54 protein-coding genes and 1 pseudogene (2 of these 55 cut by a window edge) are annotated in these 57671 nt (G+C 44.5%); 9 read left to right on the forward strand and 46 right to left on the reverse strand.

All coding sequences use genetic code 11. From position 1 onward, the window contains the following. Window positions 1–1166, reverse strand: partial view of a two-component system sensor histidine kinase LytS gene (gene lytS / locus NSU16_RS14145; RefSeq protein ID WP_268445487.1) — the 5' portion only. 616 nt of this gene lie to the left of the window's left edge; 1166 of the gene's 1782 nt are visible here — the first part of the coding sequence; it begins with the start codon at window positions 1164–1166; the stop codon falls past the left edge of the window. A gap of 172 nt (window positions 1167–1338) precedes the next feature. On the opposite strand from lytS, the gene NSU16_RS14150 reads away from it, so the two are divergent. Then, window positions 1339–2124 carry an HAD family hydrolase gene (locus NSU16_RS14150; RefSeq protein WP_339177619.1) on the forward strand — a complete coding sequence of 262 codons (786 nt, stop codon included), beginning with the start codon at window positions 1339–1341 and terminating at the stop codon, window positions 2122–2124. 37 nt (window positions 2125–2161) lie between these two features. Here NSU16_RS14150 and thrS read toward each other — a convergent pair whose 3' ends face one another. From thrS to NSU16_RS14195, 9 genes are all read right to left on the reverse strand, one after another. Then, window positions 2162–4093, reverse strand: coding sequence for a threonine--tRNA ligase (gene thrS, locus NSU16_RS14155; RefSeq protein WP_010335257.1), 1932 nt, complete (start codon window positions 4091–4093; stop codon window positions 2162–2164). A gap of 395 nt (window positions 4094–4488) precedes the next feature. Further along, a complete protein-coding gene (gene ytxC, locus NSU16_RS14160) occupies window positions 4489–5334 on the reverse strand; it encodes a putative sporulation protein YtxC (protein WP_286058193.1) in 846 nt (281 codons plus the stop codon). Between the two features lie 78 nt (window positions 5335–5412). Continuing rightward, a complete protein-coding gene (locus tag NSU16_RS14165) occupies window positions 5413–6054 on the reverse strand; it encodes a TVP38/TMEM64 family protein (protein WP_010335259.1) in 642 nt (213 codons plus the stop codon). Between the two features lie 38 nt (window positions 6055–6092). Next, the gene (gene dnaI, locus NSU16_RS14170) at window positions 6093–7025 is read right to left on the reverse strand and encodes a primosomal protein DnaI (protein WP_339191262.1); all 933 of its coding nucleotides are present in this window, start codon (window positions 7023–7025) and stop codon (window positions 6093–6095) included. Between the two features lie 27 nt (window positions 7026–7052). Continuing rightward, entirely contained in the window at window positions 7053–8474 is a 1422-nt protein-coding gene (gene dnaB, locus NSU16_RS14175) for a replication initiation membrane attachment protein DnaB (RefSeq protein WP_339191264.1), read from the reverse strand. A 112-nt stretch (window positions 8475–8586) separates the two neighbouring features. Further along, complete coding sequence (gene nrdR, locus NSU16_RS14180; RefSeq protein ID WP_010335260.1) at window positions 8587–9045, reverse strand: transcriptional regulator NrdR; 459 nt, start codon at window positions 9043–9045, stop codon at window positions 8587–8589. A 274-nt stretch (window positions 9046–9319) separates the two neighbouring features. Beyond that, on the reverse strand, window positions 9320–9700 hold the full coding sequence (gene speD, locus NSU16_RS14185; protein WP_003223584.1) for an adenosylmethionine decarboxylase: 381 nt from the start codon (window positions 9698–9700) through the stop codon (window positions 9320–9322). 237 nt (window positions 9701–9937) lie between these two features. Then, window positions 9938–10960, reverse strand: a complete 1023-nt coding sequence (locus NSU16_RS14190) for a glyceraldehyde-3-phosphate dehydrogenase (RefSeq protein ID WP_010335261.1) — start codon at window positions 10958–10960, stop codon at window positions 9938–9940. A gap of 206 nt (window positions 10961–11166) precedes the next feature. Next, the gene (locus tag NSU16_RS14195) at window positions 11167–11547 is read right to left on the reverse strand and encodes a winged helix-turn-helix transcriptional regulator (RefSeq protein WP_268448310.1); all 381 of its coding nucleotides are present in this window, start codon (window positions 11545–11547) and stop codon (window positions 11167–11169) included. A gap of 184 nt (window positions 11548–11731) precedes the next feature. Here NSU16_RS14195 and NSU16_RS14200 point away from each other — a divergent pair, with 184 nt between their 5' ends. Both NSU16_RS14200 and NSU16_RS14205 read left to right on the forward strand, forming a co-directional pair. Next, the gene (locus NSU16_RS14200; RefSeq protein ID WP_339191267.1) at window positions 11732–12922 is read left to right on the forward strand and encodes an MFS transporter; all 1191 of its coding nucleotides are present in this window, start codon (window positions 11732–11734) and stop codon (window positions 12920–12922) included. Between the two features lie 24 nt (window positions 12923–12946). After that, window positions 12947–13789, forward strand: a complete 843-nt coding sequence (locus NSU16_RS14205; RefSeq protein ID WP_339191269.1) for an aldo/keto reductase — start codon at window positions 12947–12949, stop codon at window positions 13787–13789. A 36-nt stretch (window positions 13790–13825) separates the two neighbouring features. On the opposite strand, the gene coaE is transcribed toward NSU16_RS14205, so the two are convergent. The 10 genes and pseudogenes from coaE to NSU16_RS14255 form a co-directional block, all read right to left on the reverse strand. Then, window positions 13826–14419: a dephospho-CoA kinase gene (coaE, locus tag NSU16_RS14210; protein WP_339191272.1), complete on the reverse strand. Its 594-nt coding sequence runs from the start codon at window positions 14417–14419 to the stop codon at window positions 13826–13828. Window positions 14420–14434: 15 nt separating this feature from the next. Continuing rightward, a pseudogene (gene ytaF / locus NSU16_RS14215) lies at window positions 14435–15085 on the reverse strand (sporulation membrane protein YtaF); the annotation flags it as partial. Between the two features lie 153 nt (window positions 15086–15238). After that, a complete protein-coding gene (gene mutM, locus NSU16_RS14220) occupies window positions 15239–16066 on the reverse strand; it encodes a DNA-formamidopyrimidine glycosylase (protein WP_010335266.1) in 828 nt (275 codons plus the stop codon). 24 nt (window positions 16067–16090) lie between these two features. After that, window positions 16091–18733, reverse strand: coding sequence for a DNA polymerase I (polA, locus tag NSU16_RS14225; RefSeq protein WP_339191277.1), 2643 nt, complete (start codon window positions 18731–18733; stop codon window positions 16091–16093). A gap of 249 nt (window positions 18734–18982) precedes the next feature. Continuing rightward, a complete protein-coding gene (locus tag NSU16_RS14230) occupies window positions 18983–20722 on the reverse strand; it encodes an ATP-binding protein (RefSeq protein ID WP_229146509.1) in 1740 nt (579 codons plus the stop codon). After that, window positions 20715–21437, reverse strand: a complete 723-nt coding sequence (phoP, locus tag NSU16_RS14235) for a two-component system response regulator PhoP (RefSeq protein WP_010335269.1) — start codon at window positions 21435–21437, stop codon at window positions 20715–20717. Before phoP ends, NSU16_RS14230 begins: the two co-directional genes overlap by 8 nt. 226 nt (window positions 21438–21663) lie before the next feature. Beyond that, window positions 21664–22602 carry a malate dehydrogenase gene (gene mdh, locus NSU16_RS14240; RefSeq protein ID WP_010335270.1) on the reverse strand — a complete coding sequence of 313 codons (939 nt, stop codon included), beginning with the start codon at window positions 22600–22602 and terminating at the stop codon, window positions 21664–21666. A gap of 43 nt (window positions 22603–22645) precedes the next feature. Then, window positions 22646–23917, reverse strand: coding sequence for an NADP-dependent isocitrate dehydrogenase (icd, locus tag NSU16_RS14245; protein ID WP_010335271.1), 1272 nt, complete (start codon window positions 23915–23917; stop codon window positions 22646–22648). A gap of 169 nt (window positions 23918–24086) precedes the next feature. Further along, window positions 24087–25205: a citrate synthase gene (citZ, locus tag NSU16_RS14250; protein ID WP_010335272.1), complete on the reverse strand. Its 1119-nt coding sequence runs from the start codon at window positions 25203–25205 to the stop codon at window positions 24087–24089. Window positions 25206–25538: 333 nt separating this feature from the next. Further along, the gene (locus NSU16_RS14255; RefSeq protein WP_010335274.1) at window positions 25539–26003 is read right to left on the reverse strand and encodes a DUF441 domain-containing protein; all 465 of its coding nucleotides are present in this window, start codon (window positions 26001–26003) and stop codon (window positions 25539–25541) included. Window positions 26004–26098: 95 nt separating this feature from the next. Between NSU16_RS14255 and ytvI the strand changes: the two genes are divergently transcribed. Then, window positions 26099–27214: a sporulation integral membrane protein YtvI gene (gene ytvI / locus NSU16_RS14260; RefSeq protein ID WP_339191280.1), complete on the forward strand. Its 1116-nt coding sequence runs from the start codon at window positions 26099–26101 to the stop codon at window positions 27212–27214. A 31-nt stretch (window positions 27215–27245) separates the two neighbouring features. Here the strand turns inward: ytvI and NSU16_RS14265 are convergent, their stop codons facing one another. The 7 genes from NSU16_RS14265 to dnaE form a co-directional block, all read right to left on the reverse strand. Further along, window positions 27246–27629: an FxsA family protein gene (locus NSU16_RS14265; protein ID WP_024122457.1), complete on the reverse strand. Its 384-nt coding sequence runs from the start codon at window positions 27627–27629 to the stop codon at window positions 27246–27248. Between the two features lie 96 nt (window positions 27630–27725). After that, complete coding sequence (gene pyk / locus NSU16_RS14270) at window positions 27726–29483, reverse strand: pyruvate kinase (RefSeq protein WP_010335277.1); 1758 nt, start codon at window positions 29481–29483, stop codon at window positions 27726–27728. A gap of 43 nt (window positions 29484–29526) precedes the next feature. After that, window positions 29527–30486 (reverse strand): 6-phosphofructokinase, encoded by a 960-nt coding sequence (gene pfkA, locus NSU16_RS14275; protein ID WP_010335278.1) that lies wholly within the window; start codon window positions 30484–30486, stop codon window positions 29527–29529. Between the two features lie 185 nt (window positions 30487–30671). Beyond that, window positions 30672–31649, reverse strand: coding sequence for an acetyl-CoA carboxylase carboxyl transferase subunit alpha (accA, locus tag NSU16_RS14280; protein WP_229146507.1), 978 nt, complete (start codon window positions 31647–31649; stop codon window positions 30672–30674). Beyond that, the gene (gene accD, locus NSU16_RS14285; RefSeq protein ID WP_010335280.1) at window positions 31634–32506 is read right to left on the reverse strand and encodes an acetyl-CoA carboxylase, carboxyltransferase subunit beta; all 873 of its coding nucleotides are present in this window, start codon (window positions 32504–32506) and stop codon (window positions 31634–31636) included. The genes accA and accD overlap by 16 nt, the downstream gene beginning before the upstream one ends. Before the next feature lie 333 nt (window positions 32507–32839). After that, window positions 32840–34072 carry an NADP-dependent malic enzyme gene (gene maeB, locus NSU16_RS14290; RefSeq protein ID WP_168748510.1) on the reverse strand — a complete coding sequence of 411 codons (1233 nt, stop codon included), beginning with the start codon at window positions 34070–34072 and terminating at the stop codon, window positions 32840–32842. Window positions 34073–34208: 136 nt separating this feature from the next. Continuing rightward, complete coding sequence (gene dnaE / locus NSU16_RS14295) at window positions 34209–37556, reverse strand: DNA polymerase III subunit alpha (RefSeq protein WP_339191285.1); 3348 nt, start codon at window positions 37554–37556, stop codon at window positions 34209–34211. A gap of 140 nt (window positions 37557–37696) precedes the next feature. Between dnaE and ytrH the strand changes: the two genes are divergently transcribed. From ytrH to NSU16_RS14310, 3 genes are all read left to right on the forward strand, one after another. Then, the gene (gene ytrH, locus NSU16_RS14300; RefSeq protein ID WP_010335282.1) at window positions 37697–38038 is read left to right on the forward strand and encodes a sporulation membrane protein YtrH; all 342 of its coding nucleotides are present in this window, start codon (window positions 37697–37699) and stop codon (window positions 38036–38038) included. Next, complete coding sequence (ytrI, locus tag NSU16_RS14305) at window positions 38035–38538, forward strand: sporulation membrane protein YtrI (protein ID WP_010335283.1); 504 nt, start codon at window positions 38035–38037, stop codon at window positions 38536–38538. The genes ytrH and ytrI overlap by 4 nt, the downstream gene beginning before the upstream one ends. A 100-nt stretch (window positions 38539–38638) precedes the next feature. Continuing rightward, on the forward strand, window positions 38639–38830 hold the full coding sequence (locus tag NSU16_RS14310; protein ID WP_010335284.1) for a hypothetical protein: 192 nt from the start codon (window positions 38639–38641) through the stop codon (window positions 38828–38830). Window positions 38831–38847: 17 nt separating this feature from the next. On the opposite strand, the gene nrnA is transcribed toward NSU16_RS14310, so the two are convergent. After that, entirely contained in the window at window positions 38848–39789 is a 942-nt protein-coding gene (nrnA, locus tag NSU16_RS14315; protein ID WP_010335285.1) for a bifunctional oligoribonuclease/PAP phosphatase NrnA, read from the reverse strand. A gap of 130 nt (window positions 39790–39919) precedes the next feature. Between nrnA and NSU16_RS14320 the strand changes: the two genes are divergently transcribed. Continuing rightward, window positions 39920–40222, forward strand: coding sequence for a YtpI family protein (locus tag NSU16_RS14320; protein WP_010335286.1), 303 nt, complete (start codon window positions 39920–39922; stop codon window positions 40220–40222). 19 nt (window positions 40223–40241) lie between these two features. On the opposite strand, the gene NSU16_RS14325 is transcribed toward NSU16_RS14320, so the two are convergent. The 14 genes from NSU16_RS14325 to sppA all read right to left on the reverse strand — a co-directional run bounded on the left by NSU16_RS14325 (window position 40242) and on the right by sppA (window position 52805). Continuing rightward, window positions 40242–41561 carry a CBS domain-containing protein gene (locus tag NSU16_RS14325; RefSeq protein WP_010335287.1) on the reverse strand — a complete coding sequence of 440 codons (1320 nt, stop codon included), beginning with the start codon at window positions 41559–41561 and terminating at the stop codon, window positions 40242–40244. 117 nt (window positions 41562–41678) lie between these two features. Further along, the gene (locus NSU16_RS14330) at window positions 41679–42362 is read right to left on the reverse strand and encodes a metal-dependent hydrolase (protein WP_010335288.1); all 684 of its coding nucleotides are present in this window, start codon (window positions 42360–42362) and stop codon (window positions 41679–41681) included. Between the two features lie 62 nt (window positions 42363–42424). Continuing rightward, window positions 42425–43192, reverse strand: a complete 768-nt coding sequence (locus tag NSU16_RS14335; RefSeq protein WP_010335289.1) for an SDR family oxidoreductase — start codon at window positions 43190–43192, stop codon at window positions 42425–42427. 128 nt (window positions 43193–43320) lie between these two features. Then, window positions 43321–43452, reverse strand: a complete 132-nt coding sequence (locus NSU16_RS14340) for a hypothetical protein (protein WP_010335290.1) — start codon at window positions 43450–43452, stop codon at window positions 43321–43323. A gap of 64 nt (window positions 43453–43516) precedes the next feature. Next, window positions 43517–44902 (reverse strand): argininosuccinate lyase, encoded by a 1386-nt coding sequence (gene argH, locus NSU16_RS14345; RefSeq protein WP_339191287.1) that lies wholly within the window; start codon window positions 44900–44902, stop codon window positions 43517–43519. Beyond that, window positions 44899–46110, reverse strand: coding sequence for an argininosuccinate synthase (locus NSU16_RS14350; protein WP_010335293.1), 1212 nt, complete (start codon window positions 46108–46110; stop codon window positions 44899–44901). Before NSU16_RS14350 ends, argH begins: the two co-directional genes overlap by 4 nt. 167 nt (window positions 46111–46277) lie before the next feature. Continuing rightward, window positions 46278–46790, reverse strand: a complete 513-nt coding sequence (locus NSU16_RS14355; protein WP_268445454.1) for a molybdenum cofactor biosynthesis protein B — start codon at window positions 46788–46790, stop codon at window positions 46278–46280. 81 nt (window positions 46791–46871) lie between these two features. Continuing rightward, window positions 46872–48059, reverse strand: coding sequence for an acetate kinase (locus NSU16_RS14360; RefSeq protein WP_339191289.1), 1188 nt, complete (start codon window positions 48057–48059; stop codon window positions 46872–46874). Between the two features lie 345 nt (window positions 48060–48404). After that, entirely contained in the window at window positions 48405–49391 is a 987-nt protein-coding gene (locus NSU16_RS14365) for a class I SAM-dependent methyltransferase (RefSeq protein ID WP_339191291.1), read from the reverse strand. A gap of 61 nt (window positions 49392–49452) precedes the next feature. Continuing rightward, window positions 49453–49956 (reverse strand): thiol peroxidase, encoded by a 504-nt coding sequence (gene tpx, locus NSU16_RS14370; RefSeq protein WP_010335298.1) that lies wholly within the window; start codon window positions 49954–49956, stop codon window positions 49453–49455. Between the two features lie 109 nt (window positions 49957–50065). Beyond that, entirely contained in the window at window positions 50066–50521 is a 456-nt protein-coding gene (gene ytfJ / locus NSU16_RS14375; protein WP_168748516.1) for a GerW family sporulation protein, read from the reverse strand. A gap of 13 nt (window positions 50522–50534) precedes the next feature. Continuing rightward, window positions 50535–51215 (reverse strand): DUF2953 domain-containing protein, encoded by a 681-nt coding sequence (locus NSU16_RS14380; RefSeq protein WP_339191294.1) that lies wholly within the window; start codon window positions 51213–51215, stop codon window positions 50535–50537. A gap of 75 nt (window positions 51216–51290) precedes the next feature. Then, window positions 51291–51785 (reverse strand): RDD family protein, encoded by a 495-nt coding sequence (locus tag NSU16_RS14385; RefSeq protein ID WP_044153850.1) that lies wholly within the window; start codon window positions 51783–51785, stop codon window positions 51291–51293. A 12-nt stretch (window positions 51786–51797) separates the two neighbouring features. Beyond that, window positions 51798–52805, reverse strand: a complete 1008-nt coding sequence (gene sppA / locus NSU16_RS14390; protein ID WP_229146495.1) for a signal peptide peptidase SppA — start codon at window positions 52803–52805, stop codon at window positions 51798–51800. A gap of 184 nt (window positions 52806–52989) precedes the next feature. On the opposite strand from sppA, the gene NSU16_RS14395 reads away from it, so the two are divergent. Next, window positions 52990–53793 carry an NAD kinase gene (locus NSU16_RS14395; protein ID WP_010335303.1) on the forward strand — a complete coding sequence of 268 codons (804 nt, stop codon included), beginning with the start codon at window positions 52990–52992 and terminating at the stop codon, window positions 53791–53793. 35 nt (window positions 53794–53828) lie between these two features. On the opposite strand, the gene NSU16_RS14400 is transcribed toward NSU16_RS14395, so the two are convergent. From NSU16_RS14400 to thiI, 4 genes are all read right to left on the reverse strand, one after another. Next, entirely contained in the window at window positions 53829–55421 is a 1593-nt protein-coding gene (locus NSU16_RS14400; RefSeq protein ID WP_339191297.1) for an amidohydrolase, read from the reverse strand. Window positions 55422–55440: 19 nt separating this feature from the next. Further along, window positions 55441–57030: an acyl--CoA ligase gene (locus NSU16_RS14405; RefSeq protein WP_326227441.1), complete on the reverse strand. Its 1590-nt coding sequence runs from the start codon at window positions 57028–57030 to the stop codon at window positions 55441–55443. A 177-nt stretch (window positions 57031–57207) separates the two neighbouring features. Further along, a complete protein-coding gene (locus NSU16_RS14410) occupies window positions 57208–57423 on the reverse strand; it encodes an alpha/beta-type small acid-soluble spore protein (protein WP_010335306.1) in 216 nt (71 codons plus the stop codon). Between the two features lie 92 nt (window positions 57424–57515). Further along, on the reverse strand, window positions 57516–57671 hold the final stretch of the coding sequence (thiI, locus tag NSU16_RS14415; protein ID WP_010335307.1) for a tRNA uracil 4-sulfurtransferase ThiI. It continues 1050 nt past the right edge of the window; 156 of the gene's 1206 nt are visible here — the last part of the coding sequence; its start codon lies beyond the right edge, outside the window; it ends in the stop codon at window positions 57516–57518.

Raw genomic sequence — 57671 nt, forward strand, 5'->3', positions numbered from 1 at the left:
GGGTTAACCTGTGCTTGAAGCGCTTTGATTTCCGCATCCTTCAGAAGCTTGCTTTGCAGCTCAGCCTCACCGAGCTCAAGCTGTGTCGAAAACAGCATGGCAAGCCCCTCGGCAAGCTCCTCCTCTACCTGACTGAGACCGGCCGGGCTTTTAAAATACATTTTTAATGTTCCGATTGTGTTCCCGTTTGATGTCAAAGGCAGTACAATCGCCGCGTGCAAAGGGCATTCCGGATGGGTGCATTCAATCTCTTCCTGTGAAGTAGCCTTCATGATGCGCCCTGTTTTAATTACCTTTTTAGACAGACCTGTGATCAAGCTTTTAGATGGGATATGATGGTCCATTCCCGCTCCGACATGCGCAAGTATTTTCTCATTATCCGTCAGAGATACCGCATCTGTTCCAGTCATCTTATGAATGATGGACGCTACACTTTTACAAGAGCTTTCATTTAACCCTTGACGGAAAAAAGGAAGCGTCTGATCGGCAATGGTCAGCACCCTGTGCGTTTCAAGCGCTCTTGCCTGTTCTTCCTTGCGAATAATGGCTTGAATAATCGACAGGAAAATAAAGCTGCCTGTTCCGTTAATGAGGATCATCGGGATCCCGATCATGCTGACAAGCTCCCAAGCGTCAGTGAACGGCTTTGCCATCAGCAAAATAATGACCATTTGCAAGGACTCCATACCGATTCCGACGAGAGCTGCGATACGCGGTGTCGGCATTCGATAACGCTTCGTAAAATACCGGCCGATCCATCCCGCTAGAATTCCGGCTAAAACAGATGAGACCGCACAGCTTAAAGCCGTGCTGCCGCCGAGCGAAAACCGATGAAGGCCTGCTAATAACCCGATTCCCGCTCCAACAAACGGCCCGCCCAAAAGCCCTCCTATTTCAACGCCTAAAATACGGGTATTCGCAATAGAGCCAGACGGATCTATTGTAAACACCCAATCATTGTTCACAATCATATGTTTTTGAATTTCGATGCCGGTGTAATTGCTGATGATGCTGAAAAGAGAAAAAATAGAAATCAGTGCAGCCTTTCCTTTGTAGCCCTCCGGATTTTGAAGAGCCTGTCTGAAAAGTTTAGTGTGAGCCAGAATAAATCCCAATATAACAATAATTCCTACCCTTTCCAGCATCATAATCATTAATTGAATCATTTATGTCACCTGTTCTTTCCCATTTCATTTTATCATTTTTCGGCAAATCGTTTCATGGCTGACTGTTTTTTTAAAATCGTCTGAAAACATATTTCACAAGGCTTTTATCTATTGTAGAATAAACATGAGCATTTTGGCAGAAAGAATTGAATCTGAAGCAAAGGAGAAGATCATGAAAGCCGTATTTTTCGATTTAGATGATACACTACTTTGGGATGAGAAAAGCGTCAGAACAACATTTGCAGAAACATGTTTACAGGCCGAGAAAAAATATGGTCTTGACCCGCAGGAATTTGAAGAAGCAGTTCGGGAAGCGGCGAGAGAATTGTACATGTCTTACGAGACATATCCTTATACGGTGATGATCGGCATTAACCCATTTGAAGGGCTCTGGTCGAATTTCTCTGAGCCGATCAGTGAAGGGTTTCAGAAGCTGAATAAGATTGTGCCGGAGTACAGACGAAACGCATGGACAAACGGCCTGAAAGCGCTGGGTGTCGACGATCCGGCATATGGTGAATATTTGGGAGAGTTTTTTGCAGCGGAGCGCCGAAAACGCCCGTTTGTATACGATGAAACATTCGATGTACTTGATCAATTAAAAGGAAAATATGAGTTGCTGCTTTTGACGAACGGCGATCCGAGTCTGCAAAAAGAGAAGCTCGCCGGCGTGCCTGACCTCGCCCCTTATTTCAATGAAATTGTCATCTCAGGCGCTTTTGGCAAAGGGAAACCCGACGCTTCTATTTTCGAGCATTGCCTTCAGCTGATGAATATCCAAAAGGAGGATGCCGTCATGGTCGGCGATAACCTGAATACAGATATTTTAGGCGCTTCCAGAGCCGGTATCAAAACCGTATGGATCAATCGGACGGATAAGAAAAATGAAACAGAAGTGACGCCTGATTACATCATCAGCAGCCTTCATGATTTGTTTCCTATTTTAGAACATAAATAAAAAAGCATGATCTCTTTCATGAGATCATGCTTTTTTATCATTTCTTCGCTTCAGCTACAGCCTTTTTCACAAAATCATCAAGTGAAATGGTTTCAGACTTCTGCTCTCCGTATTTACGGACGTTTACCGCTCCGTTTTCTGCTTCTTGGTCACCGACCACAAGCATGTACGGAATTTTTTGCATTTGCGCTTCGCGGATTTTGTAGCCGATTTTTTCATCACGGCTGTCGACTTCTACACGCAGGCCTTCACGCTGCAGGCGCTCTTGTACTTGCTTCGCATAATCCAAATGCACAGCCGGAGAAACCGGGATGACCTGGAACTGAACCGGTGCAAGCCATGTTGGAAGTGCCCCTTTATGCTCTTCGATAAGGAATGCAACAAAGCGTTCCATTGTTGATACCACACCTCTGTGAATAACAACCGGTCGATGCTGCTTGCCGTCTTCTCCGATATATGTCAAATCGAAGCGTTCAGGCAGCAAGAAGTCCAACTGAACAGTAGACAATGTTTCTTCCTTGCCGATCGCTGTTTTCACCTGAACATCAAGTTTAGGGCCGTAGAATGCAGCTTCGCCTTCTGCTTCGTAATAGTCATGGCCAATTTCGTCCATTGCCGCTTTCAGCATAGATTGCGCTTTGTTCCACATTTCATCGTCATCAAAATATTTCTCTGTGTCTTCCGGATCACGATAAGACAGACGGAAAGTGTAATCGTGCAAGCCGAAATCTTCATATACGTCCTGAATCAAACGAACAGTTCGGATAAACTCATCCTTAATCTGATCCGGGCGGACAAAGATGTGAGCATCATTCAGTGTCATGCCGCGCACCCGCTGAAGACCTGACAGTGCCCCTGACATTTCGTAGCGGTGCATTGTGCCAAGTTCAGCGATACGAATCGGAAGCTCACGGTAGCTGTGAATATCGTTTTTATAAATCATCATATGGTGCGGGCAGTTCATCGGACGGAGCACAAGAGTTTCATTGTCCATTTCCATCGGAGGGAACATGCCTTCTTGATAATGATCCCAGTGTCCTGATGTTTCATACAGCTCTTTGCTTCCAAGCACTGGGGTATAAACGTGTTCATAGCCGAGGCTGATTTCTTTATCGACAATATAGCGCTCGATCGTGCGGCGGATTGTCGCGCCTTTTGGCAGCCAAAGCGGCAGGCCTTGTCCGACTTTTTGAGAATTCGCAAACAGCTTTAATTCTTTGCCAAGCTTTCTGTGGTCTCGCTCTTTTGCTTCTTCAAGCATGCGAAGATGCTCGTCAAGATCAGCTTTTTTGAAGAAAGCTGTTCCGTATACACGCTGAAGCATTTGATTATTGCTGTCACCGCGCCAATATGCACCTGCAAGGCTTAACAGCTTAAATTCTTTGATTTTTCCTGTTGACGGAACGTGTACGCCGCGGCACAGGTCAAAGAATTCGCCCTGCTCATAAATCGATACGGTTTCTCCCTCAGGAATCGCATCCAGCAGTTCAAGCTTCAGATCATCGCCGATTTCCGCAAAGCGGGCTTTCGCTTCTTCACGGCTGACTTCTTTTCGAACGATCGGAAGGTTCGCATTGACGATTTTTTTCATTTCTTTCTCGATTTTCGGCAGATCCTCCGGTGTAATCGCTTCTTCCATTTCTACATCATAGTAAAAACCGTTTTCGATAACAGGACCCACACCGAATTTCACATCTTTGTAAATGCGTTTAATCGCTTGCGCCAGTAAGTGAGCCGTACTGTGGCGCATAATCTCAAGACCCTCTTCTGATCCTTCAGTAATGATTTCCACAGTGCCGTCTTCGTTGATCGGCGTTTTCAAATCGATTTCTTTTCCGTTCAGTTTTCCGGCTAATGATTTCTTTTTTAATCCCGGACTGATGGATGCCGCGATATCTTCTGTTGTTGTTCCTTTCGCAAACTCCTTGACTGCTCCATCAGGAAATGTGATTTTTACCATATCTGACATCTTTGTCACTCCTTTTTTTGCATATAAAAACCCCGCCCCCTATGAAAGGGACGAGGTTGAATAAACGGAATCGTGGTTCCACCCTTTTTTCCGCAAGCCCATACACCGGCACCTGCGGCTCTAAACTCTGTAACGGGAGTTCCCGTCAGCCATTACTGTTCCTGCTAAAGGTGTTCACAGCTGAAGTTCAAAGGCGGTAAAGTGAATGGTCCTTAGCTGGGAAGCTTGCAGCCGTGACTTCCCTCTCTTCAAGCCGGTATCATTCCTTCATGTCCTTATCAGTACGTGTGTCAATCTTAATCTCCTATGTATTATAAATTGTTCGTTCTAAAAAATCAACACGATTGTATTTCCTTTTTTTAAGCGGCAGCCTTATGTTTACAGGCTGCCGGCACTTATCCCTCCGAGTGCTTGACCGGTGTTTCAGCGTTTGAAAACGCCTGAAGCGGGAGCATTTGCACACGTTCTTGAAATACGTTTTGAATCGTCCTTACCATCATATGCTCAGGCTGGTCTGTATAGAGAACCACCTCATCAGGTGCGATGGAGATCAGCGGCGCAAGCAAATGGGAGTCAATGTACATGGGGTGATCCCGGACAAATCGCCTGTCTATGTATTTCATTTTTTCCCGTTCCGGCACATAGCGCATCTCCCACAGTGTAAACGAACCGTCATGGACAATGTGCACCTTTTTGATTCGCGGAGGCTTAGCCATTACGTAGTCTCTGAGTGTCTGAATAAAGTTTTGGTACTCCTGCTCCATCTTATATTCGTCTATTGCCGCTTCCACAGTTTCTCTAAGCTGTTCGTAGTACTTTCCGAGGCGAAAGATTTGAAAGGAACGAATTGAAAATACTTCGTCCTCTAAACAAATCGTTCGGAGCTCATCTAAAATATACTGCTTGCGCGGCGGCTTCATCGGTTCAAATGGAAGAACATCAGCTTCCCCCTCTATAATACTGTGTGCGAGCTGAAGGATTTGCTGCTGCTCATCCTGGTCCGTGAAACAATACGTCTCTTCAATCAAAGACAGCATATGCTCGTCTTCTTTGCATTCTAAAAAAAACTTGACCAGAATCGGCTCCATATAACGCTGAATAGAGAAAGCCGGCTCAGCTTTTTCAATCTCGATTTTTCGTATACTTTCACGGACAATGATGTTTTCCCGATCGTCCGAATGCTGAATGAGATGTAAAAAAGCGGCTGTATCTTGGTCATCTTCAAAGATTATTTCAAGCATGTTTGTCCCCCCTTACGGCATCTGTTACAAGTATATGGGGGATGTTTTTAAAATAGACGTAAAGGTCACAGGCAAATCTTAATTTGATTCTTGAAACAAGTTTTGCATTTTCTTTCTGAAGATAAGTGGCAGCGCCATAAAAATGATATAAAATCCGAGGACGAGAAAGAAGGCGGGCAAATTGCCCGTGAAAAAGCTTGCTCCCAGCACGTTCAGCGCAACGGTCCCAGGGATGATCCCCGCAGCCGTCGCCGCAAAATAGGGCAGCGCCTTGACATTAGAAAGCCCTGCCGCATAGCTGACGAAGTCAAAATTAATCGGAAGGATCCGCAGAAGAAAGATATAGAAAAAACCGTTTTCCTCCATCTGTTTCTGGATGTTTTCCAGCCTTTCATGATGGCTGTTAGTTTTTGCAGCAAACAGGCCCGCTGCAAAAAATGAGACAGCCGAAGCGCACATCGACCCGAATAGTGTGTAAAGCGTGCCGAGAATCGGGCCAAAGGCGAGACCGCCCGCAATAGAAATAACTGATACCGGAAATAATACAAGCGGCCTGACGATCGATATCCCGATAAAGATAAGCGGCGCAAAGATGCCAAACGATAAAACCCATATTCGGATTTCCTTCGGAGATAGATTTAAATACCTTTTATTGGCCCAAAAAATCAAGCCTGCTCCCGCAAGCACTGCCAGCCATTTAACAGCCGTTTTAAGTTTCATACCCTCTCAGTTCCTTCCCCTTTGAACCGCAGCGGTTATTAATGGCGGCGGTTTTCTCCGTCAAGACGGATCGGAGCAGCCAGATATAAAATCCGCTCCATTAATCTAGCCGCTTTTACTTCTTCCTTTTCTCCCCTTTGCGAATACGTAAAATGATGTTTCAGCTCATCAGGCGAGAAATTAGAAGAGAAGAAAGTCGGCAGTTGCTGAGACATTCTGTGCTGAAGCACTGTCCCGATGACTTCATCCCTGACCCAGCTCGTCATCGATTCCGCTCCGATGTCGTCGAGCATCAGTACAGGCGTTGTTTTTACCATGTTCAGCTTTTCTTCCAATGAATGATCTTGAAGCGAGTTTTTCAGCTCTCTGACAAATTCGGGCACATAGACGATCATGGAGGAATACTCTTTTTCCGCCAGCTCATTGGCAATAGCGGCGAGCATAAAGGTTTTCCCTACGCCGAACTTGCCGTACAAATACAATCCTTTCCCTTTTCCCGTCTCATTATAGCTTTTCAGAAAATCCGTGACATGCTGGAACATTGCAAGTCTGCTCGGGTCATTAATATCGACCTGCTGGAACGTCGCTCCGAGAAGATCCTGCTGAATATACATGCTTTTCATGAGAGACTTCTGTTTTTTCTGCTGATCGAGCTTTCGTTTGACTGGACATTCGTAATACTCGATATCAATAGAGCGGCCGGTCATCACAAGCTTCGGATGGTAGCCCTCCAACAGATTATTGCTGTTTTCGTCTTCTGAACAATAAGAGCAGTGCTTGCTCTGTCCAATATATTCATAAAGCTTATTTAAGCTTCTTTCAATCATTTTTTGATCGATGACGTCTTCATTTTCCTTCAAAAATGCCTGAACGCCTTGATCCTTCATCACTTTTTCCTTCATTTGTTCAAGACGCTTTTGGAAATCCGGTCTGCCGGTTACGCCCTGCAGGGAACGGCTGATTGGTTCCATGTATTACTTCACCCCGCATCTCTGCTCTTAATAGGCAGAGTATTTTTTCAGTTTTTTCATTTCTTCCATCATCTTTTTCTTCTGTTCTTCCAAGTCCTGTTCATGTAGCATCTGCTGTCCGGTTTCAGAATCGGACGCCGATTTCTTTTCTTTCATCCAGTCAGGAAGTTTTTCTTCGCGAATCACTTTTTGATTTCGTTTAGAAGCTTGGCTCGTTTTACCTTCAGCCCATTCAAGATACTGGCGGTTTTCTTCTATGGCAAGCTTCATCGCTTCTCTGACCGTTTTGACTTTTTTGCGCGCCCAATGGGAGGCAATTTTTTGTATATAGTTTTTCGACAGCTTCATGTCGGTTTTCAGCATGACATAATAAATTAACACATTTGTGACGCCTGGCTCCAGCTTCTGTTCAAACATAATCTCTTCTATAATTTTCAAATCTGCTTTTGACGGTTCGGTTCCGTCCGCGATATCCTGAAGAAGCTTTTTCGGTGAGATGACCTCGAGCAATGAGATCAGCTCACTATCCAGCGAATCCTCTTCTGCAGGTTTTGCGCCTTCACGCAGATGTACCGGCTGTGTTTTCTCCACTAAGTCCGGCAGCTGTCCGTTCCTCTCGATTTGGTACCAGTCGCTTGCCGCTTTTCTTAAAGCTTCGGTGGTAATCACTTCATGCTCATCGATCGCGCTCATGACGACGTTTTGCATCTGCAAAGGATCAATGCCGTACAAATAAGAAAGCTTTTTAATCGTTTCCCGCACCTGCTGTGTCATTGCTTTTCTCGGAATCATCGTCTCCGAAAGCCCCGCTAAAAACAAATCAAAATCGAACACATCCTCTGTAACGGTATAGGACGGAGCCTGTCCGACAGTTGTATACTCTCTTCCCGTCGCCAGTCTCACCGTTTCCTCCATGTCGGATGTAAGCTTCCATTCACTCGGCTGCAGCGATTCAAACGCATGGTTAAACGGCCTTGTAATTTCTTTGGCATCTTCTGAAATCGCCGGATGCGTAAAAAATTGTTTTAACTGCTGATATTTTGTTTTTCCGACTCTGTTATATAAAAAAACGTTCAGCATGCCGTCTTCGAAAAATTCATTCGGCCGCAGCGGCGGCAGCAGTTCATATATAAAGAGGCGCTCCTGCCGCTCGGATTCTTTCATATATACTTTCAGCAATCCGATGCCCTCTAGCTTTCCCTGTTCCTGATGGATCGTTTTCAAATTGGACTGAGTCATTCCCATCAGCTGTCTATGTGTGGATTCTCCGCCCCACAGTCGGTTTTGTTCAAGTTCTCCCCACAATGTCATATAAAGAGAGAATGCAACAGGGCCGATTAAGGGCTGGTACAGTTGTGTAATAATTTGTCTGTCAATATCCTGCAGCATTGATTTGCTTTTTACCACATAAGGGTCTACAGGCAGTACATCTTTCCAATAGTCAGCCATACATTCTCAAACCTTCCGATTATGTTTCTACCCTCATTTTACACCGTTTCGAATATCTATCAAATGCCAATTTTGCACATGAGAAAAGAGCTAGAAGAATCCTTTTAGCTCTTTAACGCTCTTTCTTTATTAAATCTTTTAATTCATCGATAAAGACATTAATATCTTTAAACTGCCGATAGACGGACGCGAACCGCACGTATGCGACTTCATCAACCTTAGCCAGGCGGTCCATGACCATCTCTCCGACGAACTCGCTTTTCACTTCGGAACAGCCTTGGTTGCGCAGTTCTTTTTCAATGTCAAAACACATATCTTCCAGCGTCTTGAGTGAAACAGGCCTTTTTTCACATGCTTTAATAAGGCCGCGCAGCATTTTTTCCCTGCTGAATTCCTCTCGCACACCTTCTTTTTTTACAACGATGAGCGGGGTTTCCTCCACTTTTTCAAAGGTAGTAAAGCGGTAATGGCAGGCTTCACATTCACGTCTTCTGCGAATGGATTTTCCGTCATCCACAGGCCGTGAATCGAGGACTCGTGTTCCGTTATGCTGGCATGAAGGACATTTCAATAAAATCAGCTCCCAACTATTTCGTTCCCTGCAATGTATATTCGGCAGCCTCCGGCTATAAAAGTGATGTGACAGGCATCTGTCGGGAGAGCCGTTGTTTAGGCTGTATCTAACAGCATCAGGCGGTTTATGACATATCTCTTTCTTATTTTACAAAAAAAACGGAAAAAGAAAAAGCTGGCCGCCCCTGTTTGTTCATAAAAATAAAAGGAGCATAAGCTAAAAAGCGCGTAACGGCTTTCTAGCTCCAGCTCCCTTTGTGTTCGTGTTTACTTTATAGTACTTTCGCTTGCGCCTGTTTAATCTGCACAGGCCCCATTCCTCTTGGTATTTCAATGTTTTCTCTTGTATCAGCATGTAATGCCTCTGCAATGTAGTCAGCAGCGACATTAGGATCTAAGTCTCCACAAGTATAAACATCAATGCTTGCATATCCGTGCTCAGGAAAACTGTGAATCGTTAAATGTGATTCAGAAATGATAACGACTCCGCTTACGCCTTGCGGTGCAAATTTGTGAAATGCAACCTCGCGCACCTCAGCTCCTGATTTTAAAGCAGCATTTACAAACGTTTTTTCAATAAAATCCATGTCATTCAGCTTATCAAAATCGCATCCCCATAGCTCGGAGATAACGTGACGCCCCATTGTTTCCATAGTCATGGACCCCCCTTAACAAGAATTAAAAAGTGAAGTTCCAACAACTGGGTCGGCTATTTACCACGGGGGAAAGTTAGTCCGGAGAGGTCCTAACCCTTTAAGTAATCCCGAAACAGTCTCAAGCAAGAAGTTCACGAAAAATAGTATACTGTGTTTAAGTCTAATTTGCAAGAAGCGTTTTTTCAGAAATTTGCTGTTAAGGGTTTTTTCTTAAATTGTGTCCATGACCTTATTCTATACAACAGATGGATGTTTCATTCGTGCCGCCACATGGCGGATGAGATCAACTACTCTGCATGAGTAGCCCCATTCATTGTCATACCATGCGAGAACCTTTACTTTCCTGTCTTCCATCACCATTGTCGTAAGCCCGTCAATAACCGCCGAATGCGGATTCGTATTATAATCTGTCGACACGAGCGGTTCATCCGAATAATCAAGCACTCCGTACATTGACGTTTTGGCAGCCTGCCTGAATGCTTCGTTTACCTTTTCTGCCGTTACATCCGTTTTCAAGTCGACAACAAGATCAACTAATGAGACGTTCGGAACAGGCACACGCAAAGCGAGACCGTGAAGCTTTCCTTTCAGGTGAGGCAGAACAAGCGAAAGCGCCTTTGCCGCGCCTGTTGTCGTCGGTATGATGGATTCACCGCATGCCCGGGCGCGGCGCAAATCTTTGTGCGGATTATCAATATTTTTTTGATCGTTCGTATAAGCGTGTACTGTCGTCATTAGACCGCTCTCAATGCCAAATTCATCATCAAGCACTTTCACAACCGGTGCAAGGCAATTTGTCGTGCATGACGCGTTTGAAATAATCACGTGGCGTTCAGCATCAAATTGGTCTTCATTAACACCCATCACAATGGTAACGTCTTCATTTTTCCCCGGAGCTGTCAGAATGACTTTTTTCGCGCCCGCGTCAATATGTCCCATGGCTTTTTCTTTTGAATTAAACTTCCCTGTTGCTTCAACGACAATGTCAATATCATATTCCCGCCAAGGCAGCTGTTTCGGATCACGGCTGTTTAACAAGAGTACTTTTTTTCCATTCACAATCAGACTGTCTTCTCCAGCCTCAACTTCTTTTTCGTACCGTCCGTGATTTGTGTCATACTTTATTAAATGAGCCAGCGTTTCAGCCGAATAGCTGGCGTTAATAGCCACTACTTGAATTTGATCGTCTAACATTGCTTTTCTAAAGACCATTCTTCCGATTCTTCCAAACCCGTTTATCGCTACTTTTACCTTCATGTTGGTCACCCCTCATCAATTATGTCACTCTAATTTGTTGTCATCTAAAATTAGTATAACACATTAAAAAGAATTCGCCAGTACATATTGATAAAAATCAACGATTATAACGCTAATTTATGATGTATCGTACGTTTTCTTGCACAAAATATGAGGATGAAGAATGAAAAAAGCAGCCAGCGCTGCGCACTGCCTGCTTTATTTTCTTATGATTCCTGTTTCAATTTATCATTGAGCACACTTTCTTCTAATACAGAGAAAGTATCGCCGTATACCTTGTTTATATGATTCGCTCCCCAAGCACAGAGCATATCTAATATGCCTTCTAAGCTGCGGCCATATTCGCTCAGTTCGTATTCCACTTTAGGAGGAACCTGATTGTACACGATCCGGTTAATGACACCGTCTGCTTCCAGCTCACGCAGCTGCTGGGTCAGCATTTTTTGAGTAATATTCGGCATTAAACGTTTTAACTCATTTGTTCGTTTTTTTCCGTGCGTCAGGTGGCATAAAATCACGCATTTCCATTTCCCGCCGATTACTTCAAGAGTCGCTTCAACTGAAATGTTATATTTTTTCCTCTCCATGCGGTTCACTCTCCTTACAGGCACCAAAAAGTGACTATAGCACTTAAAAGTACGTACTTTTCTTTTTTGATGATATCTTTCATACTCACATTTGCCGGCTGATTTGAATCTGCTCTTTATATTTATATAGCTTGCTCGGCAGAATTTCAATCATACAACACATAACAGCAAAGGAGGAACATGAATGACTTCAGCCAATAAAAGCAGCATTCCTGCACTTCTGGCTCTCGCCATTAGTGCATTCGCGATAGGGACAACCGAATTTATCAGCGTCGGCCTTTTGCCGTTAATTTCTGACGATTTACACATTCCTGTAACAACAGCAGGATTGACCGTCTCCCTATACGCACTTGGCGTTACGTTCGGCGCGCCTATTTTAACTTCATTGACCTCAAGCATGTCACGAAAGACGCTATTGCTGTGGATCATGATCATATTTATCGCCGGAAATACGATGGCCGCGTCAGCCTCCAGCATCGGAGTTCTATTAGCAGCACGTGTGATATCCGCTTTTTCACACGGTGTGTTTATGTCGATCGGCTCGACAATCGCAGCCGATCTTGTCCCTGAAAATAAAAGGGCGAGTGCGATTTCCATTATGTTTACAGGACTTACCGTCGCAACCGTTACCGGCGTTCCTTTCGGCACGTTTATCGGCCAGCAGCTCGGCTGGCGGTTCGCCTTTATGGTTATTATTGCCGTCGGCATTATCGCTGTCATTGCAAATGGCATTCTTGTCCCTTCCAATTTACGAAAAGGGACGAAAACAACGATGCGGGATCAATTCAAGCTTGTGATAAATGGCCGTTTACTGCTTTTATTTGTCATAACAGCATTAGGATACGGAGGGACATTTGTTGTGTTCACTTATCTGTCTCCCCTGCTTCAGGAAGTGACAGGCTTTAAGGCCGGCACGGTAGCCATTATCCTGCTCGTATACGGAATTGCCATTGCCATCGGCAATATGATTGGCGGAAAGCTGTCCAATCGAAATCCGATCGGCGCGCTGTTTTATATGTTTATTATTCAGGCGATCGTCCTGTTTACGTTAACATTTACGGCTCCTTATAAAATTGCTGGCCTCATTACGATTCTCTTTATGGGCTTATTGGCCTTTATGAATGTGCCCGGCCTTCAAGTATATGTCGTCATACTGGCTGAACGTTTTGTACCAAGCGCAGTAGACGTAGCATCCGCGATTAATATTGCAGCATTTAACGCAGGAATTGCCCTAGGATCATTTTTGGGAGGCGTGATTACCGATTCCATCGGACTGATTCATACCGCATGGATTGGAGCTTTAATGGTAGCAGGAGCCGTTATCTTAACAGGCTGGAGCCGCCTTCTGGAAAAACAGGATCGGCAGGCAGCCTAACATTTCAATAAGGAGGAAACAAACATGACAACACATTTACAAGCAACAGCAACACTTCATAACGGGGTGAAAATGCCGTGGCTCGGCCTCGGTGTATTCCAAGTGGAAGAAGGGTCAGAACTCGTCAATGCCGTGAAAACCGCCATTGTTCACGGTTACCGCAGTATTGATACTGCCGCTATCTATGGAAATGAAGCGGGAGTCGGGGAAGGTCTCCGTCAAGGAATTGAAGCAGCCGGCATCACCAGAGAGGATTTATTTGTCACATCAAAAGTGTGGAATGCAGATTTAGGGTATGAGGAAACATTGGCTGCATTTGAAACAAGCCTGTCCAAACTCGGTTTGGACTATTTAGATCTATACCTCATTCACTGGCCTGTGGAAGGCAAATACAAAGAAGCTTGGAGAGCGCTTGAAACCTTGTATAAAGAAGGCCGTGTCAAAGCGATCGGTGTGAGCAATTTCCAAATCCATCACCTGGAGGATCTGCTGAAGGATGCTGAAATGAAGCCTATGATCAACCAAGTGGAATTCCACCCGCGTCTCACGCAAAAAGAGCTGATGGCTTATTGCAAAAAGCAAGGCATACAAATGGAAGCATGGTCACCTTTAATGCAGGGGCAATTGCTTGATCATCCCGAACTGACAGACATCGCGCAAGCTTATAACAAATCCGTCGCGCAAATCATTTTACGCTGGGATTTACAGCACGGCATCATCACCATTCCTAAATCAACAAAGGAACATCGAATTAAAGCGAACGCGAACATATTTGATTTTGAATTATCACAGGAAGACATGAACCGAATTGATGCGTTGAATGAAAATCTGCGCGTCGGTCCTGATCCGGACAATTTCGATTTTTAATCACAAAAACACCGTTCATCAATGAACGGTGTTTTGTTATGCCCAGCAGCTGAGAATTTCCTCAAGCTGCTGTTTTGTCTCTTCGAGTGTGCCGCTGTTGTCTATTACGTTATCCGCTCTTGACACTTTTTCCTCTAATGGCATTTGGGAGCGGATCCGGCTAAGCGCTTCTTCTTCCGTCAATTGGTTGCGCTTGATCAGACGCTCAAGCTGAAGCTCTTTTGTCACACTGACCACAATAATTTTATCAACTAAAGACTCCAATTTGCTTTCGAACAATAGCGGGATATCTAATACCACAAATGTCTCCTGATTTGCGATGGACTCATCACGCCGCTTGAGCATTTCCTCTCTGACCGCAGGATGAACAATTGAATTCAAAGCAAGACGCTTCTGTTCATTTGTAAAGACCAGCGCTCCAAGCCTTCTTCTGTCTATATCACCATTTTCGAGCAGAATGTCTTCACCAAATTCGTCAATGATCTGCCGGTAGGCCGGCATCCCTCTTTCTACCGCTTGTTTTGCAATGATATCCGCATCTATGACAGTGATTCCTTTATCTATCAGCATATTGGCAACCGTACTTTTGCCGCTTGCTATTCCTCCCGTTAAACCAATGACTAAGGTCAAGAGATCCACTCCTTTTTACAATTTCCAGAGCCCGATCGTGATCAGCAAAAGGCCCGGCAAAAATGCCATTTTATCAATCCATCTCCATTTAGACAGAATATGTCCGGCATTAATGCCGACTGACACAAACAGCGAACTCATAATCGCGACGGTTATGCTCATCGCAATGGGAGAAAAACCGAGAATGGCCGCTCCCATTCCTGCTCCGAAGGCATCAATCGACAGGGCGAATCCCAATAACACCGCTTCAATTCCAGTAATCACACCAGATTTGTCGATATCCGCACTCATCGGTTTTCTCAAAATATGGATCACAATGCCCAATGACCGAACCTCTAAATTAAGCAGTGTTTTTTCATGCAATAGGTATTCTTTGTCTTTTGCCGGCCTGAAAAATTGGTATAAAACCCATACGCCGATTCCAACCAATATTAACCCGCCAAGCTTCTCAGTCACATATACGGGAAAAAACTTGGTGAGAAAGCTTCCGATCAGCATGGAAATAAACATAACAGTGCCGGAACAGAAGGCAATGACGATAATGGCCTTTAGCGGTATCTTCATTTTTCGCAATCCATACGTAAATCCGACTGAAAAACTGTCCAAGCTGACAGCTAACGCCAGCAGCAGTATAGAAACCATTTGCATATTCGTTTCTTCCTTTCTGTTGGTGCTCTTGTATCAGATGTTAAATGCCCGGAGATTCATCACAATCATGTATATGGAAAAGTGATAAATCCGTGTTTCCGAAAAACGGCACTTCCTCTATAACAGAGCTACTGATATATGCACCGACAGCTTGGACGATGAAGCATTATTCTATTTTTTCTGGCACTTGGCGCAAAAATGCGTGCCTCTGCCTCCGACGACAATTTTTGTAATCATTGTTCCGCAATTTTTGCAGGGCTCATCTTTTTTTCCGTACACAAAATGCTGCAGCTGAAACATTCCGATTTCTCCTTGGGAATTGATATACGACCGGACAGTGCTTCCGCCGGCATCAATCGCTTCCTGAAGGGTATTTTTAATTTCAGCATGAAGTTTTTTGATTTTTTGATCTGACAGCTGATTTGCTTTTGTCTCGGGATGAACGCCCGCTCTGAACAGAGCCTCGTCCACATAAATGTTTCCGAGTCCGACGACCGTTTTCTGATCCAGAAGAGCAGTTTTGACAGCTCGGTTTGTTTTCTCCAGCCGCGCTTTCAAATACGCACTCGTAAATTCTTCTGCATCCGGTTCGGGTCCGAGCTGAGAAAGCGGCAGCTCCCCTGCTTCCTCTCCCGGTTTAAATAAATGCATGGTTCCGAATTTCCGAACATCCCTGTAACGCAGCTGGGTTCCGTCCGTCATCGTAAAAATGACATGCACGTGTTTATCGTCCGGCTCCTCCTCTTGGTGAAGGCCGTACTTTCCTTCCATACGAAGGTGGGAGACCATGACATAATGATCCAAGTTAAACAGTAAAAACTTTCCCCGTCTTCCGATGGACTGGATGGTTTCTCCCGCTAAGTTTCGCGCAAATTCCTCCGGTTCGGCAGGCCGTTTGATGATATTCGGCCATCTGATCTCTACCGATTTGATTGTTTTTCCTCTTACAAGCCCGGTCAGAGTGCGCCGGACGGTTTCAACCTCTGGTAATTCCGGCACATCCATCACTTCCTTTATCTCTGTTTATTTCGCATCGTACCAGGATGGGCCTGAAGCAAAGTCCACCTTTAACGGCACATCTAATGCAAGCGCATGCTCCATCACTTCTGGAACAAGCTTTTCAAGTATTTCAATTTCTTCCTTCGGCGCTTCAAAAATCAGTTCATCGTGCACTTGAAGCAGCAATCTTGTCTTCAGCCGCTTTTCTTTCAGCTTGGCTGCCATATCAATCATGGCTTTTTTAATAATATCCGCGGCACTTCCTTGAATTGGTGTATTCATTGCCGTCCGCTCCGCAAAGCTGCGAATATTAAAGTTTCGGCTCGTCAGTTCAGGGATATAGCGGCGGCGATGCAGCAGCGTGGTTACGTAGCCTTTTTGCTTCGCGTCCTGCACCGAGTCCTCCATATACGCTTTGACACCCTTGAAGCTTTCCAAATATCGGTCGATGAATGCCCCGGCTTCTTTCCTCGTAATGCCGAGATTCTGTGAAAGCCCGTAATCACTGATGCCGTATACGATCCCGAAGTTGACCGCTTTCGCCTGGCGTCTCATCGCCGATGTCACTTCATCCTCAGCGACATGGAACACATCCATTGCTGTTTTTGTGTGAATATCCATATCGTTTGTAAAGGCTTCGATCAAATTTTCATCCTTTGAAATGTGGGCAAGCACCCGCAGCTCGATTTGCGAGTAATCAGCCGCAAAAATGAGCCAGTCTTTTTCAGACGGAACAAAGGCCTGGCGGATCTTGCGCCCTTCCTCAAGCCTGATCGGTATGTTTTGCAGGTTTGGATCAGTCGAGCTGAGGCGCCCTGTTTGCGTTAAGGCTTGGTTAAAGCGTGTATGCACCTTGTGTGTATCTTTTTTTGTCACCTTTAAAAGCCCTTCGATGTATGTCGATTGCAGCTTGCCTATTTGTCTGTACTGTAAAATATAGTCGACAATATCATGTTTGTCAGCCAGCTTTTCAAGCACATCAGCAGATGTTGAATAGCCTGTTTTCGTTTTCTTCACAACTGGCAGGCCGATCTTTTCAAACAATATGACACCGAGCTGTTTAGGAGAATTGATATTAAACGGTTCGCCCGCAATCTCATGAATTTTTTCTTCATATTCCTTCAGCTTGGCGCTCAGTTCTTCTCCCATTCGTTTTAAGCGGTCAACATCAACCTTAACGCCTGTTGATTCCATTTCTCCGAGAATAAGCGCCAGCGGCATTTCCAGCTCCTCAAACAGCTCAAGCTGATCGTTGTTCTCCAGCTCCTGAACGAGCTTTTCCCGGAGGCTTTGAATGGCTAAAGCCTTTCTGACGAGATGCTCAGACAGTTCGCCTTCTGCCGGCACGGCGCGTTTTGCTCCCTTGCCGTAAACTGATTCATCACTTGAAACGATATGCAAACCGTAATCCTTAGCCACACTGGCAACGTCGTCATACGAATTGCCCGGATTAATGATATAAGCGGCAAGAACCGTATCAAACTCCGCACCTTTCAGCTCAATGCCCTGCCAGCGCAAAGCCACGACAGCCCGCTTGCTGTCAAAGACCCATTTTTTCTGATCGTCATTTTCCACCCATTCTTTAAACACATCAGACTCGACAGCAACGTCTTTTGGAATAAAGTAGGCTCCCGTTTCGTTCACTATCGAAAATCCGAGAATTGGCACTTCATGATAATTATCGCCAATCTGTTCAACGACAAATGAAGATGGAGAAACCAATATATCGCTAGTCACGTCGGTGACTGTTTTAACATCAATTTCTTCTAAGGACTGATCCTGCTCCGCCTCTACACCGTCTTCCCCGAGCCGTTCAAGAAGCGTATTGAACCCAAGGTCCTTAAAGATGGCAATCACCTGTTCACGATTAAAGCCTTGATATTCCAGGCCCGAAACGGATACCTCAATCGGCGCATCGGTCATAATCGTCGCCAATTCCTTGCTCATCAAGGCCTGATCCTTAAATTCTTCAAGCTTTTCCTTGAGTTTTTTTCCGCTTACCTCATCAATTGATTCGAGCAGCTTTTCAACAGAATGGAATTGCTTTAACAGCTTAATCGCGGTTTTTTCCCCGACACCCGGCACACCCGGGATGTTGTCAGAGGAATCCCCCATTAAACCCTTCATATCAATAATTTGGTCAGGCGTGAGTCCGTATTTCTCCTGGACGTGCTCTGGTGTGTAAAACTCAACATCGGTAATTCCTTTTCTCGTAATAGCAACCGTCGTCTGATCTGTTGCCAGCTGGGTTAAATCCTTATCTCCCGAGAAAACCTTTACCTCAAAGCCTTCCTTTTCAGCCGATTTCGCGAGTGTGCCGATAATGTCGTCAGCTTCGTATTGTTCCAGTTCGTAGCGGCTGATTTGATAGGCATCAAGCAGCTCGCGGATAAACGGCATTTGTTCTGAAAGCTCAGGCGGGGTTTTCTGTCTTCCGCCTTTATACTCTTTAAATGTGCCGTGACGAAACGTCGTTTTCCCGGCATCAAACGCAACCAGCATATGCGTCGGCTTTTCATCCTCAAGCATTTTCATCAAAATCATCGCAAAACCGTAAACTGCATTTGTATGAATTCCTTTATCATTGCTTAACAGCGGCAATGCAAAAAACGCCCGGTAAGCCAGACTGTTTCCGTCTACAAGCACTAATTTTTTTCGTTCCGTCATTCAATATCCTCCTAAGAAGCAACAGCTCCTGCTTCCATTCATCTCATAATAATAGTCTATAGCTTCTCTTATTTTAACAAAGTTCAATTTGAAAGGAAAATACGCGAACCGATGAGAACACACAAAAAAGGACGGGAACACAAAAAGGTTCCCGCCGTCAAAATTGGCTCCTTGGATGAAGGGGTTCTACTACATCCTACCAGCATAGGTTTAACAGTGCATGAAGATATTGTTAAAGCTTTGTAAACATTAGACAGGCTTTTCAGCAGCCCGCTTCAGCGTCACAGTAAACACAGTACCGCGGCCCGGCTCGCTAGTCACATCGATTTTTCCTTCATGAGCTTCTATTAAATGCTTTACAATCGCAAGACCGAGACCGGTCCCTCCCGAGTTTCTGCTTCTGTCTTTATCAACGCGGTAAAAACGTTCAAAGATGCGGGGAATTTCTTCTTTCTGGATGCCGATCCCGGTATCGGAAACTTCAATCTGAATCTCTGTTTCACCCGGCTTGACATTGATAGCTACCGATCCCTTCTCCGGTGTATAGGTTAATGCATTGTTTACGAGATTCAAAAACACCTGTTTTAGCCGGTACGGGTCGCCCGCTACATAGAGAGGGTCTTTCGGAACGTTCAGCTGTAAAGAGATACCTTTCTCCGTCGCTTTATGCTTAAGCAGCGTCTCAATATCAGCCAGCATTTTCGCTGCATCGAACGTTTCGATGCTGAGCGTAAAGTTTTGCTGCTCAATCTTAGAAAGATCTAGCAAATCCTGCACCAATGATTGAAGCCTTTTGCTTTCCTTTAAAATAATCGAGAGAAATTCTGAAAGCGCCTCTTTATCCTCCATCGCCCCGTCTAATAGCGTTTCCGTAAATCCTTTGATCGATGTAATCGGTGTTTTCAGCTCATGAGAAACGTTGGCCACAAAATCTTTTCTCATCTGCTCTAATTTTTTCGTTTCCGTCATGTCATGAAAAACGAGCACGATCCCTTTCCATTCATCATCCGGCCCCATAATAGGAACGCCGTCCACTTCAAAATAACGCCTTTCAATTTTGATCGGAAGTCTTAATAGCTTGCATTTCTTCGTCTCAGTCATAAAAATGTCTTCGACAAGCTGGATCACTTCTTCATGTTCAAATGCATCATGATAAAGACGGCGCAGCATCTGATTCGGATTGACATGAAACTGCTTCGCGTAAGACCTGTTGACGAGATTGATAAAACCTCTTCCATCAATCATAATCAGCCCGGAGCCGATGTTTTCAATCACAGTCAACAGACGGTCGCGCTGCATTTCCTGCGTCCTCGTCATTTCCATCAGATCAACGGCAAGGCTGTTCATGGCACGGCCAAGCTTGTCGGAACGCCTGATATAACCGCCGTATGTACGGGCATCGTAATTCCCCTTGGACAGCTCTGTTGCCATGTTTGTGGCTGCTTCAATAGATCTTTTGTAGCGAGAGGTCATATTAGAATAAAAGAAAACAATAATTATAAAAGCGGTACAAAGACTGGCTGTCAGCATGCCCCACATCTCGCCATTCAGACCTGAGCTTTCTTCACGGGAAGTAAGCAGCACATACCCCGTTTTTTCGCCTTTGCTCCTAAGCGAAAGCCCATAATAAAGCATATTCTCCTCTTTCGCGAGAACTCCCTCATGACCGGAGACAAGCGCCTGCACCTGCGAAGAATCCGCCGCGCTGCCGTCAGACCCGTACAGCACCTTTCCTTCTGTATCGATTACGGAGGCTTCTACATCAAGCGCACTGCCTGCATCTTTAATGACTTTCTCATTTGCCTGGTCATTCAGATTGCCGGCATCAAGCAGCGAAGCCATGTATTTGGCTTCCTTTTCAATGTGTTCCTCCGATTTTTTTTGATCAGAAGATTCAAAGAGCTGCTGTAAAAACAGCCCGAGTACACTAAACACCACAATCATACAGACAACGAGCACAGAAAAAAGGCGCACACGATATTTAATCATTCATTTTTGGCTCCTCCAATTTATACCCCAATCCCCTAATGGTTTTAATATAGATCGGTTTTTTTGTATTCGTTTCAATTTTGTCTCGAAGATGGCTGATATGCACATCAACAATTCTTGTATCTCCAGCAAAATCGTAATTCCAGACAGCGCTCAAAAGCAGATCTCTCGTCAGCACTCTGCCTTTATGTCTGCCTAAATACAAAAGCAGCTCAAATTCTTTCGGTGTCAGCTCAAGCTGATTTTCTTTAAAATAAGCTTCATAATGATCAGGCAGGATCTTCAAATCGCCGATAACAATCTGCCCTTCGGTTTCCTCGTTTTTCATGTCATTAGAGGGTGCAGCCATTTCAGAACGCCTTAAAATAGCTTTTACTCTTGCATTGACTTCTCGAGGGCTGAAAGGCTTGGTCATATAATCATCAGCACCAAGCTCAAGCCCTAATACTTTGTCAAATTCTTCATCCTTCGCTGTCAGCATTAAAATAGGAAACATGAGTTTTTGCTGTCTCAGCTGCTTGCATACTTCAATTCCATCCAGCTTTGGAAGCATCACATCAAGCACAATCAAATCAGGATTTTCTGTTTCCGCTCTTTTGAGTGCTTCTTCTCCATCCGAAGCAGTAATAACCTCATAGCCTGACCGCTCCAAATTGTACTGCAAAAGTGTAACGATAGATTCTTCATCATCCACAACTAAAATTTTCTTGTTCATGCTGTGCCTCCAGTATCTTAATTCCCCGACATCCTATTTCTCTATTTTATGTCATCTTACCATGTTTCATGATTTTATTTTATCGAAAGCCGGACATTCCGACAATTCGCCTTTTACATCATTTTAAAAGAAAAATACAAGAGGCAGCTGAGGAATACAAGGAAGCGCTTTCATTTCTTAATAAAAAGAGAAAGGCTTCGATTAAACCAGCCTTTCTCTTTTTATTTTAGGATAATACTTTCATCACATTTTTGACAGATTCAACTGATTTATTCAGCTGTTCTTTTTCGTACTCTGTCAATTCAAGCTCAATGATTTGTTCAAGTCCGTTTCCGCCGACAATTGTCGGAACACCAAGGTAAATGCCTTCATAGCCGTATTCCCCTTCAAGATAAGCAATTGTCGGAAGGACGCGGCGCTGATCTTTTAAGATCGCTTCGATCATTTCTGTCAGAGAAGCCGCAGGCGCATAATACGCGCTTCCGTTTCCTAAAAGATTCACGATCTCGCCGCCGCCTTTTCTTGTGCGCTCCACAATGGCGTCAATCCGGTCTTTTGGAATGAGGGTTTCAAGCGGGATACCGCCAGCATAAGAATAACGTACAAGCGGCACCATATCGTCACCGTGTCCACCGAGAACAAAACCGGTCACATCTTTCACTGACAAGTTTAATTCCTCAGCCACAAACGTTCTGAATCTTGCCGTATCAAGCACACCAGATTGGCCGATCACGCGCTCTTTCGGGAAGCCAGACTCTTTATATACTGCGTATGTCATTGCATCAACAGGGTTTGTCAAAACCACAATGATAGAGTCAGGAGAATATTTCACGATTTCTCGTGTTACGCTTCTCATAATTTTTTCGTTTGTAGAGACTAAATCATCCCTGCTCATACCAGGTTTTCTTGCGATACCGGCTGTAATGACAACAATGTCAGAACCCGCAGTATCCTCATAATTAGATGTACCCGTAATTTTCGCGTCAAAGCCTTGAACCGGGCTGGCTTCCAGCATATCAAGGGCTTTTCCTTTCGTCGGGTTCTCCAATTGCGGGATATCAACGAGAACAACGTCCGCCAGCTCTTTTTGAGCGGTTAAGAAAGCTGTTGTCGCTCCGGTAAAACCTGCTCCGATAACAGAAACTTTTTTACGAGTATTTCCCATGTCTCTCTTCTCCTTTATGGCTAATTTTAGGCTTTTTCCTAGCTTAGTCCATGTTTTTAATTAATTCTTCTCCGAACTCTGAACATTTAACTTCAGTCGCGCCGTCCATTAATCTGGCAAAATCGTAAGTTACGACTTTAGAAGCGATTGTTTTTTCCATAGATGTAATGATTAAATCAGCCGCTTCATTCCATCCTAAATGCTCAAGAAGCAGCACACCTGAAAGAATAACTGAAGATGGGTTTACCTTATCAAGTCCGGCGTATTTAGGAGCCGTTCCATGTGTCGCCTCGAAAATCGCATGTCCTGTTTCGTAGTTGATGTTCGCACCAGGAGCAATACCGATTCCGCCTACTTGCGCCGCAAGAGCGTCAGAAATATAGTCTCCGTTAAGGTTCATTGTTGCAACAACATCAAATTCGCTTGGACGTGTCAGGATCTGCTGAAGGAAAATATCAGCAATGCTGTCTTTGATAATGATTTTGCCTGCTGCTTCTGCTTCGCTTTGCGCTTTATTAGCGGCGTCTTTTCCGTCTTTTTCAGCAATGCGGTCATATTCAGCCCATGTGAAGACTTTTTCGCCGTATTCTCTCTCTGCAAGCTCATAGCCCCAGTTTTTGAAGGCGCCTTCCGTGAACTTCATGATGTTTCCTTTGTGTACAAGCGTTACAGACTTGCGGCCGTGCTCAATCGCATAATCAATTGCCGCTCTGACCAGACGGCTTGTTCCTTCTTCAGAAACAGGCTTAATACCGATACCTGACGTTTCAGGGAAACGAATTTTGTTGACATTCAATTCATTTTGCAGGAAGCTGATGAGCTTTTGCACTTCTTCAGAGCCTTTTGCGTACTCGATGCCTGCGTAAATATCTTCTGTATTTTCACGGAAGATGACCATGTCAGTATCTTCAGGGCGTTTTACCGGAGACGGCACTCCAGTAAAATATCTTACCGGTCTCAGGCAAACGAATAGGTCAAGCTCTTGTCTTAGCGCTACGTTCAAAGAACGGATACCGCCGCCGACAGGTGTCGTTAACGGGCCTTTAATCGCGATGAAATATTCGCGGATGACATCTAATGTTTCAGCAGGAAGCCACTCTCCTGTTTTATTATAAGCCTTTTCTCCGGCATAAACTTCTTTCCACGTAATTTTCTTTTCACCTTTATATGCTTTTTCTACTGCAGCTTCCAAAACTTTTGAAGCCGCATTCCAAATATCAGGACCGGTTCCGTCTCCTTCAATAAACGGGATAATCGGGTTGTTTGGTACGTTTAATACTCCATTAGAGACTGTAATTTTTTCACCTTGTGCCACAATAAAAACCTCCCAGTATGTAATTCATATTTAGAAAACATTTTATTTTTCTTATATAGAAAACAAAATGATTTTTCTCAACATTCTAAAGTGTAAACTATCTTTGATGTTCTGAACAAGAGGCTAACTTCATTACCATAAGCCAGCCTCCCATGGTTCTTTAGGTTCTTTAGGCTCTTTCTTCAATCGGAACAAAAGTTTGTTTGTCAGGGCCTGTGTAATCTGCACGCGGGCGGATCAGGCGGTTATTGTCGTACTGCTCAAGGATATGAGCGAGCCAGCCGGACATTCTGCTCACAGCAAAAATCGGTGTAAACAGGTCATGGTCAATTCCGAGGCTGTGATAAACAGAAGCGGAATAAAAATCAACGTTAGGCGGAAGCTTTTTTTCTGATGTCACGATTTCTTCGATGCGAATCGACATGTCATACCATTTGCTTTCGCCAGTCAGGTTGGTCAGGCGTTTACTCATTTCTTTTAAATGTTTGGCGCGTGGATCGCCATGCTTATAAACGCGATGGCCGAAGCCCATTATTTTTTCTTTCTTTTCCATCTTGGCGCGAACGAAAGGCTCGACATTCTCCACTTCGCCAATCTCTGTCAGCATTTTCATGACGCCTTCGTTTGCTCCGCCGTGAAGCGGGCCCTTCAGTGCGCCGATTGCGGCAGTAATGCCTGAATAGATATCAGAAAGTGTTGCGACGCAGACCCTTGCTGTGAACGTTGACGCGTTCAGCTCGTGATCGGCATGTAAAATCAGCGCTTTGTTGAAAGCTTCAACCTCAATTGGCGAAGGCTCTTCACCGTTTAATGTGTAGAGAAAATTCTCGGCAATGCCGTAGTCTTCTCTTGGTTCAACAGGCTCAAGACCTTTGCGGATTCTGGAAAACGCTGCAACCAAACCAGGCACCTTTGCCTGAAGGCGGATCGCCTTTCTGTAGTTGGCTTCCGGGTTCATGGTATCAGCCTCGCTGTCAAGCAGGCCTAGTAAAGAAATCGCTGTCCGAAGAGCAGCCATGGGATGAACATTTTCGAGGGAATAAGATTTGAAGTGCTCAATAATTTCTTGCGGAACGGCAGCTTCTTTTGCTAACTGCTGTTTTAACTCATCAAGCTCTTTTTTGTTTGGCAGCCTTAAGTGCCAAAGTAAGTAAATGATTTCTTCAAAACTCGCATTCTCTGTCAAATCATCGATATCATACCCCACATATGTAAGGGTATCATCAATAATCGAACTAACAGATGATGTTGTTGCTACAACCCCTTCAAGACCGCGTGTCGCTGTCATATATAACATCTCCTTTTCAATAAATTTCCCCTTTAAGAGTGTTGTAAAAACATGAGGCTAACTTAAAAAGCATGTTGTAAGTATTTCTCCCCCCAAAAGAAAATGCTTACATTTTACAGCCTGCTGGTGCTGAAACCCTTTGCTTATGAAAGAACATAACAAATTCTTATAAGCTTTTTTAAGTTTGTGCCTATTCCTATTATAAACAATAATCAGACATTTGTTAAATGTTTACCTATAATTTTTTTTTTTCATTTTATGATTTTCCCGAAAAAACGCCTTTATTTGCGGGTTTTCGGCATAAAAAAAAAAGCGGCAGCAAGCCGCTTTTTTTCATGAAGTGAACAGTTTTACGAGCTGCATCGCAATATAAGCAATCCCCGCTCCGATCAGCGGACCCACTGCGACTCCGCCAAAAAGCGCGACTGCAAGTATGGTTCCGATGACAAGAGCAGTGGTGATGTGAGGGTCATTTTCCAGCAGGGTCAAGCCATTTTTGGCAATCAGCGCAACGGCAATTCCCGCCCCCAATGCAATCCATGCATAAGAAGAACGCATTGCCTCACCAAGCTGTTTAAATCCAATCTCTCCTGTGGCGATTGGTACAAGAACAGCTATTGTGATAACGGTCACGCCCCAGTTGATGCCTTTTGACTGGATAGTCGGAAAAAATTTTTGGTCAAGTCCCACGATTTTGATGATCAAAAGGACGGATACAGCAAAAAGCAGTGATTGATTTTTTGCGATAAGTGCAATAGCCAAGAGTAATATTAAAAATAAATTCGCTTGTGTAAACATGCGTCATCCCTCCTTTAAAATGAATGTATTCATATTCAGCCGGACCGTGAATAAACATAACAATAGGACATGCTGACGAGAGGAGGATCGTTTTTGTGAATCAATCCTATATCACTATTTTTTTCCGAACCCTCTTTGTCGTGTCGCTTACCGCAGGATCGGCAGCTGCTGTTTATTATTCATTTCCGTTAACATATCCGTTCCTCATTGCCCTTATTCTTTCAACAGCGATTCACCCTGTTGTAGACTACCTGGACAAGGTGACCGGATTTCCGCGAACTTTAAATGTCATCGGCGTGCTTACCTTTTTTCTGCTGGCAGCGTTCGGTGTGCTGACCATTGTGGTAGCAGAAATTGTAACAGGAACTGCGTATCTTGCAAAAACCCTTCCGCCTCATATCAGCACGTTTATCTCTTATTGTGAAAAGCTGTTTACCACTCATATCCAGCCGCTCTATCACGAACTGACAGTTTTATTTCATGAATTGGAGACCAACCAGCAGGCTTCCATCGTCACGCACATTCAGGCACTTGGAGACTCCGCTGCCAAAAATGCTGGACTGCTGCTGTCTCACATTCTGGAAATGATTCCGAAATTTTTCGCGCTGCTTCCGAATACCGCGGCTGTTTTGATATTTTCACTTCTTGCTACATTTTTTATGACAAAGGATTGGCACAAACTGAAAGCGATGCTCGTATCAGTGCTGCCCGATCGAATAACAGAAAACGGAAAGGCGATCAGCAGCGAGTTAAAAAAAGCAATGACCGGTTTTATTAAAGCGCAGGCTGTTCTTGTACTCCTTACAATGATTATTGTATTCTTTGGTCTTTCTCTCTTAAAGGTTGAACATGCAGCAACGATTGCTTTTTTAATCGGACTAGTGGATCTTCTCCCGTATTTAGGAGCAGGATCCGTTTTTGTGCCGTGGATTTTGTATTTATCAATTACAGGCCAGCTTCCCCAAGCAATTGGAATTGGTGTTCTGTACCTTGTTGTACTTGTTCAGCGTCAGCTGACAGAGCCGAAAATATTAAGCAAATCAATCGGAATAGACCCGTTGGCAACACTCATTGCCCTCTTCGCCGGATTTAAATTGTTCGGATTTTTAGGACTGATTGCCGGTCCTGCTGTTCTCGTTGTCATACAGGCTTTTATTACAACAGGTGCCTTAAAAGAAATATGGTCCTACATCACGATCCAGCAAAAATAAAACAGCAGCCCATGATGCAGGCTGCCGTTTTTCATTTTATAATGATCCGCTTATTCTTCGACATGCCTCTCAGCCATTTGAACAGGATCGGCTTACACCAGCTGCGGGTGAACGGGATAAGCAGGCATGCGCCGGCCAGGTCTGATAAAAAGCCTGGAAGCATCAGCAAAAGGCCGCCAATAAAGATGCACAGGCCGTCAGCAATCGCTTCACCAGGCATCTTGCCATATTGAAGGTCACGCTGAACCTTGAAGTAAACTTCAGTTCCTTGTTTTTTGGCAGCTGCTGCCCCAATGATCCCGGTCAGAATCATCAAAAGGACCGTCGGAAGAATGCCGATCAGCTTGCCCGAAAATAGAAATATGCCGATTTCAATTGCCGGAAACACAATAAAAAGCAAAAATAAAAACCTCATCTCCAGCCCCCCACATGTGTAAAACGCCTTCGTTCAAAAATAGTGCCAAATAGAGAAAAAGGAAGGGAATACGCCCCCTTCCCTTTTCAGATGTGATTAAAGTACACTCGCACGGCCTTGGTAGACTGCTCCTCTAGAAGCATCAACCGTAATATCCTGGCCTTCTGTCAAAATGGATGTCGCATTTTCCAAACCAACAATAACCGGAATGCCGAGGCTTAATCCGACTACTGCAGCATGGCTTGTCAAGCCGCCCTCTTCTGTAATTAGAGCAGACGCTTTTTCAAGAGACGCGATCATGTCACGGTCAGTGCTAGTTGTAACCAAAACCGCGCCGTCAGTCATTTTTTGTTCGGCTTCTTTCGCGTTTTGCGCAATGACAACCGGACCGTAAGCTGATTTGCGTCCGATACCTTGGCCTTTAGCGATGATATTGCCGACAGTATGAACTTTCATCAAATTCGTTGTTCCTGACTCACCGACAGTGCCTGCTGTAATGACGATCAGATCACCATTTTTCACAATTCCGCTGTGTAATGATTTTTGCACAGCATCTTCCAGCATCTCATCAGTTGAGCTTGCATTTTGACCGCTTTCTGCGAAAACGCCGGATACAAGAGCGAGCTTTCTGGAAACAGACTCATTTACAGTCACAGCGACAATCGGTGCCTGCGGGCGGTATTTAGCAATCATACGCGCTGTATGGCCGCTTTCAGTCGGAGTCACAATCGCAGTAGCATTCAAGTTAATGGCTGTATGTGCAACAGATTGGCCAATTGCATCAGTAATCGTCATGCCTACTTGGTCTCTGCGTTTTGAAAGAATCTCTTTGTAATTCAGCGCCTCTTCAGAACGTGATGCGATATTGTGCATCGTTTGAACCGCTTCAACCGGATAGTTTCCGGCAGCTGTTTCACCAGAAAGCATGATTGCATCTGTGCCGTCGAAAATTGCGTTTGCGACGTCACTCGCTTCCGCACGAGTCGGACGCGGGTTGCGCTGCATGCTATCAAGCATTTGTGTGGCTGTAATAACCGGTTTGCCCAGTGCGTTGCATTTTTTGATCAGTTCTTTTTGCACAAGCGGCACTTCTTCAGCTGGAATCTCCACACCTAAGTCTCCGCGCGCAACCATTAAGCCGTCAGACACTTCGAGAATAGAATCGATGTTGTCTACGCCCTCTTGGTTTTCAATTTTAGGGATAATTTGAATATCCTGAGCGTTATGCTCCTCAAGAAGTTCACGGATTTCAAGCACGTCAGTAGAACGGCGTACAAAAGACGCAGCGATGAAATCTACCCCTTGCTCAATACCGAAAACGATGTCTCTCGCGTCTTTCTCAGTAATACCAGGAAGATTGACGCTGACACCCGGTACGTTAACGCCTTTTTTGTTTTTCAGTGTTCCGTTGTTTAGTACTTTTGTTTTGATTTCGCGTTTAGCGGCATTCACTTCAAGTACCTCAAGACCGATAAGTCCGTCATCTAAAAGAATCGTTGAGCCTTTTTCAACGTCCTCTACTAAACCTTCATACGTCACTGAAATTTTATCAGTTGTTCCAATTACCTCGTCCATTGAAACGATAAGCTCTTTGCCTGTTTCAAGCTCAATAGCACCGTTTTCCATTGTATGTGTACGGATTTCAGGGCCTTTTGTATCAAGCAGGATTCCAACGTTTTTGCCAAGCTTTTTGCTCGCTTCGCGGATATTTTTAATACGTGCTCCGTGCTCCTCGAAATCTCCGTGAGAAAAATTCAAACGAGCCACATTCATTCCTGACTCCATTAATTTCGTAAGCATTTCAATACTTTCACTTGCCGGACCGATGGTACAAACAATTTTTGTTTTTCTCAATTCGTTCACTTCCTTCTAAAATCTTCAGCCTTCTGCTGCAGTCTTAAATAGACAGTTCTTTTGAAAGCTGATACATGTTTTGCTCAACTGTGTGTTTTTTATCCAGTATTTCTATAATATCATGGTCTACAAGCTTATTGTTTTGTATACCTACACAGCGTCCGCCTTTTCCTTCAAGCAGCAGTTCAACCGCATACGCGCCAAGTCGGCTTGCCAGCACACGGTCAGCAGCACTTGGAGAACCGCCGCGCTGGATATGGCCTAATACCGATACCCTAGTTTCAAGATTTGTTTCTTCTTCAATGCGTTTCCCGAATTCAACACCGCTGCCTACCCCTTCGGCAACGATAATAATACTGTGTTTCTTCCCGCGCTCATGACCGCGTTTTAGTCGGGCAATGATTTCGTGCATGTCGTAATCAGCCTCAGGAATCAAGATTGATTCCGCACCGCCTGCAAGTCCGGCCCATAATGCAATATCACCGGCGTGGCGGCCCATTACTTCGATCACATATGTACGTTCATGTGAAGTCGCTGTATCGCGAATCTTATCAATTGCGTCAATTACTGTATTTAAAGCTGTGTCGAAACCGATTGTAAAATCAGTACCCGGAATGTCATTATCAATTGTACCCGGTACACCTACACATGGAAACCCATGCTCCGTTAATTTTTTCGCACCCATGTATGAGCCGTCTCCGCCGATAACGACAAGCCCTTCGATACCAAGCTTCTTCAAGTTTTCTATCCCTTTTTCACGGCCTTCAACCGTTTTGAATTCAGGACATCTTGCTGTATAAAGCTTTGTTCCTCCGCGATGAATAATATCACCTACAGAACCGAGCTCTAGCTTTTCAATCTTTCCGTTGATCAATCCTGAGTATCCGTTATAAATGCCGTAAACTTCAACGTCATGATAAATCGCTTTTCTGACAACTGCGCGAACTGCTGCATTCATTCCCGGGGAATCCCCGCCGCTCGTTAATACCCCTATACGTTTCATTCTCCATTCACCTCAGCAAACATATATGATTAAAACATAACATGATCATTGCCCTAAAAACAATGATAAGGGATCTCCATCCTCCCTATGAAACCTTACCTATTATACAATTAAATAAATTGTTTTTAAATAAAATTTAAGGAATGTCACAAAAAATAAACGTGAGCCAAAGGCTTCACGTTTATTTAGTTTACCCCGATATATTGATCTTCAATCGATACTTTCCCAATTGCTTTGTATTTTTCATAGCGCTGCTGAATTAATTCTTCTTCATTCAGCTTCAGCAAAGTCTTTAACGATTGTTTAAGGGTTTCATCCATGTAGCTTGCCTGCAGCTTAATATCGTGGTGCGCTCCGCCTTTTACTTCTTTTATCATATGATCTATAATTCCTAATTCCTTTAAGTCTGGCGCAGTGATTTTCATGGTTTCCGCTGCTTTTTTGGCAAGACTGGAGTCCTTCCATAAGAGTGCCGCAGCACCTTCAGGAGAAATAACAGAATAAGTAGAGTTTTCTAGCATATGCAAGTGGTTGCCCACACCTAAACCCAGAGCTCCGCCGCTTCCGCCTTCACCGATGACGATACAAATAACAGGCACTCTAAGGCCGGCCATTTCAAAGAGGTTTTTGGCAATTGCTTCGCTTTGTCCTCTTTCTTCAGCTGCTCGTCCAGGGTATGCCCCTTTCGTGTCAATAAAACAGATAATCGGTCTGTTAAATTTATCAGCCTGTTTCATCAGACGAAGCGCTTTACGATAGCCCTCAGGATGAGGCATTCCAAAGTTGCGGACAAGGTTTTCCTTCGTGTCTTTCCCGCGCTGATGACCGATAACTGTCACAGGCAGGCCGTGAAACTTGGCAATACCGCCGACAATGGCTTCATCGTCTCCGTACGCTCTGTCTCCGTGACATTCAAAAAAGTCTGTAAACAGGTATTGAATATAATCAAGTGTTGTCGGACGGTCCGGCAGACGTGCGATTTGAACCCGGTCCCAAGGCTTCAGATTTTTATAAATATCATCCTGAAGCTTAGCTAGACGGTCTTCAAGCCGTTCGATTTCTGCACTCAGATCCATTTCCGAATCCTGGGTGAATTTCTTCAATTCGGCAATTTTGGTTTGCAACTCAATCACCGGTTTTTCAAATTCTAATCTTGCAGCCACTCAATGTCACCTCCTGTTTGATGCATATCCAGCAGATTTTCTAACGTTTTTTTCATGTCGTCGCGGTGAATAACCGCATCAAGCTGTCCATGTTTTAATAAGAATTCCGCTGTTTGGAAGTCCTCCGGCAGTTTTTCGCCTATTGTCTGTTCGATAATCCTTCTTCCGGCAAAACCGATCAGCGCGCCAGGCTCCGCGAAATTATAATCGCCAAGAGAAGCAAAGCTTGCAGATACCCCGCCGGTAGTCGGGTGCGTCATGACTGAGATAATGAGACCCTGTTCCTCACTGAATAATTTTAAGGCAGAGCTTGTCTTTGCCATTTGCATAAGGCTTAATATGCCTTCCTGCATCCTTGCACCGCCGGAAGCAGTAAAAATAATAAACGGAACTTTATCCGCTTTTGCTTTTTCAATCGCAAGCGTGATTTTTTCGCCGACGACAGAGCCCATGCTGCCCATTCGGAATGTAGAATCCATTACCGCGACAACAGCAGGAAATCCCCCGATCGTGCCCTTGCCTGTCACAACAGCCTCGTTTAAGGATGTTTTCTCGCGATCCTTTTCAAGCTTTTCCAGATATCCCGGGAAACCGAGCGGGTTTTCCGATAACATCCCCTGATTGAATTCTTCAAAGGACTTTTCATCCATCAAGCTTTCGATACGCTGTTTTGCGTTCATCGGGAAATGATAATCGCAGTTCATGCATACCCGCATATTTTTATCCAACTCTTTAGTGAGCATGATTTTTTTACACTTAGGACATTTTGTCATAATGCCTTCCGGAACATCGTGCTTCGCTTGTTCTGACGGTACGGAAGCATACTTTTTCTTTTTAGTGAATATATCCTTTAACAAATGATTACCTCCCTTTTGTGAAGGGTTCTCTTCACCGCATGCCATCCAGACAGATAGACTTGCTAATAACTTTACCGAAACTATTGTACTTTTTTTGTCAAACGCTGTCATCCTCAATTCGACAACTTTCTATCCGCAGAGGTGTGCGAACAGCTCATGGTAAACCTAAGAAGTCGTTGAAACAGCAAGGTTGGTAACGTATTCATAATTCATGTTAAACTCGGCTGAAATTTTTTTAAGACCTGACCCCCAAAAAATTTCAGCCGCAAGTTTAACTTGAGAACAGCGCGCCGGTCTCCGCCAACGCGCTGCCATTTTTGGAATGAATTAAAATTATTCGCCAATAATCGTAAGTTTCCTGGTTTTTTCTGCAACTTCTTCAGGATCTACAGTAATTCTTGCCACTCCTGTTTCCATCGCCGCTTTTGCCACAGCCTTAGCCACAGCAGGCGCAACACGTTTATCAAACGGTGCAGGGATGACGTACTCAGGGCTAAGCTCATCTTCTGATACGAGTGAAGCAATGGCTTCAACCGCTGCAATCTTCATTTCTTCGTTAATGTGAGTTGCGCGCACGTCAAGTGCTCCGCGGAAAATTCCCGGGAAGGCAAGCACATTGTTTACTTGGTTCGGGAAATCTGAACGGCCTGTTCCGATAACGCTCGCACCAGCTTCACGCGCATCTTCCGGCATAATTTCCGGATTCGGGTTTGCCATTGCGAAAATGATCGGATCTTTCGCCATGCTTTGTACCATTTCTTTTGTTAGCGCGCCTTCGACAGACACACCGATAAATACGTCAGCACCAGCGATCACATCTTTCAAAGAACCGTCTTTACGGTCTTGGTTTGTGAATTTCGCCACTTCGTTTTTAACATCGTTCATACCGTTTGGACGCCCTTCATAAATGGCTCCTTTTGAATCGCACATTACGATGTCGCGCACGCCGAAATGGTAAAGAAGTTTGATGATTGCAATACCTGCAGCACCGGCTCCGTTAGCCACAACTTTAATGGAAGACATGGATTTTCCAGACAATTTCAGCGCGTTTACAAGGCCCGCTACTGTTACAATCGCTGTGCCGTGCTGATCATCATGGAAAACCGGGATGTTCGTTTCTTTTTTCAAACGCTCTTCAATGATGAAGCAGTTTGGCGCCGCAATATCTTCAAGGTTGACACCGCCAAATGTCGGTTCTAGCAATTTAACGGTTTCAACGATTTTATCAACATCATTTGTGCCCAAAGCAATTGGGAACGCGTCTACGCCGGCAAAGCTTTTGAAAAGAACGGCTTTACCTTCCATTACAGGGAGTGCGGCTTCAGGGCCGATATTTCCAAGGCCGAGCACAGCTGTACCGTCTGTCACAACTGCTACCATGTTCCCCTTCATTGTATAATCATATACTTTGTTAATGTCTTCATGAATATCCTTACATGGTTCTGCTACACCCGGGGAATAAGCAAGGCTTAAATCTTTCGCATTTTTAACCTCTACTTTAGATTTGGATTCGAGTTTTCCCTGGTTCACTTTATGCAGATGTAATGCTTCTTCTCTTAATGACATTCTCCTAAACACTCCTTAATGAAATTTTTTGATTCGTATGCTGCTGCATTGATTGCTGCATTCTGCGGAGTTGATCTATCAGAATATTTAAACAGAGTAACATAATTGCTCCAATTGTATAACAAAAAGAGAATGGTTACCACTGTTTTAAAACGACGTTTTTTTGACCTAACAGCTCTTTTAAGCGGTATAACACCTGGTGATCCGCCTCGATATGGAACTCCTCAGGAAGCTTTATCGTCTGTTTTTGCCTTTCATAATAGAGATAAACGCCGGTTTCCCCCTTATGCTCCAGCAAAATGCGCTTTATCTTTGTCAGGATCTCCTGACTGTGCTGACTGCTTTCTATTTTAATATAAACCGATGGCGCTTTTTCAGCATTCATATTTTCCAGCAATTCCGCTCTGGACATAATAAACTGGGCTTTTTCCTGCCTGATTTCACATTTCCCTGCTGTGAACAATAGAGCGCCCTCTCTTAAAACGGGAGAAAGCTGTCTGAATTGTTCAGGGAACACAACGGCTTCCATCTCACCGGTCTCATCGCTTAACGTTAAAAACGCCATGTTTTGACCTGTTTTTGTCCGAATCGTTTTGATTTTCGTCAGCAGGACACCGAGTGAAACCTGCTTTTTAACAGTTTGCTGAGCCTGCTGAATGGATACCGCTCCGCGCGCTGTCAGCTGGTTTCGGAAGGCAGAGAGCGGATGATTTGAAAAATAAATACCGAGCGTTTCTTTTTCAAATGCAAGAATATCCACAAGCGGGAGCTCCTCGGTCTCCACATACTTCGGTTTAATGGAAAACGATTCATCTAAAAACAATCCCATTTGGTCATCGTCCGCGGCGAAAAGCTCGGCATGCTCTAACGCAACGTCAATCGATGCGAGCAGTGTGGCCCGGTTTTGAGCGAATTCATCCATTGCACCAGAAAATATGAGCGCTTCAAGCGTTTTGCGGTTTACGCTTTTTGACGGCACACGAAAGCAGAAGTCGAAAAGATCTTCGAATGGTTTCTCTTTTCTGGCTTTATATATATCTTTGACTGCTGAGACGCCTACACTTTTTATCGCACGGAGGCTGTACCTGACAGCTCCGTCTTCAACTGTAAACGGATAACTGCTTTTGTTCACTGACGGAGGAAGGATACGAATCCCGCTCCCCTTCGCTTCGTATAGATATTGAGCTATTTTATCCTCATTGCCAATGACGCTTGTAAGCAATCCGCACATAAAATATAAAGGATAATGAGCCTTCAAATAAGCAAGCTGGCAGCCGATCATGCTGTATGCCACCGCATGGCTTCTGTTGAAGCCATAGTTTGCGAATTTGACGATTAAATCGTAGACTTCATTTGCAGTGTCTACAGAATACTCCTTTTTTAAGCACCCTTCAACAAAATGGCTTCGCTCTCGGTCAAGAATGTCTTTCTTTTTTTTGCTGACTGCACGTCTGAGCAGGTCCGCCTCTCCTAAAGAAAATCCTGCCATACGTGACGCAATCACCATAATTTGCTCTTGATAAACGATGACGCCATACGTATCTTCCAATATCTCTCTTAAATCTTCATGGGGATAATGGACCGGCACCCGCCCATGCTTACGGTCGATAAATAACGGAATGTTTTCCATCGGACCGGGCCGGTACAGCGCGTTTACCGCGACAATATCTTCTAATCCTGAGGGCTTAAGCCTTTTCAGAACGCTTCTCATTCCTGAGGATTCAAGCTGAAAAATCCCTGTCGTATCCCCTTTTGACAGCAGAGAGAATGTTTTTTCGTCTTGATAAGAAATACTCGAAAGATCTATTTTCATATTTTTTTCTTTTTCAATCATTGAAGTGATGGACTCGATGAGTGTCAGGTTGCGCAAGCCTAAGAAATCCATTTTCAAAAGGCCCAGATCTTCGAGGTGATCCATCGCGTATTGCGTTAAATAGATCCCTTCATGTCCTTCCTGAAGCGGGACAACATCTGTTAACGGTTCCTCACTCAGGACAACGCCGGCCGCGTGGGTTGACGTATGCCTCGGAAGACCTTCTATTTTTCTGGCAATCGTAAAGACTTGCTGAAGCAGACTTGACTCACTGAGCCGCTTATTCAGCTCCGGCGATTGTTTTCTCGCATCATCCAAGGTCATGCCCGGCCTTGAAGGAATGAGCTTCGCAAGCTGATCCGCTTCCTTCGGGCTTACACCGTATACCCTTCCGACGTCCCGAAGCGCTGCTTTTGCCGCCAGCGTCCCGAAGGTAATAATCTGGGCGACGTGCATGGCGCCATATTTCTGCTGAACGTATTGAATGACCTCGTCCCTTCTCGTATCCGGAAAGTCGATATCAATATCCGGCATACTGATTCGCTCCGGGTTTAAAAACCTCTCAAATAACAGGTGATGCTTGATCGGGTCAACGTCCGTGATATAGAGAACATAAGCCACGAGCGATCCCGCCGCAGAACCCCTTCCCGGTCCTGTCACAATCCCTTTTTCGTGGGCGTGCTTCATAAAATCCCATACGATCAGAAAATAATCGCTGAACTTCATTCGCTTGATGACATCAAGCTCATATTGAAGACGTCGAATATACCGTTCATCAAGTGTATCAAAGCGGCTGCGGAGCCCTGTCATACAAACATCCGTCAAATAATCATCCGCGGATGTACCGTCTGGAGTCGGAAATGACGGCAGGCGGGTCTGTCCGAGGCTGACGTCAACCCGGCATTGTTCTGCAATCTCAACAGATGCTTGCAATGCCTCAGGATGCTCTTGATATAGAACACGCATTTCATCAATGGATTTCAAATCGAGATCCGGCATCTCTTCGTCTGATGCCTCAGTAAGCTTTTCACCTGACTTTATCGCTTTCAAACAGCGATAGGCAGCCTGATCTTCTTTCCTAATGTAATGAACATCGCCTGTCGCCGTGACCGGAATTCCCGTTTCTTCAGACAGCCGGAGGATTTGCTCAGATAAGAATTTATTTTCTTTAAACGGCTGAAAGGATAAATAAAAAGCGCCTTTTCCGAATATAGACTGAAAATGAAGTGCTGCTTGAGCGGCTTGGTCAAACAGACCTCCTTCAAGCAGCATTTCAATATAGCCCTTCTCGCCGGGGGTAATTGCGATAATACCTTCGCGATAGCTGTTAAGCCATTTTGGCTTCAGGCCGTTTTTTGATTTCGATTGCAGGACGCTGCTGATTTTCAGCAGGTTTTGATAGCCTGTATTTGATTTTGCCAGCAGGACGAGCGGGTAGGCTTCGAGCTCGTCATCATCTGTGAAAACAGAAGCCGTCAAGCCGATAATCGGGTTAATCCCCCTCGCCTTGCATGCTTTATAAAATTGAATAGCTCCGTACATGACATGATCATCTGTCAGCGCCAAAGACCCATATCCGAGCCTGTCAGCTTCACTGACGAGCTCTTCCACAGACGCGGCGCTGTTTAGCAGGCTGTACCCGCTATGCACTTGCAGGTGAACAAAAGACATGCTATCACCTCTTTCTCCATTACGATCCATTTCTTTCTTCATTATAAGTCGGGTTTTCAAAAGAAACAAATGTTCTTTTTCGAGTCCTCATCATACTTGTCCCGAAAGCTCAATATGATATAAAAGGTGAGGTGATTAAGATGGATCAGGAAGCTGGCTTTATGGTAAATTTTATCAACAGTTATTTTATTGCATTAGGGGTGCTGATCGGAGGCGCACTCATCGGAGGCCTTGGAGCATATTTGGCAGGCGAAGCCCCGCTTACGGTTATTTCAAAGCTTGCGAACAGATTAAAAATTTGGGCGCTGGTCGCCGCTATCGGAGGTACATTTGATGCGGTATACAGCTTTGAACGGGGTATTCTTGAAGGCAATACGAGAGATTTATTCAAGCAGATTCTTCTCATTATCTCGGCCATGGGCGGGGCGCAAAGCGGCTGGCTTATTATTTCATGGCTGACGCAGGAGCATATTTCTTCATGAGGGTGCCGCAGCATTACAAAAAACCGGGATGGCAGCGTTTTTTTGCTGGTATGATGTGCGGAGCCGTGATCAGCTGGTTTTTTTTCCTGTTTACATACGGAACATTCCAAGAGGAGCAGGTTTCCCTCATCGAAAAACAAAAAGAGCACGTCAAAGACTTGAACAACCAAATTTCCATCTATCAGGAAGACCTCCACAAACTAAATGAAGATAATAAAAGAAAACTGCTTATTCAAAGCGTCGATGTGAAATTACTAAATGGAGAAAAATACAAAATCTCGCAGCCGGATAAAACAAAGTTCGAGGAGCATGTGAAGGATGATATTTCAGAGGTCATTACAAAGGATATAGAAAGCGTCTATAAAACGAAGGAGCTTTTAAAACGGACAATTGAAAATAAAGTCTATACGATCAATGAAAAAAAATATGAGGCAGCTGTCAAGGAATTAATTATTTACACAAGGCTTTCTGTAGAAATTGAAATATCATTCGCGACGTAAATATGGAATTTTCTTAAATTTTTCAAACTCCTGTCGCTTTTTCCCATTCTTTTTTATAAACTATAAATGAGGCTTAATAGCGAAAGGAGGAGGAAGGGAAATGGAGGTTTACAGTGACCGTCAATTAGCAAAAGATCAAGCAGCCCGACTCAGACAAGGTTTTTCTGCATATGCCGAAACAAACTCACTCGCTTCCCTCATCAAAAAAGAACTTCAATCTCATAATCTCCAAGTCTACGAGGACCTTACTGAGTTCGGCTGCTGGTTCATCCCCGTCACAGATGAACACTAAGAGAGAGGGTCTCCCCTCTACTTGTGTTCTTTACATAACGTCTCCAGATCAGCTAAAATCTGTTCCGCTTCATCCCAGCTGTAAATGGAGGCGCCTGAAGCCAGAGGATGCCCTCCGCCGTTATATTTCCGGGCGAGTCCGTTAATAACAGGCCCCTTTGAACGGAATCTGACTCTGATTTGATCGTCTTCTTCTATGAAAAACACCCATGCGCGAATGCCTGAGATATTTCCAAGCGTCCCGACAAGCTGCGACGCTTCAGAAGCTGTTGTGTTGAACATTTCCAGAGTGTCCTTTTTGATGAAAACAGAAGCAGCGCCATTTTCAGACAAAGACACATTTTGAAAGATATAGCCGTTAAGCTTCACCACATTCAGTTTTGTTTCATACAATTGATTAAACAGCTCTGAAGAAGAGAACGGATACTTAATAAGTTCGCCTGCATATTGTAATGTTTTTTCCGTTGTATTGGGAAATAAGAAGCGTCCGGTATCACTGACAATGCCGGCATAGATCAGCTTTGCGGCTTTTGTATTCAGCTTCCAGCCGTGCTCTTTTCCTTCTAAATACAGCTCGTAAATCATTTCACTTACTGAGCTTGCATTCGTATCGACCCACAGAAGATCGCCGTAAGGATCTTCGTTCGGATGGTGGTCGATTTTCATTAGTTTGGCGCCTGATAAATAACGCTGATCGTCGACTCTTTCCTGATTTGCCGTATCGCAGACGATCACAAGGGCGCCTTTATATGTTTCATCGTCCACCTCATCGAGGGTATATAAGAAAGAGAGGGACGGTTCTGGCGTGCCGACCGCAAAAATATTTTTTTCAGGATACGTTTCACGCAGGATTTCCGTAAGTCCGCACTGAGATCCGTAGGCATCCGGGTCAGGGCGCACATGTCTATGTAAGATAATCGTGTCATATAATGATATGGTTCTGATCAATTCTGTTTTCATTTGATACTCCTTTATTGTTTTTTTTCATTAAATCACATTCTCTGCCGACGGAAAAGAAAAATAACATCAAAACCAAGCCCGTTTTTGTATAGAATGGGTTTGTAAACTTTTACGATGGAGGATTTCATTTATGCTGGTTCTTGTTTTTTTGATTGGGCTTTCAGCCTGCTTTTATGTGTACTATAAAGTAAAAGGCGTACGGACAAAGCAATCTTTGGAAAAAGAAATCTTTTCAGCAAAATCCAGCATGGCATTAGGATCGCTGGTGCTGTTTTACGGACTCAATCAAATGATATTATTCCATTCAGTTTTAACGTTAGTAATCGGCGGGATCTTTATCGTCATCGGAGCCGGAAGCGCATGGGCAGGTTATAAAGCCTACAGCCATTACAATCCCCTTCACGCCAAAGAAGCTGAAAGAGATCACGCGTAAGGGGCGCCTGAGACGTCCCTTAGCTTCTTTCCATCAGCTGAACCATCAGCATTGCTTTAGACACGATATGGCCTTGGCTGTGCACTTCAACTTCCATTTTTCCGAACTTTCTTCCAGCCTCTAAAATGCGTGGCTTGACTTCGATGACCGACTCCATCTGCACAGGCTTCAAAAAGAAAATGGTGATGCTTTCTATCACTAGTTCGCCGCGTTTTTTCGAGCGCAAAAACCGATTGGCCGCTTGCGTCAAAATGGTCGTAAACACGCCATAAGAAATTGTCCCCAGCTGATTTGTCATTTGCGGTGTTACTTCATACTGATAAACCGTCTGATCCTGTTTATCATCATCCTCATCTTTAAATCCTCTTGAGACGATATCATCAAGCTTTTCCCCGACTTGAGGCTGCTTTTGAATCATTTGAAGAGCTTTCAGCACGTCTTGGCGGCTGATCATGCCAATCAGCTTTTGGTGTCCGTCAGTGACGGGGAGCACTTCGATCCCTTCCCATACCATCATTTGCGCCGCTGAGGCGACAGACGTTTTTCCAATAACCGTAACCGGATTTTTTGTCATGACTTTTTCAATGGGTGCATTCCGGTCGTGACCTGCGATATCTTTCGAAGTCAAGATCCCGTGGATTTTCATTTGTTCGTCGACAACCGGGAACCGCCCATGGCCCGTTTCAAAATTTTTCTCGTACCATTTTTCAAGTTTATCCTTAGGTGAAAGATATATCGTACGGTCAGCGGGCGTTAAAATGTCCTCCACCAGAACGATTTCTTTTTTGATCAGCTGGTCATAAATCGCCCGGTTAATCATAGCGGCGACTGTAAAGGTGTCATAGCTCGTGGATAAAATCGGCAGCTCAAGCTCATCTGCCAGCTGCACGATGCTGTCATCTGTGTTAAATCCGCCCGTTACGAGTACAGCGGCGCCTGCCTCAAGTGCCTGTCTGTGTGCATTGATTCGATTTCCGACAATCAAAAGATTCCCGGCTGCCGTATACCGCATCATCGCGTCCAACTCCATTGCGCCTATGACAAATTTATTCAATGTCTTATGGAGCCCCGCCCGGCCTCCGAGCACTTGTCCGTCTATGACGTTTACAACCTCAGCATATGTAAGCTTTTCGATATTTTCTTTTTTCTTTTGTTCAATTCTGATTGTTCCGACACGTTCAATCGTACTGACAAAGCCTTTATTCTCTGCTTCCTTGATCGCTCTGTACGCCGTGCCTTCGCTTACTTTCATTTCCTTTGCGATTCTCCGCACAGAGATTTTTTCACCTACGGGCAGCGAATCAATATATGTTAAAATTTGTTCATGCTTAGTTGCCAAACCTTTCACCTCTAAGGGACAGTCTTCTGCTTTTATTATAAGGGCTCGGATGATTGATTCGCAATGAGGCAGGAAAATAAAAAGCATCTCCTGATTTTCAGGAGATGCTTGCAGCGTTTAAAGCTCAATCGTTTCACCGACGGCCATGACTTTTCCGACTCCGCCCGGCAGGCTGTCTGCAAATGCTTCCGGGTCTTGCTCGATGACCGGGAATGTATTGTAATGAACCGGTACAACTTGTTTTGCCCGCAGCCATTCTGCAGCTAGCTTGGCGTCTTCAGGCCCCATCGTAAAGTTGTCGCCAATCGGCAAGAAGGCAAGATCAATATGGTTCAGTTCCCCGATCAGCTTCATGTCAGAGAAAAGAGCCGTATCGCCGGCGTGGAAGATCGTTTTGCCCTCAACAGTCAGCAGAATGCCGGATGGCATGCCTGTGTAGGTGATCGTTTTATTTTCTTCGTCAGTGATGGCAGATCCATGAAAGGCCTGTGTAAGCTTCACTTTCCCAAAATCAAATTGATGGGAGCCGCCGATGTGCATGGGGTGAACATTTAACCCTTTCCATCCCAAATATACGGCCAGCTCATTCGGTGCCACAACCAGTGCGTTATTTTGCTTTGCGATTTGCTCAGTGTCGCCCACGTGGTCATTGTGGCCGTGAGTCAATAAGATAGCGTCCGCTTTTGCATCCTCAGGTTTTAAATCGGTTAACGAATTTCCTGTCAAAAACGGGTCAAATAAAATATGATGATTATTCGTTTCTACTGCAACTACAGAATGTCCGTGATACGTTACTTTCATTTCCTTCACCTCGTCACTTTGTATTTGGTGATTTCATTTTCCCTTTTTAAGATGTGAAAAACTTATGTGGATTGATTCTTGTTAATGACATTGAGGCCCCCGGTTGCTTCAATCACAGTTCCTGTCACAAGGTCTGAGTTCTCTTCGCACAAAAAGGCAATGATTCTTGCGATATCTTCACCGGTGCCTGATCTTCCTATCGGCGTTTTTTCTTTGCCGATACGCTGTCTGGCTTCCTCTATTGACGCTTCCTTCATGTCGCCGACAATGTCGCCCGGGCAAACCATATTAGCGGTTATTCCCGATTCAGCTTCTTCGATCGCAATTGTTTTTGTTAAAGAAGCCAACCCCACTTTTGCGGCGCCGAAAGCGGAGCGGTGAAGCCAGCCCGGTGCGTGTGCCGCGCCTTGAAATCCGTACGTGATGATACGCCCGAATTGCTGTTTTCTCATGACCGGAATAACTGCTTTGAATAAATGAAAGACAGCGCTTAAATTTCCTTCCAGCATACCGTACCATTCGTCATCGGTATAATCGGCTAACTTTTTTCGTTCAAATATGTATGGCCCCGCGTTGTTAATCAAAAAGTCGATTCTCCCGAAACGGTCCAAGGCAGCGTCTGCTATGCGCAGCAAATCCTCTTTTTTGGTGACATCACCTTTTACAAATTGCAGCCGGTCAAGATAGTCAGGACAGGCTTCCTTCAGGCGGCTGACAGCCTCTTCATCCTGCCTGTAATTCACTGTTACTGAATACCCCTTTGCAAGCAATGTTTCAGTCACTTTGCGGCCTAATCCCTTCGAACCGGCAGTAATTAAAGCATGTCGCACATCAATACCTCCCAAAGCAACGTCGCCGCTTTTCAATAAAGTGTTTCTTCTTCTACTTTACTATAAAAGGCCGTCAATATCACTTTTTACACTTTGCCATACAAAAAAAGCTGTCTTTAACAGACAGCTTATTCCGCAGAAGATGAAGGCTCTTGATCCGGGATATCCACATAACCGCTTTGATATGCTTCGGAAATGAGCCTTGTTGTCTCCTGGCTTTCTTGTTCATCATAAATATAGCGTTCCGGTTCTTTTTTCATCCTTCTGCCTCCCATCATTATAGAGGTAGGTTGGCTGTTATGACGGGATTTTATGAAGGAAATTTTAACAAACTCCGGCTGCCACGCAAGCTTTCGCTTTTACAAGTGCCTGCTCAACTTGTTTGAAGCCCGTGCCTCCTGCGCTCATTCTTTTTTCGACCGCATGATAAGGGTCCAAAACAGTATATATATCATCCTCGAAAAGATCGCTCGCCTTCTGAAAATCGTCAAACGGCATGTCACTTAAATAGATTCTTTTTTCGATGCATGTGTACACAAGCTTTCCGACCACTTCGTGCGCTTCTCTGAATGGCATTCCTTTCTTCGCTAAATAATCAGCCAGTTCGGTCGCATTTGAAAAGTCTTGTTTTGTCGCTTGCTTCATGACGTCTTTGTTAACAGTCATTGTTTGAATCATGCCTGTGAAGATTTGCAGGCTGCCTTCGACCGTTTTCACCGTGTCAAACATGCCTTCTTTATCTTCCTGCAGGTCTTTGTTATAAGCGAGCGGAAGGCCTTTCATGATCGTAAACAGCCCCATCATGTCACCGTATACGCGCCCCGTTTTGCCCCGAATCAGCTCAGCCATATCCGGGTTTTTCTTCTGCGGCATCATGCTGCTTCCTGTTGCATACGTATCGTCTAGCTCGATGAATTTAAACTCCTGGGAGCACCACAGAATGATTTCTTCAGAGAAACGGGAAAGGTGCATCATCAGCATGCTGCTGTTGCTTAAAAATTCCAAAATGAAATCTCTGTCGCTGACGCCGTCGAGGCTGTTTTCATAAATGGAATCAAAGCCGAGCAGCTCTGCTGAATACTCACGATCGATCGGGAAGGTGGTACCCGCGAGCGCTCCGCAGCCGAGCGGAGATTTGTTGATCCGCTTCATTGAATCCTGAAAACGTTCCTTGTCGCGCTCCAGCATCCAGAAATACGCAAGCAGATGGTGAGCGAATGAAATCGGCTGGGCGCGCTGAAGATGGGTGTAGCCCGGCAGAATGGTTTCAACATTTGCTTCTGCTTTATCAATGATCGCGCCTTGGAATGCCTCTATCAGCTCGATAATATGGGCGACATGGTTTTTCAGGTACAAATGCATGTCAGTTGCCACCTGGTCATTCCGGCTTCTTCCGGTATGCAGCTTGCCGCCGAGAGGGCCGATTTCGTCAATGAGCATTTTCTCAATGTTTAAATGAATATCTTCATAATCAACTGAGAACTCTAATGCCCCGTCTTCTGCTTTTTGCATAAGGGTTTTCAGTCCCTCACGGATTTTCATCTCTTCTTCTTCTGTCAGGATACCGCATTTTTTCAGCATGGCAGCATGTGCGAGAGACCCTGTAATGTCTTCAGTGACTAAATGTTGGTCAAATGATATGGACGCGCCGAATTCGTCGACCCATTTTTCAGGTGTTTTTTGGAATCGGCCTCCCCAAAGCTTCTTCATGCTTTAATCTGCTCCTTCTTTTTCACGATGCTGTTCACTTTTGTCGGAAGTCCCCAGAGCTCGATAAATCCGATTGCCGCATGGTGGTCAAACGCATCGTCTTTTGTATAAGTTGCAAGTTTTTCATCATATAGAGAGTATTCTGATTTACGCCCCTCTACAATGGCATGGCCTTTAAACAGCTTCACGCGAACGATGCCTGTAACGTGTTTTTGCGTTTCTTTTAAGAAAGCGTGCAACGCGTCTTTTAAAGGCGAGAACCATAAGCCGTTGTAAATGATTTCTGACAGCTTTTGTTCGATGGCCGGTTTAAAGTGCGCGACCTCTTTCACTAATGTCAAATCTTCCAGTTCCTTGTGTGCTTTGATAAGTGTTATCGCACCCGGGCATTCGTATACTTCACGGGATTTAATGCCGACAAGGCGGTTTTCCACGTGATCGATACGTCCGACACCATGCGCACCTGCAATTTCGTTCAGTTTTAAAATTAATTCAGAAAGGGAGTAAGAGACGCCGTCGATGGATACAGGCACACCTTGTTCAAATGCGATTTCAATGACTTCCGGTGTATCCGGTGTTTTTTCCAGCGGCGCTGTAAGGTCGTATGCTCCTTCTGGCGGAGCGGCCCACGGATCTTCTAAAATGCCGCACTCATTTGCGCGTCCCCAAAGATTTTGGTCAATGGAATACGGGCTGTCAAGATTGATCGGAATCGGAATGCCGCGGCTTGCCGCATATTCGATTTCTTCTTCACGAGACCATTGCCATTCCCGAACTGGGGCGATGACTTCAAGGTCAGGATTCAAAGATTTAATTGATACCTCAAAACGCACCTGGTCATTTCCTTTTCCTGTGCATCCGTGCGCAATCGCCTGTGCCTCTTCTTTTTCTGCGATCTCGACTAATTTTTTTGCAATAAGCGGACGAGACAATGCGGACACGAGCGGATATTTTCCTTCATACATCGTGTGAGCCTGCAAAGATAACAGCGCGTAATCCTGGGCGAATTCTTCTTTTGCATCAATCACGTAAGAATTTGTTGCGCCGACTTCCAACGCTTTTTGCTGAACAAACGCCAAATCCTTGCCTTCGCCGACGTCCAAGCAGCAGGCGATAACATTATACCCTTGCTCTTGAAGCCATTTTATCGCGACGGAAGTATCGAGACCCCCTGAGTATGCTAATACGACTTTTTTCTGTTCTGCCATAATAAAAATCTCCTCTCAACCCTGTTTCTTTTGTATAAAAATAAATTATATTTAATAAAAATACATTTTGTATGTATACACTTTAACAAGTAAGCTCCTTTTTTTCAAGCCTTTTATTAAAAAAACTTCACCCATTTTTCAGGTGAAGTTTCGTAGTATTTATTCATTTACTTGTCTTTTCTGATTTCTCTGACCACATGGGCGAGCTCCGGAATAATCAGCTTATTCATTGCCAGCTTTACCGCACCGCTGGAGCCTGGCGTTGAAAAAACGGCTGTATGTTGGATAACGCCGGCTGTGGCTCTCGACATGATTGCACTGGAGCCGATGTCTTCTGTATAACTGAGCATCCTGAATATTTCTCCAAAGCCGGGCAGCTCTTTCGAAAACAGCGGCGTAATGGCTTCAATGGTGACGTCCCGATTTGCTATGCCTGTCCCTCCGTTTAAGAGAACCGCGTCCGTCTGATCATCCATGCAGCCCGCAAGCACAGCCCGCTGCAGGGCATCCTTTTCGTCTTTTACAATTTCATATGCAGCAATCTGATGGCCGGCTTCTTCTAAAAATGAGATCATCAGCCTGCCGCTTTTATCCGTTTCTTCCGTTCTCGTATCACTGACCGTAATCACTTTGCACCGGACAATATCGGGTGCCTCTTGTTTATGTTCTTGAACACTCATTGGCTCACCTCTTTGTATTTTTGTCTACTTTTATCATGCTTCAACAAAAAAGCACATTCAAGAGAATGTGCTTTTTTTGCATTATTTAGCTAAACGAACAACGTCACGTGCAATCATGACTTCTTCATCAGTCGGAATGATCATAACTTTTACTGGAGAATGAGGGTAGCTGATGAACGCTTCCTCACCGCGTACGTTATTAAGCGCAGGATCCCAGTATACGCCCATAAATTCCAGACCGCGAAGAACGCGTTCTCTGACTTCTACGCTGTTTTCACCGATACCGGCAGTAAAGATGATCGCATCAACACCGCTCATTCTGGCAGCGTAAGAACCGATGTATTTGTGGATACGGCTCGCGAAGACTTCAAGCGCAGTTTCCGCGCGCTCATTACCTTGTTTCGTTGCTTCAACGATGTCACGAAGATCGCTTGAGAAACCGGAGATGCCAAGCAGTCCGCTTTTTTTGTTTAATGTATTCAGTACTTCGTCAGCGGTTTGGCCCGTTTTCTCCATAATGTATGGGATCAGGGCAGGGTCGATGTTTCCAGAGCGTGTACCCATTGCCACACCCGCAAGCGGCGTGAAGCCCATAGATGTATCAATTGATTTTCCGCCTTCAACAGCCGCAATACTTGCACCGTTGCCAAGGTGGCAGGAAATCAGGCGTAAATCTTTTAACGGACGGCCGAGAAGCTCTGCCGCACGCTCCGTCACATATTTATGTGAAGTGCCGTGGAAGCCGTATTTACGGATACCGAATTTTTCATAGTATTCGTATGGCAGGCTGTACAGGTAAGACTGCTCAGGCATTGTTTGGTGGAATGCCGTATCAAAAACAGCAACCGCAGGAACATTTGGAAGCACTTCTTTGAAGGCTTTAATTCCAACGATATTTGCCGGGTTATGCAGCGGCGCCAATTCAGAAATATCTTCGATCTCCTGAATTGTTTCGTCCGTTAATAAAACGGAATCGCTGAATTTTTCTCCGCCGTGTACCACGCGGTGTCCAATTCCGTCAATTTCATTTAAATCTTTGATAATGCCGAATTCTGTCAGCTTATTCAGCAGCATTTTAACCGCTACCGCATGATCAGGTATATCAGTTACATCTGTATTTTTTTCGCCGTTTACAGAAATCGTGAACACACTGTCGGCGATACCGATTCGTTCAACTAAGCCCTTCGTTAAAACTTTTTCTGAAGGCATTTCGAAAAGCTGAAATTTCAAAGACGAGCTTCCTGCGTTAATTGCAATAATTTTGGACATGATTGACGCTCCTTTTTACTCTGTATCAACATCTTCGTTTTTCGTACTTTTTTCCCGGTGAAATCATCAATTTCTCCCGAAAAATATCTGACTTTTCCATTTAAACATTGTCATGTCGGCTTTTCAAGTCAACTTGCGTATTGATAACGCTTACAAAAAGAAGTCGTTATTTTCAGACACATTACCTATGCGCTAAACATTGATTAACGCTTTCATCCTGCAGTTTCTCCTTTCGTATTTTGTGTGTTGAAACCCTATTCAATTCGTCTATCTTTCCTCTGATGTTCATACAAAAAAACAGCTTAAGCTTCCTCGTATGACGGAGCTCAAACTGTTTTCATTTTTCTATTTTTCCTTTGTAAACCACGCATCTATTTGTGCCATCATGTCGAGCATCGCCTTCTGGTTGGAGAAGGACGGCAAATTCGCAAGCAGAATTTGGTTCGGCGCTTTCGTCTCTTCACCTGTTTTCTGAAGCACAAGAATACTTTTGGCATGGGCTTCATCTTTAAAAATTGATTTTGGCAGCTGCAATAGTGCATTAATATGAACTTTGTCCTTGAAAAACTGCTTCAGCTTGTCGCTTTGAGAGCTTTCAAACAAATGATTCGGGATCATAAAGAACAGGTAGCCGCCGGGTTTCGTATGCTTGACGCTTTGCTCAATAAACAAATGATGAGCGAAGGAATGGCCTTCATCCGCTTTCAGTTCAAAGGCTTTTGCCCCCTCGTCATTCGGATAATAGCCAACCGGCAGATCGCATATCACTGTGTCAACCGGATCGATAAACAGCGGCTCGAGGCTGTCCTGATGGAACAGTTCCAGCTCTTTTTTCAGAAGGTTCGCCTGGCCATAGGCAATTTTCAAAAGCACGTCATCTATTTCTACGCCATAGCTTTTCGCCATATTCTCTGACAGCTGGTTTAACACGGTGAACAGAAGATTTCCCGTTCCAACAGCCGGATCAAGAAGTGTAACATCCTTTTTCCCTGCCATAAACTTATTTACCAAGTAACTGATAAACAGTCCGATAGTGTCTGGCGTCATTTGTCTGTTTGGATGGGATATATCCTTTAATCCCTTTAAGACGGCAAGCTGGAATGCTTTTCGCACCCACTCGTGTTCATATGTGTCAAATTTGGCTTTTTCAAGCAGTGCTTTAAGCTTTACAGCCTTCTCATTCGGCAGCTTCAGCTGATCCGTTTTTTGAAGAAAATACATTTCTCCCGCTTCGGCAAGCGCTTCTATATATGAAATCTGCAATTCATTTTTTATGATAATCGCTGCATCATCCAGCAGCTCGTATACCGCACCTACATGATCGTTTTGCATAATGTGTTCCTCCTTGCCATGAAAAAAGCTCCGGCGGCAGCCTGGAGCTTTTTTCACCTGCTTACTTCAATAATGCCTTGGCAGCCTCAATCGGCTCTTCATAATTCGGGTGGTTCGTTGCTTCGCTTACATATTCAGCGTAAACGACTTTTCCGTTCTCATCAAGCACAAATACGGAACGCGCAAGCAGACGAAGTTCTTTTATATACACACCGAACGCTTCGCCAAATGACATGTCTTTGTGGTCTGACAGAGTTTCCACTTTGTCAATTCCGTTTGCTCCGCACCAGCGCGCCTGTGCAAATGGAAGATCCGCACTGATTGTATAAACGTTAACATCTCCAAGCTTTGCAGCCTCTTCGTTAAAGCGGCGGGTTTGCGCATCGCAAACGCCTGTGTCAATTGAAGGGATAACAGAAATAATCGTTACTTTTCCTTTCATGTCAGCTAACGATTTTTCTTCAAGGCTGTTAGTCAGCACTGTGAAATCAGGGGCTTGATCTCCTACTTTCACTTCTTGTCCGACAAGCGTAACCGGACCGCCTTTGAATGTAATTTCAGCCATTATAATTCCTCCCTTTTATATGTATGTCTCTATCATAGTAAAGTTTCTTGCAAACTGCAAAGTTTATGCCAAAAAAAAGTTAACTGCGGCCGCCGCAGTTAACCCTTCTTTAATAATTCATATTGTTCATTTGGTTTTGATTTTGGCCTTGGTTTTGATTCTTGTTATTTTTCTTAAACATTTGCTGTATGCGCTCCAGTGTTTGAGGGGCTGCGTCCAGAATTTTCTCAATCAAATGAGTATTTTCATCTAAATGAAGCATTCTGATGCCAGTCGAACCGACAATTAAAAACGCGATCGGCGTAATAGACACACCGCCACCGCTTCCGCCTCCGAAAGGTAGTTTCTGCTCTCTTGTTTCATCGTCTTCCGATTTTTTCACAGCCGGTTTGCCGCCAAACTCACTGCCGCCTGCGGCGAATCCGAATCCAACTTTAGAAACGGTTAAAATCACGCTTCCATCCGGTGTTTCAACCGGATCTCCGATGATTGTGTTAACATCAATCATTTCCTTCAGGTTTTCCATTGCTGTTTTCATTAAACCTTGGATAGGATGGTCTGCCATATACGCTTCCTCCTTAAACTGATGAATCTTTCTTTGAAGTCATTCGAGCTGACGGATTCTTCTTTAATACAGAAAGCTCCCGTCCGTACTTAACGAATTTGAAAGCTGCAAGCATAGCATGTCCAAAGCGAAAAAAGAATATACACTGAAAATGGGTCTTGGAAACAGGGACTTGAAACGATGGAATCACGTCATAAACAGGCTTATTCACAAAGTCTAAATGGTCATGAAGCATAGCTGCAATACCGCCTTTGACTCCCCATACGGCACCTGTTAACACACCTGTCACCGCGGCGTCATGAACCCCGACGACTGTGACCCATTCGAGTTTTGTGATATGCAAATGCGCCATAAAAGAAGCGCTGATTTTTTTTAACTTAGTGACATGATGCAGAAACATTTCAATTTTATTGATGCTCTGCTGCACATCATCAAACGTGATTTTTTTCTTACTGCTGCTTTTTTTCACTTTCGATTTTGTGTTCTGTCTGATATCGACTGTTCCGTCATCTTTGTTCACCTTAATCGCCGGAATTGTTTTTTTAATCCGAACCAGGCCAAACAGCGCAGTAATTTTCAAGGTCATTTTGTCATTATCATCAGCATGAAGATACTCCGCGGCAACATAAATTTTCATTCTGAGAAGCAGCACGATACCTATAAGAATAAGAATGGCTGACAGCACATATACCATATTCTTCACTTCCTCTAGGAAGCATTATCGCCCATTCAGCAAAAAATAAACCCGGACGGGGTCCGGGTTTATCTGTTATTTACGATATAATTTTTCGTGCACCACAGTTGTATCAGCAATATAATCATGAATCCCCTGTTTTTTAGGAGAAAAAGCGATGACGATATATAAAATCCAAATTTTATCAATATACCGCCCGACCACTTCACGGAAAATCACAGTGCTCCATGTCAGCTTATGGCCCTGCTTGACAGAAATTACTTTGAGGCCGAACACCATTTTTCCGAGCGTTTGCCTGAAGTATTTGGTCATCAGCGCAAAATATGCCAGATAAACGAAAAGCGTTGTAATACTGTAGGCTGAGATGGTAAACATGCCGGATGTTTTCGGCAGATCCAGTAAAGTAAAGATGGGAGAAACGATTAAATGGTTTAACCCCCACACAACGAGCCAATCAAGCAGGAAAGCCCAAAAACGGACCCAAAAGCCCGCATATGCGTGTGTGAGCTGTTCCGCTTGATCCGGGCCTGCAATGTCGCTGCGCTCTAACTCTTCATATGTCGCATCCATTATTGATCCCTCCTACTTCGCATAGAGATACATCATTCTCGGCGAACCGGATTGTGAAAGAACTTCTCTCATATTCAGAAAATCAATTTCACTTTTAAACATCTTGTTCGCTCCCATGGAAAACAGAGAGCCTAATCCGAAGCTTTCCTCGTAAGAGACGACAGAAGCGTTTTTCAAGTTTTTATGGTCCTTTTTCATGGCCGCAATTGTATCATCATAAAATCCAAGTTCATCCACAAGGTTCAGTTTTTTCGCCTGCCGCCCGTCATACACGCGTCCGTCCGCGATTTTCTTTACCTGTGCTTTCGATAGGCCGCGGCCTTCTGAAATGACATCGACAAAGCCTTCATAAGAGTTATCAACCATAGATTGCATGATATTTTTTTCTTCTTTTGTCATCTCACGGGAAGGAGACATAATATCCTTGTGAGCCCCGCTTTTAATGGTCTCAAAAGAGATGCCGAGCTTATCAGCCAGCTTTGAGTAATTCACGCTTTCCATGATAACCCCAAGAGATCCTGTCAGGGTTTCCGGTGTCGCAAAAATTTTATCCGCAGCTGTTGAGATATAATACCCGCCGGAAGCTGCCATCGATCCCATTGACACATAGATTGGTTTTTTTGTTTCTTTTTTTACTTCTTCCAGTTTTTTATGTATTTCGGCACTTTCATACACTCCGCCTCCCGGAGAGTTTACCTTGAGTACGATCCCTTTAACCGCATCATCCTCTTTTGCCTGCTCAAGGTTTTTCAAGAATGTTCGGTGGTTATACCCTTCTGAACCAAGCAGACTGCTTGAATCACCATTATCCTGAATGGTGCCGCTGACCTCCAAAACAGCGATTTTGCTGGAAAGGCTTCCGTTTTCAAGCGTCACTTCCTGGGATTCATCTGTCAGTGACGTAAGGTCTGTTTGAGCACCCTTAACACTTTCAAAGAAACTCATTGAGATACTGACGATGATGGACACGCCAAAAATTCCAAGGGCGATCACTAATGCGATCCATCTTTTTGCATTCATTTTTTCTCCTCCTTTTCCCCAAACTCTCTCATTATACGATTGAAATGAAAAAATGTTTCATTAATGAGAAAGCTCCGGCTTAACGGGCTGCCGGCAAACATGGTACACTTATGACCAAAGGTATTTTATCACAAATACTGGATGGCAGAAAAACTTAAATATGACAGCAAAGGGGAAATGGGATATGACCGATCATCGCCGTAATGTTTATTTTTTTCACAAACAGGACCAGGAAACAAACAAACAAGTCAGTTCCTTAACACAATTGGCTGAAGAGAACGGATTTACTGTTGTCAATCAGCCTTCTGACGCCAATATTATTGCCAGTGTAGGCGGAGACGGTACATTTTTGCAGGCGGTCAGAAAGACGAATTTCCGTGACGACTGCTTATACGTCGGCATCACCAAAAAGGGGAAAGCTCATTTATACTGTGATTTTAACAGTGATGAGCATGAAAAAATGGTGGATGCGATGACATTTGAACAAATTGAGGTCAGAAAATACCCGCTGATTGAAGTGACAGTGGATCACACCAGTCCTTTTCATTGTTTAAACGAAGTTTCCATTCGATCGAGCATTATTAAAACCTTTGTGATGGATGTGCTGATTGACGATCTGCACTTCGAAACGTTCAGAGGAGACGGAATGATTATTTCCACGCCTACAGGCAGCACAGCTTATAATAAGTCTGTGGCCGGAGCCGTCGTTGATCCGCTGCTTCCCTGCATGCAGGTAACGGAGCTTGCTTCACTGAACAATAATACCTACCGCACTCTAGGCTCTCCGTTTGTCCTCAGCTCTGAGCGAAAGCTGACGCTTCGTGTGGTGCAAGCCGGAAATGAACACCCGATTATCGGTTTGGACAATGAAGCACTCAGCACTAGAAACGTGAAAACGATTGAAATCAAGCTGTCTGATAAAAAAATAAAAACAGTGAAACTAAAGGACAATTCTTTTTGGGAGAAAGTAAAACGGACATTTTTATAGAAAATGAAAAGGACAGGCTATTCCCCTGTCCTTTTTTATTGGTGATTCTCATATACAATCTGACCGTTGATAACGGTTTTTTCTATCTTTAAAAGATGAAGCTGTTTCGGGTCAGTGGTAAACGGATCTTCGCTGAGAATGGTAAAATCCGCGTCATACCCTTCAGCTATTTTCCCCCGTGTCTGCTCTTTGTATATGATCTCAGCACTTCCTGCTGTATAAAGCCTGATAGCTTCATATACTGTTAAACACTCGCTTTCGTTATAGGTCGGGCCGTTCTGTTCGCGGCTGCTTGTCCGGAGCACCGCAGACTGAATGCCGAGAAGCGGCTCAACAGGCTCAATTGGAGCATCAGAACCCCCCGCACATAAAATGCCTTTAGAGATCAGTGTTTTCCAAGCGAAGGCTGTTTTCATCCGGGCTTCTCCAAGACGGTCAATCACCCACGGAAAATCACTGGCGACGAAATGAGGCTGAAGATCAAGAGCGATCGGCATCCTTGCTGCTTTTTCAATCAACTCATCATTCAGCACCTGAGCATGAATCAGACGATCAAGCCGGCCTCTTTTTGGCGGATGCTGCTCGACAGCCTGCAGCACTTTTTCAAAGGCAAGGTCGCCGATGGCATGAACGGCAACCTCCATTCCTTTCTCTCTCGCTTTTTGAACGAGGCGGCTGAGTGTTTCATCATCATGAACTTGAACACCGTTTGTGGAAGGATCGTCATGATACGGCTCTTTTAACAAAGCTGTTCTCCCGCCAAGCGCTCCATCAGAAAATATTTTCATGGCACCGAATTCAACGTACGGGCCAGACGGCTTCTTCATTTGCTCCCACCGATCAACCGCTTCATGATGAACGAGCAAATGACAGCGAAACGGATACTTCCCGCTTGCCGCGGCCGTCTCATAAGCTTTCATCGGAACGGACACATCGCCGTAATAGGACAAATCTTCCGAATGGCCGCCTGTCAGGCCTTTTGTCCAGCAATCCTGAATGGCCGCTGTAAGCGCCTGATCAACATAGTGCTGAGATACAGGCGGAACGGCTTGCAGGATCAGATCCTGTGCCTTATCAAACAGAAGCCCCGTCGGCTCGCCGTCTGCATCTCTTTCAATCACGCCGCCATCGGGATCAGGAGTGGCTTTTGAAATCCCTGCGGCTTGCAGCGCCGCAGAATTAACCGCTATTGCATGCCTGCATACCCGCTTGAGCAAGACAGGCCTGTCTGGGAATAAAGGATCAAGGTCATGCTTCGTCAAATAAGCCGGCTTCTCGAATCGATTTTCATTCCAGCCCTCTCCAATGAGCCAATCGTCTTCAGACAGGCTCTCTTCTCTTACCTGCGCAGCCTGCAGCACAGCTTCTTTAGATGTATAAGAAGATAAATCAAGCTGGAGCTGTTTTTCTCCATGCCCGATCAGATGCAAATGGCTGTCCACAAACCCCGGAAACATGACTGCTCCATTCAAACTGATGTCTTGTGTTTCCGGTGAACTGTATTTATTCTTCAGACTCTCATAGCTGCCGGTGCCTTTTATGACACCATCCTCTACATAAACAGCCTCCGTTTGGTGGCCTTCTTCGAGCATCGTATAAATGAAACCGCCGTGCCATATCGCCTTCATTCACGTTCACTCTCTTTCTTTACGCCTTTTTATTGGCTTTGAGCTGTTCTTCACGTTTTCTTAATTCCACTCGTCTGATTTTGGCAGAAGCCGTTTTCGGCAGGCTTTCCACAAATTCAATCTCTCTTGGATATTTGTATGGAGCGGTAATGGTCTTCACATGATTTTGCAGAACTTTGACAAGCTCATCACTCTGTTTTCCGTGATCTTGCAGAACAACGTATGCTTTAACGATGGAACCCCTGATTTCATCCGGGCTTGCGACAACAGCGCATTCTTTGACTTCAGGGTGCTTCACGAGCGCGTCTTCCACTTCGAATGGCCCGATCGTGTAGCCAGAGCTGATAATGATATCGTCATTTCGGCTTTCAAACCAGAAGTAACCATCCTCATCTTTTCTTGCTCTGTCTCCTGTTAGGAAATAATCGCCGCGAATTTGTGTTTTCATTCTTTCCGGATCTTTAAAATATTCTTTAAAGAGCGCCGGGGTGCTGAGGTGAACAGCGATATCGCCAACCTCACCCGTTTTGCAGATTTCACCGTCTTCATTGATGATCTCCACCTGATTTCCCGGTGTCGGTTTTCCCATGCTTCCCGGTTTAATATCCATATCCTTTAAGACACCGACTAAAAGCGTGCTTTCTGTTTGGCCGTATCCGTCCCGCACCTTAATGCCGAAGTGCTTTTGAAACACATCAATGACTTCACGGTTGAGCGGCTCGCCTGCGGAAACGGCACTGTGCAGGGCAGAAAGATCATAGCGGTCCAAGCCTTCAACCTTCGCCATTAAGCGGTATTCCGTCGGCGTACAGCAGAAGACATTGATTTTGTAGCGGTTTAAAAGTTCTAAATATTTTTCGGCTTTGAATCTGCCTTGATACACAAAACCTGTTGCTCCGCTTCCGAGTACCGCCAACAACGGACTCCACACCCATTTTTGCCAGCCTGGCGCAGCAGTCGCCCATACGGTATCCTGTTCAGAAATATCAAGCCAAGCGCCGGCTGATGTTTTTAAATGAGCAAATGCCCATCCATGTGTATGTACAACACCTTTCGGCTGTCCCGTTGTTCCGGAAGTATAAGACAAGAACGCCATATCTTCTCTTGTTGTATCAGCAGTTTGAAAACGGCTTCCATCCGCATCAATCGTTAATAGATTTTTCCATCCGGCATCATTTTCGCCAATAGACAGCTTAATCAGGCGGTCTGCAGTACTGACATCACGAAAAGCGCCAATAAATTCTGAATACACGATTGCACCTTTTACCTCAGCGTGTTCAATCCGATACTCAAGATCTTTCGCGCGAAGCATTTCTGAACAAGGAATCACGACCATCCCCGATTTCAAGATAGCCAGATAAACGGCATAGGCTTCGAGCACACGCGGCACCATTACAATCAGCTTGTCTCCTTTTTTAAATCCAAGATCCGCCAGAGCCGCACCGATTTTATTTGTTTCTTCCATAAGCTTTTCATACGACCATGCGTTTTGTTTGCCTGATTCATCCTCCCATAATAGGGCGGTTTTTTGTCCAGTTGCACTGAACTTTTCGATTTCATTAACTAAATTGTATTCCATTGGGGCAATTAAATCTTCTCGTTTCAACACGAACAACTCCTCACTTTCTCCACCCATTATACATAAATACATGCCGTTTCCGTAAGGATATGCCTAAAAACAAGCTCTATAAACATAGGTTTTTATAGGCCGCTGGTCCTTTTTTATAAAAAAACGAAAAAGAGTGGGGAAAAGCCCCACTCTTAAGCCATTATGTGAAATTGTCAATTAGAATTGTCCTCCGCCCATGTTTTGTTGAGCAAAAGATACAAGACGTTTTGTGATCTCTCCTCCAACAGAACCGTTAGCGCGAGAAGTTGTTTCTGCTCCAAGGTTTACACCGAATTCAGAAGCGATTTCTAATTTCATTTGGTCGATGGCTTGAGCAGCTCCTGGTACTAGGAGTTGGTTACTGCTGTTACCGTTTTGACTGTTTTGTGCCATGTGTCTCACCTCCTTGTGAGTATAGAATGTGTCAAAACACATGGCTTCATACAGAAAATCTTTGGTAATTGTATACAGGAGCCGGCTCTTAGTTAAAAGAGTTCTGCGAATTTATCGTTTGCTTCTTGTTCGCTATATAATGTCATCGTTTCAATGTGATCAACCGCCTCTTGAATCAACGGTTCAAAATCCACAAAGCTCTCAAAGTGTTCGATTTTTTCTTTTTTCGGGCGTGTTTTCGGGCTTGG

The organism is Bacillus sp. FSL K6-1003 (assembly GCF_037964945.1).
Lineage (GTDB): Bacteria > Bacillota > Bacilli > Bacillales > Bacillaceae > Bacillus > Bacillus mojavensis.

What these genes read in the sequence shown, in the direction of transcription:
- polA (WP_339191277.1), bottom strand. Translation starts at nt 18,733, where the DNA reads ATGACGGAACGAAAAAAATTAGTGCTTGTAGACGGAAACAGTCTGGCT.
- phoP (WP_010335269.1), bottom strand. Translation starts at nt 21,437, where the DNA reads ATGAACAAGAAAATTTTAGTTGTGGATGATGAAGAATCTATCGTTACA.
- NSU16_RS14340 (WP_010335290.1), bottom strand. Translation starts at nt 43,452, where the DNA reads ATGAAAAAAGAACCGGAACGCTATATTTATGATGAACAAGAAAGCCAG.
- NSU16_RS14150 (WP_339177619.1), top strand. Translation starts at nt 1,339, where the DNA reads ATGAAAGCCGTATTTTTCGATTTAGATGATACACTACTTTGGGATGAG.
- tpx (WP_010335298.1), bottom strand. Translation starts at nt 49,956, where the DNA reads ATGGCTGAAATTACATTCAAAGGCGGTCCGGTTACGCTTGTCGGACAA.
- nrnA (WP_010335285.1), bottom strand. Translation starts at nt 39,789, where the DNA reads ATGAAAACAGAATTGATCAGAACCATATCATTATATGACACGATTATC.
- NSU16_RS14400 (WP_339191297.1), bottom strand. Translation starts at nt 55,421, where the DNA reads ATGAAGGCGATATGGCACGGCGGTTTCATTTATACGATGCTCGAAGAA.
- NSU16_RS14395 (WP_010335303.1), top strand. Translation starts at nt 52,990, where the DNA reads ATGACCGATCATCGCCGTAATGTTTATTTTTTTCACAAACAGGACCAG.
- NSU16_RS14165 (WP_010335259.1), bottom strand. Translation starts at nt 6,054, where the DNA reads ATGAAACTTAAAACGGCTGTTAAATGGCTGGCAGTGCTTGCGGGAGCA.
- dnaE (WP_339191285.1), bottom strand. Translation starts at nt 37,556, where the DNA reads ATGTCTTTTGTTCACCTGCAAGTGCATAGCGGGTACAGCCTGCTAAAC.
- speD (WP_003223584.1), bottom strand. Translation starts at nt 9,700, where the DNA reads ATGGAAACAATGGGGCGTCACGTTATCTCCGAGCTATGGGGATGCGAT.
- pfkA (WP_010335278.1), bottom strand. Translation starts at nt 30,486, where the DNA reads ATGAAACGTATAGGGGTATTAACGAGCGGCGGGGATTCCCCGGGAATG.
- NSU16_RS14350 (WP_010335293.1), bottom strand. Translation starts at nt 46,110, where the DNA reads ATGGCAGAACAGAAAAAAGTCGTATTAGCATACTCAGGGGGTCTCGAT.
- ytrH (WP_010335282.1), top strand. Translation starts at nt 37,697, where the DNA reads ATGGATCAGGAAGCTGGCTTTATGGTAAATTTTATCAACAGTTATTTT.
- NSU16_RS14200 (WP_339191267.1), top strand. Translation starts at nt 11,732, where the DNA reads ATGACTTCAGCCAATAAAAGCAGCATTCCTGCACTTCTGGCTCTCGCC.
- citZ (WP_010335272.1), bottom strand. Translation starts at nt 25,205, where the DNA reads ATGACAGCGACACGCGGTCTTGAAGGGGTTGTAGCAACAACATCATCT.
- NSU16_RS14195 (WP_268448310.1), bottom strand. Translation starts at nt 11,547, where the DNA reads ATGGAGAGGAAAAAATATAACATTTCAGTTGAAGCGACTCTTGAAGTA.
- NSU16_RS14255 (WP_010335274.1), bottom strand. Translation starts at nt 26,003, where the DNA reads ATGTTTACACAAGCGAATTTATTTTTAATATTACTCTTGGCTATTGCA.
- ytxC (WP_286058193.1), bottom strand. Translation starts at nt 5,334, where the DNA reads ATGCTTGAAATAATCTTTGAAGATGACCAAGATACAGCCGCTTTTTTA.
- sppA (WP_229146495.1), bottom strand. Translation starts at nt 52,805, where the DNA reads ATGAATGCAAAAAGATGGATCGCATTAGTGATCGCCCTTGGAATTTTT.
- maeB (WP_168748510.1), bottom strand. Translation starts at nt 34,072, where the DNA reads ATGTCATTAAGAGAAGAAGCATTACATCTGCATAAAGTGAACCAGGGA.
- NSU16_RS14190 (WP_010335261.1), bottom strand. Translation starts at nt 10,960, where the DNA reads ATGAAGGTAAAAGTAGCGATAAACGGGTTTGGAAGAATCGGAAGAATG.
- argH (WP_339191287.1), bottom strand. Translation starts at nt 44,902, where the DNA reads ATGAAGAAGCTTTGGGGAGGCCGATTCCAAAAAACACCTGAAAAATGG.
- NSU16_RS14330 (WP_010335288.1), bottom strand. Translation starts at nt 42,362, where the DNA reads ATGAAAGTAACGTATCACGGACATTCTGTAGTTGCAGTAGAAACGAAT.
- ytfJ (WP_168748516.1), bottom strand. Translation starts at nt 50,521, where the DNA reads ATGGCAGACCATCCTATCCAAGGTTTAATGAAAACAGCAATGGAAAAC.
- NSU16_RS14355 (WP_268445454.1), bottom strand. Translation starts at nt 46,790, where the DNA reads ATGAGTGTTCAAGAACATAAACAAGAGGCACCCGATATTGTCCGGTGC.
- NSU16_RS14205 (WP_339191269.1), top strand. Translation starts at nt 12,947, where the DNA reads ATGACAACACATTTACAAGCAACAGCAACACTTCATAACGGGGTGAAA.
- thrS (WP_010335257.1), bottom strand. Translation starts at nt 4,093, where the DNA reads ATGTCAGATATGGTAAAAATCACATTTCCTGATGGAGCAGTCAAGGAG.
- NSU16_RS14380 (WP_339191294.1), bottom strand. Translation starts at nt 51,215, where the DNA reads ATGGTATATGTGCTGTCAGCCATTCTTATTCTTATAGGTATCGTGCTG.
- NSU16_RS14410 (WP_010335306.1), bottom strand. Translation starts at nt 57,423, where the DNA reads ATGGCACAAAACAGTCAAAACGGTAACAGCAGTAACCAACTCCTAGTA.
- dnaB (WP_339191264.1), bottom strand. Translation starts at nt 8,474, where the DNA reads ATGGCTGACTATTGGAAAGATGTACTGCCTGTAGACCCTTATGTGGTA.
- NSU16_RS14230 (WP_229146509.1), bottom strand. Translation starts at nt 20,722, where the DNA reads ATGATTAAATATCGTGTGCGCCTTTTTTCTGTGCTCGTTGTCTGTATG.
- dnaI (WP_339191262.1), bottom strand. Translation starts at nt 7,025, where the DNA reads ATGGAACCAATCAGCCGTTCCCTGCAGGGCGTAACCGGCAGACCGGAT.
- ytrI (WP_010335283.1), top strand. Translation starts at nt 38,035, where the DNA reads ATGAGGGTGCCGCAGCATTACAAAAAACCGGGATGGCAGCGTTTTTTT.
- NSU16_RS14265 (WP_024122457.1), bottom strand. Translation starts at nt 27,629, where the DNA reads ATGAGGTTTTTATTTTTGCTTTTTATTGTGTTTCCGGCAATTGAAATC.
- mdh (WP_010335270.1), bottom strand. Translation starts at nt 22,602, where the DNA reads ATGGGAAATACTCGTAAAAAAGTTTCTGTTATCGGAGCAGGTTTTACC.
- NSU16_RS14365 (WP_339191291.1), bottom strand. Translation starts at nt 49,391, where the DNA reads ATGCAAAACGATCATGTAGGTGCGGTATACGAGCTGCTGGATGATGCA.
- NSU16_RS14360 (WP_339191289.1), bottom strand. Translation starts at nt 48,059, where the DNA reads ATGTCCAAAATTATTGCAATTAACGCAGGAAGCTCGTCTTTGAAATTT.
- NSU16_RS14385 (WP_044153850.1), bottom strand. Translation starts at nt 51,785, where the DNA reads ATGGATGCGACATATGAAGAGTTAGAGCGCAGCGACATTGCAGGCCCG.
- NSU16_RS14310 (WP_010335284.1), top strand. Translation starts at nt 38,639, where the DNA reads ATGGAGGTTTACAGTGACCGTCAATTAGCAAAAGATCAAGCAGCCCGA.
- NSU16_RS14320 (WP_010335286.1), top strand. Translation starts at nt 39,920, where the DNA reads ATGCTGGTTCTTGTTTTTTTGATTGGGCTTTCAGCCTGCTTTTATGTG.